53 protein-coding genes and 2 pseudogenes (1 of these 55 running past the window's edge) are annotated in these 55,139 nt (G+C 62.6%); 29 read left to right on the forward strand and 26 right to left on the reverse strand.

Going from position 1 to position 55,139, the window contains the following annotated elements:
• The 9 genes and pseudogenes from ACNAZA_RS06895 to ACNAZA_RS06935 all read right to left on the reverse strand — a co-directional run.
• A pseudogene (locus ACNAZA_RS06895) lies at positions 1–288 on the reverse strand (cell envelope integrity protein TolA); the annotation flags it as partial.
• A 55-nt stretch (positions 289–343) separates the two neighbouring features.
• The gene (locus ACNAZA_RS06900) at positions 344–775 is read right to left on the reverse strand and encodes an ExbD/TolR family protein (protein ID WP_120969628.1); all 432 of its coding nucleotides are present in this window, start codon (positions 773–775) and stop codon (positions 344–346) included.
• A 24-nt stretch (positions 776–799) separates the two neighbouring features.
• Positions 800–1,504 (reverse strand): protein TolQ, encoded by a 705-nt coding sequence (gene tolQ / locus ACNAZA_RS06905; protein ID WP_415795763.1) that lies wholly within the window; start codon positions 1,502–1,504, stop codon positions 800–802.
• Positions 1,501–1,914 carry a tol-pal system-associated acyl-CoA thioesterase gene (ybgC, locus tag ACNAZA_RS06910; RefSeq protein WP_415796085.1) on the reverse strand — a complete coding sequence of 138 codons (414 nt, stop codon included), beginning with the start codon at positions 1,912–1,914 and terminating at the stop codon, positions 1,501–1,503. The genes tolQ and ybgC overlap by 4 nt, the downstream gene beginning before the upstream one ends.
• A 160-nt stretch (positions 1,915–2,074) precedes the next feature.
• The gene (locus ACNAZA_RS06915; protein ID WP_415795764.1) at positions 2,075–3,259 is read right to left on the reverse strand and encodes a pyridoxal phosphate-dependent aminotransferase; all 1,185 of its coding nucleotides are present in this window, start codon (positions 3,257–3,259) and stop codon (positions 2,075–2,077) included.
• 147 nt (positions 3,260–3,406) lie between these two features.
• Positions 3,407–4,000 (reverse strand): transcription antitermination factor NusB, encoded by a 594-nt coding sequence (gene nusB, locus ACNAZA_RS06920; protein WP_415795765.1) that lies wholly within the window; start codon positions 3,998–4,000, stop codon positions 3,407–3,409.
• Positions 3,997–4,467, reverse strand: a complete 471-nt coding sequence (gene ribH, locus ACNAZA_RS06925; protein WP_415795766.1) for a 6,7-dimethyl-8-ribityllumazine synthase — start codon at positions 4,465–4,467, stop codon at positions 3,997–3,999. Before ribH ends, nusB begins: the two co-directional genes overlap by 4 nt.
• A 12-nt stretch (positions 4,468–4,479) precedes the next feature.
• Positions 4,480–5,601, reverse strand: a complete 1,122-nt coding sequence (gene ribBA / locus ACNAZA_RS06930; RefSeq protein WP_415795767.1) for a bifunctional 3,4-dihydroxy-2-butanone-4-phosphate synthase/GTP cyclohydrolase II — start codon at positions 5,599–5,601, stop codon at positions 4,480–4,482.
• A 217-nt stretch (positions 5,602–5,818) separates the two neighbouring features.
• Positions 5,819–6,142 carry a 2Fe-2S iron-sulfur cluster-binding protein gene (locus ACNAZA_RS06935; RefSeq protein ID WP_120969607.1) on the reverse strand — a complete coding sequence of 108 codons (324 nt, stop codon included), beginning with the start codon at positions 6,140–6,142 and terminating at the stop codon, positions 5,819–5,821.
• A 276-nt stretch (positions 6,143–6,418) separates the two neighbouring features.
• Here ACNAZA_RS06935 and ACNAZA_RS06940 point away from each other — a divergent pair, with 276 nt between their 5' ends.
• The 4 genes from ACNAZA_RS06940 (at position 6,419) to ACNAZA_RS06955 (ending at position 11,288) form a co-directional block, all read left to right on the forward strand.
• On the forward strand, positions 6,419–6,622 hold the full coding sequence (locus tag ACNAZA_RS06940) for a hypothetical protein (RefSeq protein WP_415795768.1): 204 nt from the start codon (positions 6,419–6,421) through the stop codon (positions 6,620–6,622).
• 172 nt (positions 6,623–6,794) lie between these two features.
• Complete coding sequence (locus ACNAZA_RS06945; protein WP_415795769.1) at positions 6,795–7,706, forward strand: SDR family NAD(P)-dependent oxidoreductase; 912 nt, start codon at positions 6,795–6,797, stop codon at positions 7,704–7,706.
• 265 nt (positions 7,707–7,971) lie between these two features.
• A complete protein-coding gene (gshA, locus tag ACNAZA_RS06950; RefSeq protein ID WP_415795771.1) occupies positions 7,972–9,498 on the forward strand; it encodes a glutamate--cysteine ligase in 1,527 nt (508 codons plus the stop codon).
• Positions 9,499–9,686: 188 nt separating this feature from the next.
• Entirely contained in the window at positions 9,687–11,288 is a 1,602-nt protein-coding gene (locus ACNAZA_RS06955; protein ID WP_415795772.1) for a methyl-accepting chemotaxis protein, read from the forward strand.
• 9 nt (positions 11,289–11,297) lie between these two features.
• On the opposite strand, the gene ACNAZA_RS06960 is transcribed toward ACNAZA_RS06955, so the two are convergent.
• Entirely contained in the window at positions 11,298–11,552 is a 255-nt protein-coding gene (locus ACNAZA_RS06960; protein WP_415795774.1) for an oxidoreductase-like domain-containing protein, read from the reverse strand.
• 2 nt (positions 11,553–11,554) lie between these two features.
• Positions 11,555–11,779: a hypothetical protein gene (locus tag ACNAZA_RS06965; protein ID WP_415795776.1), complete on the reverse strand. Its 225-nt coding sequence runs from the start codon at positions 11,777–11,779 to the stop codon at positions 11,555–11,557.
• A gap of 83 nt (positions 11,780–11,862) precedes the next feature.
• Here ACNAZA_RS06965 and ylqF point away from each other — a divergent pair.
• Both ylqF and ACNAZA_RS06975 read left to right on the forward strand, forming a co-directional pair.
• Positions 11,863–12,801, forward strand: a pseudogene (gene ylqF, locus ACNAZA_RS06970) (ribosome biogenesis GTPase YlqF); the annotation flags it as partial.
• Between the two features lie 366 nt (positions 12,802–13,167).
• Positions 13,168–15,489 (forward strand): putative bifunctional diguanylate cyclase/phosphodiesterase, encoded by a 2,322-nt coding sequence (locus ACNAZA_RS06975; RefSeq protein ID WP_415795778.1) that lies wholly within the window; start codon positions 13,168–13,170, stop codon positions 15,487–15,489.
• 62 nt (positions 15,490–15,551) lie between these two features.
• Here ACNAZA_RS06975 and ACNAZA_RS06980 read toward each other — a convergent pair whose 3' ends face one another.
• On the reverse strand, positions 15,552–16,748 hold the full coding sequence (locus ACNAZA_RS06980) for a M20 aminoacylase family protein (RefSeq protein ID WP_415795779.1): 1,197 nt from the start codon (positions 16,746–16,748) through the stop codon (positions 15,552–15,554).
• A 274-nt stretch (positions 16,749–17,022) separates the two neighbouring features.
• Here ACNAZA_RS06980 and ACNAZA_RS06985 point away from each other — a divergent pair, with 274 nt between their 5' ends.
• A complete protein-coding gene (locus ACNAZA_RS06985) occupies positions 17,023–18,045 on the forward strand; it encodes a DHH family phosphoesterase (protein WP_415795780.1) in 1,023 nt (340 codons plus the stop codon).
• 53 nt (positions 18,046–18,098) lie between these two features.
• Here ACNAZA_RS06985 and ACNAZA_RS06990 read toward each other — a convergent pair whose 3' ends face one another.
• A complete protein-coding gene (locus ACNAZA_RS06990; protein WP_415795781.1) occupies positions 18,099–18,863 on the reverse strand; it encodes a pseudouridine synthase in 765 nt (254 codons plus the stop codon).
• Positions 18,864–19,099: 236 nt separating this feature from the next.
• Here ACNAZA_RS06990 and rarD point away from each other — a divergent pair, with 236 nt between their 5' ends.
• Both rarD and ACNAZA_RS07000 read left to right on the forward strand, forming a co-directional pair.
• On the forward strand, positions 19,100–19,990 hold the full coding sequence (rarD, locus tag ACNAZA_RS06995) for an EamA family transporter RarD (protein ID WP_415795782.1): 891 nt from the start codon (positions 19,100–19,102) through the stop codon (positions 19,988–19,990).
• Between the two features lie 88 nt (positions 19,991–20,078).
• Positions 20,079–21,074 (forward strand): diaminopimelate dehydrogenase, encoded by a 996-nt coding sequence (locus ACNAZA_RS07000; RefSeq protein WP_415795784.1) that lies wholly within the window; start codon positions 20,079–20,081, stop codon positions 21,072–21,074.
• Positions 21,075–21,175: 101 nt separating this feature from the next.
• Here the strand turns inward: ACNAZA_RS07000 and ACNAZA_RS07005 are convergent, their stop codons facing one another.
• The gene (locus ACNAZA_RS07005; protein WP_415795785.1) at positions 21,176–22,468 is read right to left on the reverse strand and encodes an MFS transporter; all 1,293 of its coding nucleotides are present in this window, start codon (positions 22,466–22,468) and stop codon (positions 21,176–21,178) included.
• Positions 22,469–22,893: 425 nt separating this feature from the next.
• Here ACNAZA_RS07005 and ACNAZA_RS07010 point away from each other — a divergent pair, with 425 nt between their 5' ends.
• Positions 22,894–23,241, forward strand: coding sequence for a MoaF-related domain-containing protein (locus tag ACNAZA_RS07010; protein WP_120969574.1), 348 nt, complete (start codon positions 22,894–22,896; stop codon positions 23,239–23,241).
• Between the two features lie 533 nt (positions 23,242–23,774).
• Here the strand turns inward: ACNAZA_RS07010 and ACNAZA_RS07015 are convergent.
• On the reverse strand, positions 23,775–24,599 hold the full coding sequence (locus ACNAZA_RS07015) for an META and DUF4377 domain-containing protein (RefSeq protein ID WP_415795786.1): 825 nt from the start codon (positions 24,597–24,599) through the stop codon (positions 23,775–23,777).
• 412 nt (positions 24,600–25,011) lie between these two features.
• Between ACNAZA_RS07015 and ACNAZA_RS07020 the strand changes: the two genes are divergently transcribed.
• Positions 25,012–25,542, forward strand: a complete 531-nt coding sequence (locus tag ACNAZA_RS07020; RefSeq protein WP_415796086.1) for a DUF2242 domain-containing protein — start codon at positions 25,012–25,014, stop codon at positions 25,540–25,542.
• Between the two features lie 132 nt (positions 25,543–25,674).
• Here ACNAZA_RS07020 and ACNAZA_RS07025 read toward each other — a convergent pair whose 3' ends face one another.
• Positions 25,675–26,541, reverse strand: coding sequence for a peptidoglycan DD-metalloendopeptidase family protein (locus tag ACNAZA_RS07025; protein ID WP_415795787.1), 867 nt, complete (start codon positions 26,539–26,541; stop codon positions 25,675–25,677).
• 328 nt (positions 26,542–26,869) lie between these two features.
• Here ACNAZA_RS07025 and ACNAZA_RS07030 point away from each other — a divergent pair, with 328 nt between their 5' ends.
• The 4 genes from ACNAZA_RS07030 to ACNAZA_RS07045 all read left to right on the forward strand — a co-directional run bounded on the left by ACNAZA_RS07030 (position 26,870) and on the right by ACNAZA_RS07045 (position 30,554).
• Positions 26,870–27,829: an MBL fold metallo-hydrolase gene (locus ACNAZA_RS07030; protein WP_415795788.1), complete on the forward strand. Its 960-nt coding sequence runs from the start codon at positions 26,870–26,872 to the stop codon at positions 27,827–27,829.
• A gap of 5 nt (positions 27,830–27,834) precedes the next feature.
• Positions 27,835–29,484: an FAD-dependent oxidoreductase gene (locus ACNAZA_RS07035; protein WP_415795789.1), complete on the forward strand. Its 1,650-nt coding sequence runs from the start codon at positions 27,835–27,837 to the stop codon at positions 29,482–29,484.
• Complete coding sequence (locus ACNAZA_RS07040) at positions 29,481–29,699, forward strand: DUF2783 domain-containing protein (RefSeq protein ID WP_415795791.1); 219 nt, start codon at positions 29,481–29,483, stop codon at positions 29,697–29,699. Before ACNAZA_RS07035 ends, ACNAZA_RS07040 begins: the two co-directional genes overlap by 4 nt.
• 90 nt (positions 29,700–29,789) lie before the next feature.
• On the forward strand, positions 29,790–30,554 hold the full coding sequence (locus ACNAZA_RS07045) for a helix-turn-helix transcriptional regulator (protein WP_415795792.1): 765 nt from the start codon (positions 29,790–29,792) through the stop codon (positions 30,552–30,554).
• Positions 30,555–30,643: 89 nt separating this feature from the next.
• Here ACNAZA_RS07045 and ACNAZA_RS07050 read toward each other — a convergent pair whose 3' ends face one another.
• The 3 genes from ACNAZA_RS07050 to ACNAZA_RS07060 all read right to left on the reverse strand — a co-directional run bounded on the left by ACNAZA_RS07050 (position 30,644) and on the right by ACNAZA_RS07060 (position 35,123).
• Positions 30,644–31,300 carry an FMN-binding negative transcriptional regulator gene (locus ACNAZA_RS07050; protein ID WP_415795793.1) on the reverse strand — a complete coding sequence of 219 codons (657 nt, stop codon included), beginning with the start codon at positions 31,298–31,300 and terminating at the stop codon, positions 30,644–30,646.
• Between the two features lie 261 nt (positions 31,301–31,561).
• Complete coding sequence (locus ACNAZA_RS07055; protein WP_415795794.1) at positions 31,562–32,986, reverse strand: YdgA family protein; 1,425 nt, start codon at positions 32,984–32,986, stop codon at positions 31,562–31,564.
• A gap of 319 nt (positions 32,987–33,305) precedes the next feature.
• Positions 33,306–35,123, reverse strand: coding sequence for a glutamine--tRNA ligase/YqeY domain fusion protein (locus ACNAZA_RS07060; protein WP_415795795.1), 1,818 nt, complete (start codon positions 35,121–35,123; stop codon positions 33,306–33,308).
• 209 nt (positions 35,124–35,332) lie between these two features.
• Here ACNAZA_RS07060 and ACNAZA_RS07065 point away from each other — a divergent pair, with 209 nt between their 5' ends.
• The 5 genes from ACNAZA_RS07065 (at position 35,333) to ACNAZA_RS07085 (ending at position 38,624) form a co-directional block, all read left to right on the forward strand.
• A complete protein-coding gene (locus tag ACNAZA_RS07065) occupies positions 35,333–35,683 on the forward strand; it encodes a hypothetical protein (protein WP_415795796.1) in 351 nt (116 codons plus the stop codon).
• Positions 35,684–35,859: 176 nt separating this feature from the next.
• Positions 35,860–36,303, forward strand: a complete 444-nt coding sequence (gene aroQ / locus ACNAZA_RS07070) for a type II 3-dehydroquinate dehydratase (protein WP_415795797.1) — start codon at positions 35,860–35,862, stop codon at positions 36,301–36,303.
• Between the two features lie 11 nt (positions 36,304–36,314).
• On the forward strand, positions 36,315–37,259 hold the full coding sequence (locus ACNAZA_RS07075) for an alpha/beta fold hydrolase (RefSeq protein ID WP_415795798.1): 945 nt from the start codon (positions 36,315–36,317) through the stop codon (positions 37,257–37,259).
• Positions 37,260–37,269: 10 nt separating this feature from the next.
• On the forward strand, positions 37,270–37,692 hold the full coding sequence (gene arfB / locus ACNAZA_RS07080; protein ID WP_120969538.1) for an alternative ribosome rescue aminoacyl-tRNA hydrolase ArfB: 423 nt from the start codon (positions 37,270–37,272) through the stop codon (positions 37,690–37,692).
• 236 nt (positions 37,693–37,928) lie between these two features.
• The gene (locus tag ACNAZA_RS07085) at positions 37,929–38,624 is read left to right on the forward strand and encodes an alpha/beta hydrolase (RefSeq protein ID WP_415795799.1); all 696 of its coding nucleotides are present in this window, start codon (positions 37,929–37,931) and stop codon (positions 38,622–38,624) included.
• On the opposite strand, the gene ACNAZA_RS07090 is transcribed toward ACNAZA_RS07085, so the two are convergent.
• The 3 genes from ACNAZA_RS07090 to ACNAZA_RS07100 form a co-directional block, all read right to left on the reverse strand.
• Positions 38,618–38,950 (reverse strand): SMR family transporter, encoded by a 333-nt coding sequence (locus tag ACNAZA_RS07090; protein WP_415795800.1) that lies wholly within the window; start codon positions 38,948–38,950, stop codon positions 38,618–38,620. The genes ACNAZA_RS07085 and ACNAZA_RS07090 overlap by 7 nt on opposite strands.
• A gap of 127 nt (positions 38,951–39,077) precedes the next feature.
• Positions 39,078–39,884: a type I methionyl aminopeptidase gene (map, locus tag ACNAZA_RS07095; RefSeq protein WP_120969535.1), complete on the reverse strand. Its 807-nt coding sequence runs from the start codon at positions 39,882–39,884 to the stop codon at positions 39,078–39,080.
• Positions 39,881–40,144, reverse strand: coding sequence for a ParD-like family protein (locus tag ACNAZA_RS07100; protein ID WP_120969532.1), 264 nt, complete (start codon positions 40,142–40,144; stop codon positions 39,881–39,883). Before ACNAZA_RS07100 ends, map begins: the two co-directional genes overlap by 4 nt.
• A gap of 416 nt (positions 40,145–40,560) precedes the next feature.
• Between ACNAZA_RS07100 and ACNAZA_RS07105 the strand changes: the two genes are divergently transcribed.
• Complete coding sequence (locus ACNAZA_RS07105) at positions 40,561–41,916, forward strand: NAD(P)/FAD-dependent oxidoreductase (protein ID WP_415795801.1); 1,356 nt, start codon at positions 40,561–40,563, stop codon at positions 41,914–41,916.
• A 30-nt stretch (positions 41,917–41,946) separates the two neighbouring features.
• Here the strand turns inward: ACNAZA_RS07105 and ACNAZA_RS07110 are convergent, their stop codons facing one another.
• From ACNAZA_RS07110 to ACNAZA_RS07125, 4 genes are all read right to left on the reverse strand, one after another.
• Positions 41,947–43,599 (reverse strand): phospholipase D family protein, encoded by a 1,653-nt coding sequence (locus ACNAZA_RS07110; protein ID WP_415795802.1) that lies wholly within the window; start codon positions 43,597–43,599, stop codon positions 41,947–41,949.
• Positions 43,600–43,655: 56 nt separating this feature from the next.
• Positions 43,656–45,251 carry an alkaline phosphatase D family protein gene (locus ACNAZA_RS07115; protein ID WP_415795804.1) on the reverse strand — a complete coding sequence of 532 codons (1,596 nt, stop codon included), beginning with the start codon at positions 45,249–45,251 and terminating at the stop codon, positions 43,656–43,658.
• Positions 45,252–45,260: 9 nt separating this feature from the next.
• The gene (locus ACNAZA_RS07120; RefSeq protein ID WP_415795806.1) at positions 45,261–46,829 is read right to left on the reverse strand and encodes a GGDEF domain-containing protein; all 1,569 of its coding nucleotides are present in this window, start codon (positions 46,827–46,829) and stop codon (positions 45,261–45,263) included.
• A 63-nt stretch (positions 46,830–46,892) separates the two neighbouring features.
• Positions 46,893–47,870 (reverse strand): NADPH:quinone oxidoreductase family protein, encoded by a 978-nt coding sequence (locus ACNAZA_RS07125; RefSeq protein ID WP_415795808.1) that lies wholly within the window; start codon positions 47,868–47,870, stop codon positions 46,893–46,895.
• A gap of 164 nt (positions 47,871–48,034) precedes the next feature.
• Here ACNAZA_RS07125 and surE point away from each other — a divergent pair, with 164 nt between their 5' ends.
• From surE to rlmN, 8 genes are all read left to right on the forward strand, one after another.
• Positions 48,035–48,817: a 5'/3'-nucleotidase SurE gene (surE, locus tag ACNAZA_RS07130; protein ID WP_415795809.1), complete on the forward strand. Its 783-nt coding sequence runs from the start codon at positions 48,035–48,037 to the stop codon at positions 48,815–48,817.
• Positions 48,814–49,602, forward strand: a complete 789-nt coding sequence (locus ACNAZA_RS07135; protein WP_415795810.1) for a protein-L-isoaspartate(D-aspartate) O-methyltransferase — start codon at positions 48,814–48,816, stop codon at positions 49,600–49,602. The genes surE and ACNAZA_RS07135 overlap by 4 nt, the downstream gene beginning before the upstream one ends.
• Positions 49,603–49,615: 13 nt before the next feature.
• Positions 49,616–50,464 carry a peptidoglycan DD-metalloendopeptidase family protein gene (locus tag ACNAZA_RS07140; protein WP_415795811.1) on the forward strand — a complete coding sequence of 283 codons (849 nt, stop codon included), beginning with the start codon at positions 49,616–49,618 and terminating at the stop codon, positions 50,462–50,464.
• A gap of 13 nt (positions 50,465–50,477) precedes the next feature.
• Positions 50,478–51,584, forward strand: a complete 1,107-nt coding sequence (locus ACNAZA_RS07145) for an RluA family pseudouridine synthase (RefSeq protein ID WP_415795812.1) — start codon at positions 50,478–50,480, stop codon at positions 51,582–51,584.
• A 102-nt stretch (positions 51,585–51,686) separates the two neighbouring features.
• Positions 51,687–52,826: an SMC-Scp complex subunit ScpB gene (gene scpB, locus ACNAZA_RS07150; protein ID WP_415795813.1), complete on the forward strand. Its 1,140-nt coding sequence runs from the start codon at positions 51,687–51,689 to the stop codon at positions 52,824–52,826.
• The gene (locus tag ACNAZA_RS07155; protein ID WP_415795814.1) at positions 52,823–54,319 is read left to right on the forward strand and encodes a pseudouridine synthase; all 1,497 of its coding nucleotides are present in this window, start codon (positions 52,823–52,825) and stop codon (positions 54,317–54,319) included. Before scpB ends, ACNAZA_RS07155 begins: the two co-directional genes overlap by 4 nt.
• A gap of 139 nt (positions 54,320–54,458) precedes the next feature.
• The gene (gene ndk / locus ACNAZA_RS07160; protein ID WP_120969498.1) at positions 54,459–54,884 is read left to right on the forward strand and encodes a nucleoside-diphosphate kinase; all 426 of its coding nucleotides are present in this window, start codon (positions 54,459–54,461) and stop codon (positions 54,882–54,884) included.
• A gap of 129 nt (positions 54,885–55,013) precedes the next feature.
• A protein-coding gene (gene rlmN / locus ACNAZA_RS07165; protein ID WP_415795815.1) for a dual-specificity RNA methyltransferase RlmN crosses the window boundary here: on the forward strand, positions 55,014–55,139 show its 5' portion. Its footprint extends 996 nt past the window's final position; the window shows 126 of its 1,122 coding nt (coding positions 1–126); its start codon is at positions 55,014–55,016; the stop codon falls past the right edge of the window.

Genomic DNA, 55,139 nt, shown 5'->3' on the forward strand with positions numbered 1-55,139 from the left:
GGCGACAACGGGCTGGGGCGGCGGCAAAGGCGTGGGTTCCGGCGCGGGAGAAGGCTCGGGTGGTGGTGAGGGCACAGGTGGCGTCGGTGCGACGGCCGCCGATGCCGGGGCCGAGCTGCTCCAGACTTCGGCCTGCACCATGGCTTCATCGATTTGCTTGAGGGGGCGCACCGTCCACAGCAGGGCGCCTATCAGCAGCCCGTGCGCGGCCAGGGCGAGCGTCCAGGAGCGCGCCCGGCCCTTGGGGCGGGGCGGTGCAAACTGGTCGCGATCTTGCTGGTTAGGCATGGTGATGAGGTGTCTGCCAGGGCATGAAAGCGGGCGGACGAATTCCTGTGTTGTTTCAGTTGCTGGAGGTGACGACGCCAAAGGCAATGCGTTTGACGCCGGCCTTGGATAGCTCCGAGTGGGCCTTCATGACTTCTTCAAACGGCAGCGTCTTGTCTGCCTGAATCTGGATGGCGCTGTCTTCGCTCTGGCCGGCTTGCCAGGATTGGGCAACGGTCTTGAGATCGTCCAGCTTGAGCGTCTGCTCGCCGCTGCCGCTCTTGAACTTGATCTCGCCGTTTTTTTCCAGCAGCACATAGGCGATGTTCTTGGTGGGCGGGCGCGAGGACTTGCCGGCCGAGGGCACGTTGATGGAGCCAGGCGTGAGCATGGGCGCCGTCACCATGAAGATGATGAGCAGCACCAGCATCACGTCGATGAAGGGCACCATATTGATTTCGTTGACGGTGCGGCGGTTGCGGCCGCCGCGTGAGCTCATAGCTGCCATGGCTTCATTCCTTGCGCTGGGCCATCAGTGGCCGGAGGCACTGTGGCTGCTGGTGCTGCCCACATTACGTTGCAGGATGTTGGAGAACTCTTCGATGAAGGTCTCTTCCTGGCTGGCCAGGCGGTCGATGTTGTGGGCGTAGCGGTTGTAGGCGGTCACGGCCGGAATGGCGGCAAACAGGCCCATGGCGGTGGCCACCAGCGCTTCGGCAATGCCCGGGGCCACGGTGGCCAGGGTGATCTGCTCCATATTGGCAAAGCCGGTGAAGGCGTGCATCACGCCCCAGACGGTGCCGAACAGACCCACATAAGGCGAGACCGATCCCACGGTACCCAGAAACGACAGGCCGGATTCGATTTCGTCGAGCTCGCGCTGGAAGCTGGCGCGCATGGCGCGGCGCGTGCCGTCCATCAGCGTGGCCACGTCGCCGATGCGGCGCTCGCGTAGTTTCTGGTATTCGCGCATGCCGCTGGCAAAAATGCGTTCCATGGGGCCGCCGCTCTTGGCGTTTTGCGTGGCGGTAGAGTACAGATCGTTCAAGCTGGTGCCGGACCAGAAGTCCTGTTCGAAGCTGTCGTTGAGCGAGCGGGCGCGCTTCAAGGTCTGGGCCTTGCGGAAAATGGTGGCCCAGCTGGCAATGGAGGCGGCCACCAAAATCAGCATGACCAGTTGCACCACCCAGCTGGCCTGCATCACGAGGCTGAGGATGGACATGTCTTGGGAGTTCATGAAAGTTGCTCCAGGATATGGTTCGGAATTCTCGTGGGGCGCATGGTCGTTCCATCCACCCACCCAATACGGATGGCGGCCTCGCACAAAAGCGTGGGCTCACCCCGTGGATTGTCTTGGTTTGTCAGCAAAGCTTGCTGCTGTATTGTGAGCGAAGCGCGGCCTGCGCTCTGCAGCCGGGCGGTAACAATCAGTTGGTCGTCCAGCCGCGCCGGGCGCAGATAGTCAAGCTCTGCAGAAGTTACGACAAAGATGCCGCCGGTTTGTTCCCGCAGCGTTTGCTGGGCAATGCCCAGGGAGCGCAGCCACTCGGTGCGGGCACGCTCGAAAAACTTCAGATAGTTGACGTAGAACACGGTGCCGCCGGCATCCGTGTCTTCCCAATAAATACGAACGGGAAAAGTGAACACCCCTTGAGCGACTGCGTCGCTTCCCCCTCTCTCGCTTTGCGGGAGGGGGACGATGCCTTCGCTGCGGGGCGGCGCGGCCGGCCTAGGCCCTTGCTCGGCATCTCTGTCACGGTGTTCGCCAGTTTCAGGCGCTGTGCGCTTGCTCTGCGTCATCTCAGGTTCAGGCCAGAAGGCGCTGCATGCGTGCCACGGCCTCTTGCAGCTGTGCCATGGAGTTGGCGGTGGAAAAGCGCACAAAGTCGGCGGTCTCATAGCTGCCGAAGTCGCGGCCCGGCGTAATCGCCAGATGGGCCCGGTCCATCAAGGCATAGGCAAAGTCCCAGCTGCCCTTGACGCCCAGCTTGTCGGCTGCGCCGCGGCAGTCGGCCCAGGCGTAGAAAGCGCCATCGGGCTTGACGGGCACGGGCAGGCCCAGGGCTTCCAGCGCCGGGATGAAATAGTCGCGTCTGGCCTTGAACTCGGCGCGACGGCGTTCGTATTCGGCAATGCTTTCGGGCTCGAAGCAGGCCAGGGCCGCGTGCTGGGCAATGGTGCTGGCGCAGATGAAGAGGTTTTGCGCCACGCGTTCGACCACGGGCACCATGGCCTCGGGCACCACCATCCAGCCCAGGCGCCAGCCCGTCATGTTGAAGTATTTGCTGAAGCTGTTGATGGAGATGATGTCTTCGCCCAGCGCCAGAGCGCTGTGGCCGAAAGCCTCGTCATGCGACAGGCCCAGATAGATCTCGTCAATGATGGTCAGGCCGCCCTTGGCGCGCACCACATCGTGAATGCGGGCCAGCTCGTCCGGGGCAATCGAGGTGCCCGTGGGGTTGGAGGGCGAGGCCAGCAGCACGCCGCGGGTCTTGTCGCCCCAGTGGGCTTGTACCTTGTCGGCGCTGAGTTGGTAGCGCTCGGCGGCCGTGGTGGGCACCATCACGGCCGTACCCTCGGCAGCGCTCACAAAGTGGCGGTTGCAGGGGTAGCTGGGGTCGGGCATGAGGATTTCATCGCCCGCGTTGATGGTGGCCAGGCAGGCCAGCTGCAGCGCCGCTGAAGCCCCGGCGGTGATGATGATGCGCCGTGCCGGCACTTCCACGCCAAAGCGCTGCGCATACCAGGCGCTGATGCGCTCGCGCAGCTCGGGCAGGCCCAGGGCCGGCGTGTATTGCGTGGTGCCGTTGTGGATGGCGCGGGCCGCCGCTTCCTGGACCAGGGGCGGGGCGGTGAAATCGGGCTCGCCAATGTTCAGAAAGATCATGGGCGAGTCGGTGTTTGCCAGCTCTTGCGCCTTTGCCTGTGCCGCCTTGGCCACTTCCATGACGTAAAACGGATCAATTCTTTCGGCGCGGGTCGAAAACTGCATGTCTGGCAAATCCTGAGAATCGGGTAGCGTGATGAGCGCTTGAAAGAGCAGTCAGATTGGCTTGAGGCCCAGTGGATTCAAGCGCTATCTGCTATGAAATCTTCAAAAAGCAAGCCAAGGTACACGGCCTTGGCTTGCTGCAGGCTATCAGGCCTGGGGGGCTTGGTCTGCCTGATCGTCCTGGGCCGTCTGGCCTTCTGCGTCGCGGCTGGGCTTGCCGGCGCGGTCGTGTTCGACTTCCTTGCTGCGCAGCTGGGGAGCCAGTCCGTTGAGCACGGCGTTCACATACTTGTGGCCGTCGGTGCCGCCAAATTCCTTGGCCAGCTCGATGCACTCGTTGAGCACCACGCGCCATGGCACGTCGGGGCAGTGCTGGAACTCATACACGCCAATCCACATGCACGCATGTTCGATGGGAGAGATTTCGCTGATGGTGCGGTCCAACTTGGGTGCAATCAGCGTATCGAGTTCCTGTTCGGCTTCCACGCAGCCGCGCAGCAGCGCGTCGTAGTGGGCCGAGTCGGCCTTGTGGAAACCGGCCAGATCGCGGGTGAAGCGGTCGATGTCGAGCACGGCGTTGTGGCCAACAATGTGCTGGTACAGGCCTTGCAGGGCGAACTCACGGGCACGGCTGCGGTTGGACTTGGAGCCTGCCTTGCGCGCGCCGGTGCTGGTGGTGCCGGTGCGGGTCTGGCGGGGAGGTCGGCTGGAGGCCGAGTGGCTGGATTGTTCGTCGCTCATGATAGGTCAAAGGTGTTGAGCAGGTTCGCCATTTCCACGGCCACACGGGCGGCGTCGCGACCCTTTTCGGTCTGGCGGGCAATGGCTTGCTCGGTGTTTTCGGTGGTGATGATCGCGTTGGCAATCGGCAGGCGATAGTCCAGGGACAGGCGTGTCACGCCTGCGCCCGATTCATTGGCTACCAGCTCAAAGTGGTATGTCTCCCCACGGATGATGCAGCCCAGTGCCACCAGTGCGTCGTACTGGTCGGTGTCTGCCATGGCCTGCAAGGCCACGGGAACTTCCAGCGCGCCGGGAACGGTGACGTGGTCGATGTTGTCGGCCGCCACGCCCAGCGCCAGCAGCTCTTCGCGGCAGGCGGCGTACAGGGTGTTGGTAATGCCTTCGTTAAAGCGTGCTTGCACGATGCCGATCTTCAGTTCGGCGCCGTTGAGGTTCTGGCCTTGGCCTTTGTATGCGTTTTGCATCTAGGGTCTCGCTTATTCTTTGGTGATGTAACCGCTGATTTCCAGGCCGTAGCCGGCCATGCTGGGCAGGCGACGGGGCTGGCCCATCAGCTGCATATGGGTCACGCCCAGCTCGCGCAGGATCTGGGCGCCGACGCCGTAGGTGCGCAAGTCCATGCGACCGCGTTCGGGCGCCTGGGCGGAACGGGCGCTGCCGTCAAACTGGGCCAGCAGCTGCTCGCCGGATTCGCCGCAGTTAAGCAGCACGGCCACGCCCTGGCCCTTGTCGGCAATATATTTCAGGCTCTCGTCCAGGTTCCAGGAATGCTGGCTGCGGCCCACTTCCAGGGCGTCGAGCACGGACAGGGGTTCGTGCACGCGCACGGCCACCGGGGTTTCGGCCTGCCATTCGCCCTTAACCAGAGCCAGGTGCACGGAGCCGCTGGGAATATCGCGGAAAGCGTGGGCAGCGAACTCGCCGTGGGCGGTCTGCAGGCTGCGGTTGCCTACTTTCTGCAGCAGGGATTCGTTGCGGCTGCGGTACTCGATCAGATCGGCAATCGTGCCGATCTTGATGCCGTGCTCGGCACAGAACAGCTGCAGATCGGGCAGGCGGGCCATGGTGCCGTCGTCTTTCATGATCTCGCAGATCACGGACGAGGGCGAGCAGCCGGCCAGCGCCGCCAAATCGCAACCGGCTTCGGTATGGCCGGCGCGCATCAGCACGCCGCCATCGACGGCCTGCAGCGGGAAGATATGGCCGGGCTGCACCAGATCGCTGGGCTTGCTGTTCTTGTCCACGGCCACTTGAATGGTGCGGGCGCGGTCGGCGGCCGAGATGCCTGTGGTCACGCCTTCGGCGGCTTCGATGGAGATGGTGAAGGCCGTGCTGTAGACCGTGCCGTTGCGTGCGGCCATGGGCGGCAGCTTCAGAAATTCGCAGCGCTCGCGGGTCAGCGTCAGGCAGATCAGGCCGCGGCCAAAGCGGGCCATGAAGTTGATGGCTTCGGGCGTGACATGGTCGGATGCCAGAACCAGGTCGCCTTCGTTCTCACGGTCTTCCTCATCAACGAGCACGACCATGCGCCCGGCGCGCATTTCTGCCACGATTTCTTCCACCGGCGAGATGGGCACGGGCTTGAGGGAGCTGTTCATGGATTGCCTTCTTGGACTTGAGCTTTATGCACTGCATAGGCTGTCAGCGGCTGGCGCACGACACGCAGCAATGAGGCATTGCCCCGGCCACCAGGGGGCTCAGGGCAGAACTTCCAAAGAACGTGAGGGCGGCGCCGGCCGCTTTCGGCTTGGCACAGGCCTTGCAGAAAGCAGCCATTCTATTCCAGCGCGCTGCATCAGTCAGGGCAGGGGGTGATCAGAATTCGTGATCCTTGAGAACCACATCGCTGTCCGGATAGGCGCAGCAGGGCAGCACATAGCCTTCGGCCTTTTCCTCGGCTGTCAGCCCCGGCCATTCGATTTCGTAGCGCACCGAGCCCGAGACCATCTGGCCCAGACAGGTGCGGCAGGTGCCGTTGCGGCAGGAGCTGGGCCAGTCCACGCCGCCGCCTTCCAGCGAATCGAGCAAGGACTGGTCGGCCCAGGCATCGACCTGCTGGCCGCTGGGCTCGCACTTGGCAATATAGAAAGGGGGGGCGAACAAGGAGGCGTTGTCTGGTTGGGACTGGCTGCTGGACATGTGGTTTGTCTCTAGTCAAGGCGGTGACGGTGCGGATAAAGGGCATGAGAGCTTCTTTAAGCGCTGCGGCAAACCGCCGTTTGTATCGCGTTTGCGGCGGCCGCAGGCCTTGCCGGCTCAGTGCCCCGGCTGTCAGCGCTGCCTTGTTTTTAAGCGGTTTTTGAAAATCTCAACAAAAACAAAGCTTTGCATGACTTGTGCGGGGCTTTCGGCGGCTTGTCCACATGCTTGTGCCGCAAAAACGGGGATAAGGCAGAAGCCGGAGTGCAGCCCGATGTGACCTGGTTTGCCTTAAATTTAAGCAGTGAAAACTTTATGCTTTGTAATCAAATACTTGAGCTACTTATCCCGCCGGCAGGCGCAGTTGTTCACAAGATTGTCCAGCGAGTGCATGAACAAGTCATCGTGGCTGCGATGACTGAATTTAATCAAAAACAGGAGCGGATGGCTCAAGTCCTATCTATTTTTATCAATTCATAAATCCTGAAGATCAATCAGGGTCAGCGCCAGATGCAATCAAATTGATATCGCCTGCTGCGAATGGCTCCAGATTTACCCCAGCGCAGTCACCTAGGTAACGCTGCACTGCAGCATGCGCCTCTAAATTGGCTAGAGTGGATTGGTCCGAATATTTCAAAGAGGAGCGGAGAGCATGGCAATGGATTTTCAAGGTCGTGTGGCCATCGTGACGGGCGCAGGCGGCGGTCTGGGTCGGCTGCATGCGCTGGCGCTGGCCCAGCGCGGAGCCAAGGTGGTGGTCAATGATCTGGGCGGCGCTCTCGACGGCTCGGGCAGCTCGGCCACGGCAGCGCAAAAAGTGGTGGATGAGATTCGCGCCGCCGGCGGCGAGGCCATGGCCAGCGCAGCTTCGGTGACCGACTTCGAGGCCGTGCAAGCCATGGTGCAGCAGACGGTGGACGCCTGGGGCCGGGTGGACATCCTGGTCAACAACGCCGGCATCTTGCGCGACAAGAGTTTTGCCAAGATGGACATGGCCGATTTCCGCCTGGTGGTGGATGTGCACCTGATGGGCGCGGCCAACTGCAGCAAGGCCGTGTGGCCGCATATGCAGGCGCAAAACTACGGCCGCATCGTGATGACGACGTCGTCCACGGGGCTGTACGGCAACTTCGGTCAGGCCAACTACGGCGCAGCCAAGCTGGCGCAAGTGGGGCTGATGCAGACCCTGGCCATCGAAGGCGCCAAGAACAATATCCGCGTCAACGCCCTGGCACCCACGGCCGCCACCCGCATGACAGCCGGCCTGCTGCCCGAGCCCGTGCTCGAAGCCTTGAAGCCCGAGGCCGTGGTGCCCGCCATGCTGGTGCTGGCCCATGAAAGCGCGCCCACCCGCACTATTTTGTGCGCCGGCGCTGGCGGTTTTGAAGCCGCCCACATCACTATGACCGAAGGCCTTTACCTGGGCATAGGCGAGAGCGTGCCCGAAGAGTTGGCCGCGCGTCTGGCCGAAGTCACGGCCCGCGAGGGCGAGCAGGTGCCGGGTGGTGGCTCGGTCCAGGGTCAGGTGGAGGTGGGCAAGGCCATGAAAGCCCACGGACATTGAGCGCTAGCACAGCCGCAAAAAGCCCTGCCGTACGGGCTTTTTGTACTGAGAAAGTGGGCGTTTCCTCACATTTCGATAGCCGCCCAGCCTGACAGTTTGCTGGCTTTGTTGCCCGATTTTGCTAGGCGCAACAGGCCATCAGACGTGGTTAAGCGGCTAGCGCACATCGCAATGCAGCGTGTTTCTCTATCATTCGCCGTCTGGGCGCGATCAGGCAGACGGGGTTTGTCGTCAGCGTCTTCACTAACAAAACGGTAAACCAAGAATGAAGACATCGCAGACCACCATGAACATGCCGGCCGCCGACAGGCTGCTGGGCATTCGTCGTGGCATAGAGAAAGAGGGATTGCGGGTGCTGCCCACGGGCTCGCTGGCGCTGACGCCGCACCCCGCTCCTCTGGGCTCGGCCCTGACCCATCCCCACATCACCACCGACTACAGCGAATCCCAGCTGGAGCTGATTACCGGTGCGCGTCTGGGTGTGCAGGAGTGCACGGACGAGCTGACCGAGGTACACCAGTTTGTGCTGCGCAACCTCAACGACAGCGGCGAGTTGCTGTGGAATGCCAGCATGCCTTGCCGCTTGCCCACGGACGAGACGATTCCGCTGGGCCGCTACGGCAGCTCGCACTCGGGCCGCTCCAAGAGCGTGTACCGCATGGGCCTGGGCCACCGCTATGGCCGCCGCATGCAGACGATTTCGGGCATTCACTACAACTGGTCCATGCCCGGCGTCAGCAGCGACGAGTACTTTGCGCTGATCCGCAACTTCCGTCGCCATGCTTTTGTGCTGCTGTTCCTCTATGGTGCTTCGCCCGCGCTGTGCCCCTGCTTTGTGGAAGGGCGCGAGCACCGGCTGCAGCCGCTGGGCGACGGCAAGGATGCGCTGCACCTGCCTTATGCCACCTCGCTGCGCATGGGGCGGCTGGGCTATCAAAGCGATGCGCAGTCCAGCATCTGCGTAAGCTACAACGGCCTGGAAGGCTATGCCAACTCGCTGCACGAAGCACTGACCCGCCCCTATCCAGCCTACGAGCAACTGGGCGTGCGCAATCCCGGTGGTGATTACAACCAGCTGGGCACGGGCTTGCTGCAGATAGAAAACGAGTTCTACGGCACCATACGCCCCAAGCGCACCGTCAAAAGCGGCGAGCGCCCGCTGCACGCTTTGCGCGAGCGCGGCGTGGAGTATGTGGAAGTGCGTTTGATGGACATCGACCCGTATGAGACCGTGGGCATTGCCTCGGCCACCATGCGCATGATCGATGTGTTTTTGCTGCACTGCCTGCACTCCGACAGCCCGCCCGATACGCCGCAGGAAATTGCCGACCTCAAGCACAACCAGCACCTGGCCGCAGAGCAGGGCCGCGAGCCCGGTCTGATGCTTAACCGCCGCGGCCAGCAGGTGTCGCTGATCGACTGGGCGCAAGAGGTGTTGCAGCAATGCCTCCCCTACGCCCAGGCCCTGGATGCCGCCAATAGCAGCAGCGACTACACGGCCGCGCTGGAGCAGGCGCTGGCACGTGTGAACGGCAGCGAGATCACGCCTTCGGCACAGGTCTTGCAGCAGCTGAGCAGCGAATACGGCAACCGCTTCATCGACTTCATGACCGCGCAGTCGGCCAAGGCGCGCGATGCGCTGCTGCACATGCCCTGGACGGCGCAGCAGCAAAGCCGCTTTGAAAAACTGGCCGAAGAATCGGTGGCGGCCCAGGCGCTCATCGAAGCGGCGGACACGCTGAGCTTTGAAGAATGGCGCCAGCGCTATATGGACCCGGCCAGTCTGCTTTGAAGCAGTCATTTTGATAGCTTAAAGCGCTTGCAACTGAAGGGTTGCAAGCGTTTTTTTCTTGTTTTTTCACCATGTCATCAGCGTGACATGCTTGTTTCATATCGTAAGCAAAGGCGGGCGGTCACTTCAGCCCGCGTTTGATGAGCGATAAGTGCATGCTGTTTCTGAAGACATTCCAAAACCTTTCCGTGGCCCGTAAGATGTGGGCGCTGTTTCTGGGCCTGCTGCTGTGCAGCGTATGGGTGGCGGGCGGACTGTTCGCCTATCTGCAAAGCGTGGAGCAAAAAGTCAGCACCGCCGTGCAGTCCACCGATCAGCGCATCAACCTGGCCCTGCGCTGGCAGGGTTTGAGCCTGCAAAGCGTGGAGGCGGCGCTGGCCAGCGTGCTTTCCTCCGAAGAGCATCTGATCGCCCATCTCTCTCAAAAAGCGCGGGCCTTGATGGCGCAGGCCAGCGGTTTGCAGCAACAGGTGCAGGCCGTCGCCACCAGCGCCACCGATCTGCAGGGTCTGGCCCTGGTGGAAAAGGAGCGCAAGGCCGTGCTCGACATCTATGAGCAGGCCTATCAGGCGCGCGATCTGGGCAAGGCCTGGGAAGCGCAGAAGCTGGTGGATGAGCAACTGGTGCCAGCTGCGGCGCGCTATGTGAAAGCGCAGGACGGCTTTATCGCCGCGCAGCAGCAGCAGCGACTGGATGCCGAACAGCAAGGCCGCGCCCAGAGCCTGCTGGCCAAGCGCATGGCCGTGGGTGTGGGCCTGTTCATGGGTTTGCTGGGGGCGCTGCTGTCGCTGGCCACCATTCGTTCCATCACCACGCCGCTGCAGCAGGCCGTGACGCTGGCGCAGAACATTGCCGCCGGCGATCTGTCCTATGCGCCGCGCAGCGAGCGCACGGATGAGATGGGGCAGTTCATGCAGGCGCTGGCTCAGATGACGCGGCAGTTGCGCGGCCTGGTGGGCGATGTTCAGGGCGGGGTGGTGGCCGTGGCCGCCGCATCGAGCCAGATGGCGCAGGACAACAGCGATCTATCGGCACGCACCGCCTATGCGGCAGAGCAACTCAAGTCCACGGTAGGCAGCATCGAAGGCATGGTGACGCTGGTCAACCAGTCGGCCGACAGCGCTTTGCATGCCGATCAAAGCGCCCGCAGTGCGGCGCTGGCAGCGGAAAGCGGTGGCTCGGCAGTGCAGGAGGTGGTGCGCAGCATGCAGCATATGGCGCAAAGCAGTCAGCAGGTGGCAGCCATTGTGAGCGTGATCGATGGCATCGCTTTTCAGACCAATATCCTGGCGCTCAATGCCGCCGTGGAGGCTGCGCGCGCCGGTGCGCAGGGCCGAGGCTTCGCCGTGGTGGCGGCCGAAGTGCGAGAGCTGGCCCAGCAAAGTGCCGAGGCTGCCAAGCAGATTCGCCAGCTCATGCTGCACTCCTCGAAGCAGGTGCAGTCGGGCACGGAGCTGGCGCTGCAGGCCGGCCAGCGCATGGAGCATATCGTGCGCGATGTGCACAAGGTCAGCGGCCTGATTGCCTCGATCACCGAAGCGGCCCAGGCTCAGAACCAGGGCATTGCACAGATCAGCGATGCCGTTCAGGAGCTCGACGACATGACCAGCCAGAACGCCGCCCTGGTGGCCGAATCGAGCGCTGCGGCGCAGGAACTGTTTACCCAGGCTCAGCGACTGGAGGCCGGAACCGGGCGCTTCAGACTGGTCAATGAGGTGTATCTGTCGCAGTCAGATGCTATTGATTTTGAAGTCAAGGCGCATGCTGCACGCCCACTGGCGCTGGTTTAGCTTCAAATTTCAGGCGTGCAGCGCTGCTACGGCAGCTTCGGTGACGGCTTGCTCCGCGTCCTCGCACCAGAACTGCAGGGCATCAAAAAAACCTTCCCAGACACAGCCGTTGCAGCCACGGCCGCAGCAGCTGCTGGGCTGGGGCGGCGGAGGGCGCAGGCTTAGCTGCAGCGCAGCGGCGCGCCCGGTCCACAGCGCAATTTGGGCCTGGGCCTGGCTCAGCGGCTGCAGCAGGGCCTCGGGCTGGCTCTCGACGAGGGCCATGCTCAGCCTTTTTTGCGGCGCAGCAGAAACTGCACGATAAAGGCCGCACCCAGAATCAGCGCAAACCAGCCCACCAGATAGGACTGGGCAAACAGCTGGCCTATGCCGCTCTCGGGCTTGAAAATCGGGGCCGCCAGAATGATGATGCCGATCAGCGCAATCGTCATGCCCTTGATCAGAATCTCGTTGTGGGATTTGGATTTTTTGGGGGCGGAAGGCAGGGGCATAGCAGGGCGCATCGGTCAGAAAAGCAGAGGGCGATTATGCTTGCCCGCCTTATTTCCCCTCAAGACAAGAAAGAAAACCCGTTATGGCCATCCAATGGTTCCCCGGTCACATGCACCTGACGCGCCAGGCCATCATGGAGCGCGTCAAAGATATTGACGTGGTCATTGAGGTGCTGGACGCGCGCCTGCCCGGCTCCAGCGCCAATCCCCTGCTGCTGGAGATGACGGGCCACAAGCCGCGCCTGAAGATTCTCAACAAGCAGGATCTGGCCGATGCCGCACAAACCAAGGCCTGGCTGGACTGGTACAACGCCCAGAGCGAGACCCGGGCCATTGCGCTCGATGCCTCCGAGCCCGCCCCCACCAAGCGTCTGATCGAGCAATGCAAGCTGCTGGCGCCTTCGCGCGGCGGCATGGCCAAGCCCATGCGCGTGCTGATCTGCGGCGTGCCCAATGTGGGCAAGTCCACGCTGATCAATTCCATGAGCGGCAAGACCCAGGCCAAGACCGGCAACGAGGCCGGCATCACCAAGATCGAGCAGCGCATTGTGCTGGCCGATGATTTCTATCTCTGGGACACGCCCGGCATGCTGTGGCCGCGCATCATTGTGGAAAAAAGCGGCTTCAATCTGGCCGCCAGCGGCGCCGTGGGCCGCAATGCCTATGACGAAGAGCTGGTGGCGCTGGAGCTGCTGATCTATCTGCAAAAGAACTACGCAGCGATGCTGGATGCACGCTACAGGCTGGGCCTGGATGCGGCCGAGATTGCGGCCCTGCATGATGACGAGCTTCTGACCCTGATAGGCAAAAAGCGCGGCGCCGTGATGAGCGGTGGCCGGGTGAACTTGCAAAAAGCGGCCGAGCTGGTGCTTACCGACTTCCGCGATGCCATTCTGGGGCGCATCACGCTGGAAACCCCGGCCGAGTTCGAAGCCTGGCTGGCCGCAGGCCAGATCAAGGATGCCGAGCGCCAGGCCAAAAAGGATGCCATCGCCGCCAAAAAGCGCCGTCCTCCCCGCCCACCGCGTGAAGAGGGAAGCGCCGCCAAGCCGGCAGCAAAGCCCGCGGCAAAACCGGCAGTCAAGGCCGCACCCAAACCCGCCCCCAAGCCTGAAACCAAGGCCGCACCAAAACCTGCAGCGAAATCTGGAGCTAAAGCGGTGGTCAAGACCGCCAGCAGGCCCACGGCGCCCAGGCCGGTCAAGCTTGCGGCGGCCAAGCCCCGAAAGTCGCGCTCGCGCTGAGACTGTCGGCAGCTTCTGATCGCCCCGTTCTGGCCGGAGGGGCGATTGGTGACGGCGGTGTGACGCTGTGCAGGTGTCCGATAGCGGTGGCAGCCAACTGAGGCTAGGATGGTGCACCCCACCTCCGGAGGATGCCGCTTGCCCATGCAACGTTTTTTCGTCGAGGCAAAAAACCGCGTGTCCATGCGACGCATGCTGTGGTTCGCCTGCCTCTGGATGAGCGCTCTGGGCCTGGTGACGGCTGCGGCCAGTCTGATCTCCCCCCGCATCTCCTGGGGCGATGTGCTGCTGTTTTTGCTGCTGATTCCCATAGCGGCCATGGCGATGACTCTGGCCCGTTTGCGGCGCTGGGATGTGGCGATGGTGATCTTTGTCTGGGGCAACTGGCTGTGGGTGGCGGCTGCCGCCGGCTGGTCTGGCGGTATGGACAGCAAGGCTGTCATGGCCTTGCCGGTCTGGATGGTCATCACGGCATGGCTGCTGGGTTTTGCGCACACCCTGGTCATGCTGGTCTTGTCAGTGGCGCTGCTGCTGCTTTTCTGGGCGCTGGATCACTTGGGTATTAGTCAGCTGCCGGCAGAGCAGATTTTGGGCGCGGCGGGCCTGTTCTATGTGCTGGGCATGCTGGGCCTGGCCGTGGCAGCCACGCTGATGGCCCGCGCCAGCCTGGGCCGGCAGGCGCTCAAAAGCATGGAAATCCTGCGTTCACTGGAGCAAAGCCAGCAGGAATTGCGCAAATTCCACCGTGCGGTCGAGCAAAGCCCAGAGAGCATTGTCATCACCGACACCCATTTGCAGGTGGTGTATGTGAACGACGCATTTTTGGCCCGCACCGGCTATAGCCGCGGCGAGGTCCTGGGCCAGCCTACGGAGCTGGTGTCCACCATGGGGCTGGACCGGAACAAGCGCCAGCGCGCTCTGGCGGAGTTGCTGGCCGGTCGCATCTGGCGCAGCGAGATGACCAACCGCACCCGCAACGGCGCGGCATTGCGCGAGTCGGTGCTGGTGGCGCCGATACGTTCGCCTCAAGGCGAGATCGTCAACTATGTGGAGCTCAAGCAGGATCTGTCCGAACGCGTGGATGCGGCGCGGCGCATTCACGATCTGGTCTATCTCGATGTGCTGACCGGCCTGGCCAACCGGCATTCGCTGGCGCTCAAAGTCAAGGCACTTTCGCGCGCCAACAAGGCGGCTGCGAGCTGGCATGGGCTGATGCTGGTGGATGTGGATCGCTTTTCCAGCTTCAACGATGTGCACGGCATGCAGCATGGCGATGCCGTGCTGCGCGCTTTCGCGCTGCGGCTGGTGGAGCAACTTCCCGAGGGCGTGCTGATTGCCCGCATTTCCAGGGCCGAGTTTGCCGTGCTGTTCGAATCCGCAGGCGACAGCATCGAGGCGGTGCAGGCTTTGCTGGTCAGCGAGGCCGGAGCCTTGCAAAAATCATTGCAAAAGCCCTTGAGCATCATGAACAGCTCTGAGTCGGAGGCCATTTCCTGCAGCATCGGCTGTGCGGTGCTGGAGCTGGAGCAAGGCGCTCCTGAGGGAAATGATGTGCTGCGCTTTGCCGGCGTGGCCCTGAACGAGGCCAAGCGTAGCGGCCCCGGCAACATGGCCCTGTTCGATCCGCGCATGGCCGAACTGGCCCACAGGCGTTTTCGCATCGCCAAGGATTTGCGTGCCGGCATTCCGGCCGGCCAGCTGCGCATGTATGTACAAGCCCAGGCCAACCATGAGGGCGTGTGCGTGGGCGGCGAGGTGCTGGTGCGCTGGCAGCATCCGCAATGGGGTCTGGTCGGCCCGGCGGACTTCATTGCGGTGGCCGAGGAGTCGCAGCTGATCGTGCAGCTGGGCGACTGGGTGCTGCGCCAGGCCTGTGCCTTGCTGGCTCAAGCCGAGTTCGCGGCCCATGGGCTGCGTCTGTCGGTCAATGTCAGCGCCATACAGTTTGCGCATGCGGACTTTGTGTCCACGCTCAAAAGCATTCTGGCCGATAGCGGTGCCAGCCCCGAGCGGCTGACACTGGAGATTACCGAAGGCGTGCTGATGCGCGATGTGGATGTGGCGCGGGCCCGCTTGCATGAGCTGCGCGCGCTGGGCCTGGAGATTGCGCTGGACGACTTTGGCACCGGCTACTCGTCCATTGCCAGCTTGAAGCATCTGCCGATACAGGAGCTCAAGATAGACCAGAGCTTTATTCGCGGCAGCCATGTCAGCGAGATTGATGCCGCGCTGGTGGAGGCCATTGTCCGCATGGCCGCACGTCTGCAGTTGCGCGTGGTGGCCGAGGGGGTGGAGCTGGCCGCCCAGGCCCGGCTGCTCAAGGCCTGGAACCCGGCGATTGTGCTTCAAGGCCTGTATTACGGCAAAGCGCAGCCGGTGGAGGACTGGCTGCCCATGGTGCTGGGCCACAGGCCGCCGTCGCCGGATCAAGGGCCTCAGGCCACCATCGAGGGCTTGCGGCTCTGAACGCCAACGAAAAAGGCCAGCAAGTTCAAGTCTTGCTGGCCTTTGTAAAGGGCGGTCTCGCCTTAGGCTGCTGGTTGCTCAAACCAGCGGCGCGCCATCAGGTCCCAGAACTTGGAACCCCGGGCGAGATTGTCGTCATTGAAGTCATAAGCCGGGTTGTGCAGGCTCACTCCGGGCTGGTCGCCCTTGGCATTGCCGATCCAGCCATAGGCGCCGGGCACAGCTTCGAGCATGAAACCGAAGTCTTCGGAGGTCATGGCGGGCAGCACGTCGTCAAAGGCATTCTCATCGCCCACCACTTCCCGCATCACGGCGGCCATGAACTTGGCTTCCTTGGCGTGGTTGGTTGTGTTGGGATAGGCGCCGGGGCGCAGCGTGAACTCGGCCGTGCACTGGTGGGCGGCGGCCACATGGCTGCTGATGCGCTTGAGGCCTTCGACGAACATCTCGCGCGTTTCCTTTTTCAAGGTGCGCACGGTGCCGGCGATGATGGCGTCATCGGGAATGATGTTTTCCACGGTGCCGCTGGTGATCTTGCCCACGGTGAGCACGGCGGAATCCAGCGGATCGGTGCTGCGCGAGACCAGGGTCTGCAGCTGCGTCACGATGGCGCAGGCCACAGGAATCGGATCCAGCGTGGTGTGGGGCATGGCAGCGTGGCCGCCCTTGCCGTGGACCTTGATCTGGAAACGCAGGGTGGAGGCCATGATGGGCCCCACACGCACGGCCATCTGGCCGGCGGGCAGCGAAGGCCAGTTGTGCAGTGCAAACACGGCTTCGCAGGGGAATTTTTCAAACAGGCCGTCGTCCATCATGGCCTTGGCGCCGGCACCGCCTTCTTCAGCGGGCTGGAAGATCAGGTGAACCGTGCCGTCAAAGTCAGGGTGCTGGGCCAGGGTGGTGGCAGCGCCCAGCAGCATGGTGGTGTGGCCGTCGTGGCCGCAGGCATGCATGCGGCCCTTGTTCTGGCTGATATGGCCGAAGGTGTTGATTTCCGTGACGGGCAGGGCATCCATGTCGGCACGGATGCCTATGCTGCGGCCGGGGTTGTCCTTGCTACGGCCCTTGCCGTAGATGCTGGCGACGATGCCGGTCTGGCCCAGGCCGCGGTGCGCGGTCAGGCCCAGCGCCGAGAGGTAGGCTGCAATCTTGTCGCCTGTACGGTGCTCTTCGTACTTGAGCTCGGGGTTGGCGTGCAGGTCGCGGCGGAAATTGAGCAGCGTACCGAGATGAGGTGTGATATCGGGAGTAGATCGCATACAGGGGCCGCGGAGCACCCGTGGGAATCCCACTTTTTCGGCAGGCGGACCTGCCGGTGGCCGCAGCATTTCAATGGCAAGACCCCCATCATAGGCGCATGCGCAGCCCAGGGCCTTAGGTAGATACCGAAGGCCCGGCGATTGCCCGCCTGTGCTAGCCCAAGCCGTGAGCTGACAATCACTTATGCCGCTCAGGGGCAATGCCGCAGTCTCTCTCCGGGGTGGGGCCGGGCTTCACACGGCTGCAGATGCAAACAGCGACAATATCGACCATATGACCCCACAGAATTCCAAACTGCCGCTGTTTCAGCAATTGCTGGTTCGCCCCGATCGCAACGACCCCAAGCCCCTGATCCTCTACCACGGCCGCCGCTGCCCCGACGGTTTTGGCGCGGCCCTGGCCGCTTGGCTGTTCTATGAAGGCCAGGCCGAGTTTCGCGGTCTCGACCATGGCGAAATCCTGAATGCAGACGATCTGGGTGACTTGACGGGTCGTGCCGTGTACGTGCTGGACTTTGCTTTTGAGCCCGTGCTGCTGGCCGAAATCGAGTCGCGCGTCTCCAAGCTGGTGGTGCTGGATCACCACAAGAGCGCAGCCGAGAAGCTGACGGGTTACCAGTGCCGCTGCGGTGTGGTGCATTTCGACATGAACAAGTCCGGCGCGCGTCTGGGCTGGGAGTTCTTCCAGTCCGACAAGCCCGTGCCCGGCCTGATTCGCTATATCGAAGACCGCGATATCTGGAAGTGGGAATTCAAGGAAAGCGCGCCTTTTCTGGCGGCGCTGGACATGGAGCCCGTGCGCAGCTTTGAGCGCTGGGCCGAAATTGCCGCTTTCACGCCCGAGCAGGAGGCCGTCTACATGGCCCGTGGCGGTGCCATGGACGAGAAATTCCAGAAGCTGTGCGCCGACATCGCCGACGGCGCCCAGGTGCTGGTCTTCAACGGCATGCAAGGCCTGATGGTCAACTGCCCCGGCATGTTCCACAGCCAGGTCGGCGACTTGTTGGCGCGCCAGAGCGGCAGCTTTGCCCTGATGTGGCATGCCAATCACAAGGGCACCAAGGTCGGTTTGCGCTCGCGCTCGGAGTTCAATTGCATTCCGCTGGCCGAAAGCTTTGGTGGCGGCGGTCATGCCCAGGCCTGCGGTTTCAAGATGCCTAACGAGCGTCTGGTCGAGTTGTTGCAGGGCGAGCTCAAGGCCGACCCCGAAGCCACTTACGAGTTTGTGGCGGCGCCCAGCCTGCAGTTTGATGAAGAGGGCAAGTGGGTGCGTGACACGCCCAAGGCGGCGCTTTAATTCATAAAACCATAGCTGTCAGCGCTTGATGGATAAGCGCTGGCAGCTATTTTTTATGGAAGGAACTGCCAGCCGGGCAAGGCCAGCAGCTTTTGCCAGTCCAGTGCTTCCTGTACATGCGAAAGCGTTGACCAGTCGGCTTCAAAGCGCATGGGCACTCCGGTGAGGGGGTGTGGAATTTCCAACGCCTTGGCGTGCAGCCATAGCCGCTGCAGGCCCAGGCGCTCGGCCCACCAGCGGTTCAGCGGTCCTTTGCCATGGGTGGCATCGCCAATGATGGGATGGGCCACATGCTTCAAATGCCGGCGGATCTGGTGGCGGCGGCCCGTGGTGGGCAGGGCCTGCACCAGGCTGATACGGGTCTCGGGGTGACGGCCGTCATAGCTCTCGGGCCATGACAGGCGTGCCAGGCAGCGCAGCTGGGTGTGGGCCTCCTGCACCGGGGCGTCCTCGGGGGCGTCATCGGGCTTGAGCGCATGGTCCACCTCCAGAACCTCGGGCAGCCAGCCGCGCACCAGGGCCAGATACTCCTTGCGCGTGGCGTGGGCGGCAAAGCTTGCGGCCAGGGCTTGTGTGGCCTGTTTGTGCAAGCCCATGACGAGAACGCCGCAAGTGCCCTTGTCCAGACGGTGCACGGGATAGACATGCCGGCCCAGCTGATCGCGCAGGGTTTGCATCACAAACCGGGTTTCATGCGCATCCAGCCCCGTGCGGTGCACCAGCCAGCCCGCCGGTTTGTAGACCACCACCATGTGCTCGTCCTGCCAGAGTATGTGCAAAGGCGCTGGCGTTTCGGGGCAGGGGGCGGCTTCAGTCATGGGCGGGCAGGGCGAGGCAAAGAGCAGGCAAGGGTGCCGCACTGTACAGGTAAAGCCTAAGGGGCGCCGGGCCTGACTGTCTTGACTTGTAGGCGAAGCTGGCGGCCATGGCGTGGCCGACAATGGCCGGCGCCGGCCACGTGTGTTGAAAGCTCATGATTCGATAGCGTATTGTGCTTTTCGGATAAGGGCTGCAAGAGTTTTTGATTCGTGTTTGTTTGGATTGCGTGTTTGTGATGTTCAAAGGTGTTGTGGTCTCGGTTCTGGCATCCCTGCTGTTTGGTGCCATTTACTATCTGTCGCCGTTTCTGGCACCGCTGGACGGCGAACAGATTTTCGGCTGGCGGGTGCTGATGACGCTGCCCTTCACCACGCTGCTGCTGCTCTGGCGCAAGGAGCTGACGGCGGCGCTGGCGCTGCTGGCCCGGGCCCGGCGCGAACCGGTGTTTGCCGCTCAGCTGGTACTGAGTGCGGCCTTGCTGGGCGTGCAGCTGTGGATTTTCATGTGGGCGCCCATGAACGGGCGGGCGCTGCCGGTATCGCTGGGCTATTTTCTGCTGCCGTTGGTCATGGTGGTGGCCGGTCGCCTGCTGTTTGCCGAGCGGCTCAGCCCCGGGCAGAGCCTGGCCGCCGGCGTGGCGGCTCTGGGTGTGGCCCACGAGTTCTGGCAGGCCGGTGGCATGTCCTGGGAGACCTGGGTGGTGGCCCTGGGCTATACGCTGTATTTCGCGCTGCGCCGCGTTCTGCGCACCGATACGCTGGCCGGCCACTGGATAGACATGGGTCTGCTGCTGCCGGCGGCGCTGGCCTTTAGCTTTCGTGCGCCCAATAGCTGGCCGTTGGTGGCCGATCACCATGCCTTGTGGCTGCTCTTGCCCCTGCTGGGCCTGGTCAGCGCCGTGGCGTTGGCGCTGTACATGCTGGCCAGCCGCTGGCTGCCCATGGGCTTGTTCGGTTTGCTGTCCTATGCGGAGCCGGTGCTGCTGGTGCTGGTGGCCTGGCTGCTGGGCGAGAGCATCGAGCCCGCGCAGCTGCCGACCTACGCCCTGATTTTTGCCGCCGTAGGTCTGCTGATGCTGGACGGTGCCTGGCATTGGTGGCGTGGGCGTTCACACAGTGCTTACTGAGGCTTGTTCATTGAAAGCCCCAAAATAGTGCATAACATCGCAACGATTGGCAACCGAGTTTTTTGATACTGGAAAGGTAGTGCACTGCATGGCATCGACAACATCCCCCATCCGCATCGGCGTCATCGGATATGGCAATCTGGGCCGCGGCGTGGAAGCGGCCATTGCCCTCAATCCCGATATGCAGCTGGCGGGAATTTACACCCGCCGTCCTCCGGCGCAGCTCAAGCCCGGCAACGCAGACACACCGGTGTACGCCATGGACAGCCTGCTCTCGCACAAGGGTCAGCTCGATGTGCTGATTCTCTGCGGTGGCTCCAAGGACGATCTGCCAAGCCAGACGCCCGAGCTGGCGGCCCACTTCAATCTGATCGACAGCTTTGACACCCATGCCCGCATTCCCGAGCACTTTGCCAAGGTCGATCAAGCAGCCCAGGGCGGTCAGACCACGGCGTTGATCTCGGCCGGCTGGGACCCCGGCATGTTCTCCATCAACCGTCTGATGGGCGAAGCCCTGCTGCCCGATGGCGCCACCTATACCTTCTGGGGCAAGGGCCTGAGCCAGGGGCATTCCGATGCGATTCGCCGTGTGCCCGGCGTGGCCGGCGGCGTGCAATACACCATTCCCGTGGAGGCCGCTGTGGAAAAAGTGCGTTCCGGCGTGCGCCCCGAGTTGAGCACTCGCGAAAAACACCGACGCCAGTGCTTTGTCGTGCTGCAGGACGGCGCCGATGCCGACGCCGTGCGCCAGACCATTGTGGAAATGCCCCATTACTTTGACGAGTACGATACGGCCGTGCACTTCATCAGCGCCGAGGAGCTGGCGCGCGACCATGGCGCCATGCCCCATGGCGGCTTTGTGATCCGCAGCGGCAATACCTCGGCCCAAAGCAAGCAGGTCATCGAATACCGCCTGCAGCTGGACAGCAATCCGGAGTTCACCTCCAGCGTGCTGGTGGCCTATGCACGTGCCGTGCATCGCATGGCGCAAGCGGGTCAATACGGCTGCAAGACGGTGCTGGACGTGGCTCCCAGCCTGCTCTCGCCCAAGAGCGCTGCCCAACTGCGGGCCGAACTGCTGTAATTGAGCCGCACCGCCCAATGAAAAGCCTCGCCGCATGGCGAGGCTTTTTCATATCAAAACCGGCGGTAGTGCTTATCCATCAAGCGCAAGCAGCTATCTAATTATTTAGCGTCTGCGCTGCTCAGGTGCGCGGCGTCCTCGAGTCTGTCCACATCACGCAAGGGCTTGAATAAGGCCATCCAGGCGGCCACCACGCCCAGGGTGCACAGGCTGCCCAGCACGGCTGCAGGAATGGCGCCCAGCGCCGAGGCACTGGTGCCGGCGCGAAATTCGCCCAGCTCGTTGGAGGAGCCTATGAACAGCATGTTCACCGCATTGACGCGGCCGCACATGGTGTCCGGCGTCGAGAACTGCACCAGGGCGCCACGGATGTAGACGCTCACCATATCTGCAGCGCCGGCCAGCGCCAGCGCCAGCATGGACAGCCAGAACCAGTGCGAGAGTGCAAACACCAGATTGGCCAGGCCAAACACCGCCACGGCGCCAAACATCACCTTGCCCACATGGCGGTTGATGGGCCGGGCCGACAGCCACAAGCCCATGCAGACTTCGCCCATGGCCATGGACGAGCGCAGCAGGCCCAGGCCCTGGGGCCCTACCTTGAGTACCTCGTGGGCGTACACCGGCAGCAGGGCAATCACGCCGCCCAGCAGCACGGCAAACAGATCCAGCGAGATCGTGCCCAGAATGATGGGCCGGGTGCGCATGAAGTTCACGCCTTCGGCAAAGCGCTGCCACATGGAGCCCGAAGTTGCCGCTCTGGCGTCGGCATAGCGCACGGGAACGCGGCTCAGCAGGGCGCTACCCAGCAGCAGGCTGATGCCGCAGACCGCATAGGTGAGCACGCCGCCGCCCAACGCATACAAGGCACCACCCAGCACCGGTGCGGCAATGGCCGAGATGCGCATCAGCATGCTGTTGGTAGCCAGAGCCTTGGCCAGTTGCGCGCGTGCCACGATCTGCGGCAGCAGGCTTTGCAGAGCCGGACCGCTGAAGGCGCGGCTGCAGCCAAACAGCACCAGTACGGCATAAATCCAGTGCACGTTGTGGACGCCGCTGCGCGACAGCAGCCACAGCAGCAGAGAGCACACGGCGGCCAACAGCCAGCTCATGCTGAGCAGGCGTTTTCGGCTCATGCGGTCACTGAGATCGCCGGCAGGGATCAGCAGGCCCATCATGGGCAGAAACTGCGCCAGGCCCACATAGGCCAGCGACAGCGGCTCGCGCGTGATGTCATACACCTGCCAGGCCACCACCACGGCCTGCATCTGCTGGGCAAACATGGCCAGCATGCGCGACAGCACAAAGGAGACAAAAGCGCGATCGCGCAAAGGAGGCGGTGGCGAGGCGGGGGCGTTCGTGTCGGAGCGCAGCGAAGGTGCAGAAGTAGACAAGTTCAGGTCCGAAACCGCAGCCCCGGCGCCATTGCGCAAGGAAAGGGGCGAGCCAGGCACGCGCGCAGCCGGCTCGCGGCAGCGCATGGTTTGCGGTCTTGGCCAGGGCAGCGGTGTAGTGATTTTTCTGGCTGGGCGAGAAAGCGGCCCTGGCGTTTACCTTGGCTCAATTTCTGCGCCGCAGCTTGCGGCAGGCTGGGCTCGAGTATCGGCCATCGGCGCAAGTTTTGCAGGCGGCGGTCGCTACCGTCCGTGCCGCCTGCTCCCGGGTAGGAAACAGGCCTCCAATTGCAAACAAATGCGGGCCGACGATTCCATGCGGCGCCTTCCCACACACAAGATTTTGGCCGCGCGCGACCATCACTGCACGACATAGCAAAAGCCAAGTCCAGCGCGTTGCGGGCTTTCATCCAAGGAGTTCCATCATGTCCATGCTCTCCATGCAATATGCAGGCACCTTGCTCGGGCGCGATGCAGTCATTGAGTTTCCGGACAGCCGTGCCGAAGTGCGCTATTCACGCGAAGGGAAAATGATCTGGCGTGTGGTGGACTCCATGGGTCATGTGGCCGAAGGCTGCGAAACACTCAGCTATCTGCAGCTCAGCGACAACCTGCATTTTCTCAACTGGATTGAAAAGACCGGCTTCACGGTCAGTCAGGTCATTGATTCGACCAGCGGCACGGTACAGGCCTTCTGGTCCTATGCCGACGCCCAGTGCGATTCCGGTCACCGCTCCTCCATGTTTGTGGAAGGGCGCTTTCGCCTTTGCTGAAGGCCGGCGCCGAATTTGGCGGCCATAGCGTTTGTTGGTGAGGGTGCTTGGCCAGGCACCTTGGGTTGAGGTCAGAGTCTCCTTTTCTCCCCCCGGTACTGTGATAGGTACCGGTTTTTTTATGTCTGCAATAGATTGGGGGAGTGCGCGGTCCGGCGCGTGAAACATGCCGGCCATGTGGCTGGCAAGGCCTGGGAGCTTGCTGTGCTGCCTGTTTTTTAATCAGTGCTTGGGAATCCAAGGCCGGTGCGGCTTGGATCGGTTTGTCCCAAGGCTTGTCCACAGGCGCGCCCACAGCGAATGGGTATAACCTTGCGCTGCCGCCCTCTGTCATATGTCTGTCTTGAAAATGCGCTAAGTAATTGTTGTTAAAAGGAAAGTGATTTATTTGAGTGCGATATTTTTTACAAACTGCAACATGACTGAGCTGCGTGAAACATTGGCGAGCTGACGCAAAAAAGCCAGCGCTGTGGCTGGCTTTGCATTCCGGGCACCAGAAGCCGCGTGAACGGCTTGTGGCTGCGGGAAGGTCTTCAGTTGCGCTTTTCAATGGCCGAGCTGACCACCATGTCCAGTACATAGACATAGCTCGATGCATCGGCAGGCACGTTCTGGCGCTTGAATCGGTTGATGCGCAGCACATTGCTCACACCGGGCTCGTGCTTGTAGCCTTCGATTTCGCTGTAGAAGTTCTCCCAGGGACCGGTATGGGTCTTGACGCCGTTGTCGCCGTAGCGGATCTCACGCACCTTCAGGCACTGGAAATCCTTGATCAGCGGATGGTTGCAGGATGTGCGCTGCGAGGCGACTTCCAGAAAAATGCGCTCTGGCGCACTGCCATGCTGGGTCTGGGCCGTGGGCTTGCCGTCCAGCTGCCACTTGGTGCCGTCGATGAACTGCAGCGTCAGGCGCGGTGCCTCCTGACCCTGGCCCAGTTGTACGGCCCATTGCTTGGCGGTGGGCAGAATGCGACCGACTTTTTGCTCCAGCATCATCAGCTGGTTGTCGTTGCATGCCATCAGCGTGCTCATGGTGCGGGTCACGTTGATGCGTTGGCCTTCGATGCTGTAGCCCGCAGACATGACGTTGCACAGATTTTTGACCACCACGCGCTGGTCGACAAAGTCCAGCTGTAGCAGGCCTTTGCCCGAGCTAGAGGTGATGAACCAGCTTTGATCTTCTGTACCGGCAGGGGTGTAGGCCTGCTTGAGTTGCCAGTGATAGGCCGTCAGCGATTGCGCATCGCCAGCGGGGCCGCTAGGGCCTGTGGGGCGAGCTCCGCCGCCACCGGTGGTGCCGCAGGCGGCCAGCGTCAGGGAGGCAATCAGGGGAAGGCACCAGGTCCAGCGAAATTTCATAAACAGTCCTTAAAAGTGGGATGAACCGGGAAGGCAAGCGCCTGGGTTGATGCAACTAGAGTCGCTGTAGCGGCTGCAGTTCCCTAAAAATAAAGCAGCGCGCGCAGATCTGCAAGAACGGCCTGCTCCATGGGCCCAGCCGCTTGCAGCTCCATCTGCAGCACCATAACCGATGTCAACCCCGGGCTCTGCCCTATAGGGTGGCCAGAATGTAAGAGACTGCAGCCTTTTTTCAAGCGGGCTGCTGGCGGGAGACAATTGCCTGCCGCCGTCAGAAAACGCGGGGTCAAGGGAATTTTTGAGCTGCTACGCTATCTATAGCCTGAGGTGTTGGATTGGCATGGCATGCAGCTTGTTTGTAGCGAGGAGAGTTTTCGTGGTTTCTGGTGCAAAGTGGACCGTGTCGGCGGCAATGGGGCGCTGGCTGTGGCCGGTGGTATGCGTGGCTGCGCTGTCGGCCTGCTCGACCACGGCCAATCGGCAGATACCGGTGCAGGAGAACTTTGATTCCACTTCCACGTTCTCGCGCAGCTTTGATGCCACGCCCACCCAGACCTGCGAGGCGGCGCGGCGTGCCCTGCTCAGTCAGGGCTATATTGCCAATGCGCGCACGCAGGAGTTGATCGAGGGGCGCAAGAGCTTTCAACCGGAGTCGGATCTGAATCTGGAGATCAATATCCGTGTGGTATGCGTGCCCCAGACTACGGATGGTCAGATCAGCATCGGCTTTGTGACGGCGCTGCAGGACCGCTATACCTTGAAAAAGAGCGCCAGCTCGGCCAGCGTGGGCGTGGGCGCGCTAGGTTCGCTGTCACTGCCGTTTTCATCGAGTAGCGATTCGTTGGTGAAAGTGGGCAGCGAAACCATTGCCAGACGTGGCTTCTACGACAGCTTCTTTGATCTGCTGGAGACTTATCTGCAGCAGGACCGCGATACGCCCTGATTTCAGATTTAAATGCGCTTTAGCCTAGGTGGATAAAGCGCTGATTGCTATCAGTTTTGATTTCCGCCAAAAGGCAGCAGGCTTGCTGCCTTTTTTGCGTCTGCCTTGTTTCTGTCTTGCTGCGGGCGCGGCTTAGATAAAGAGCGCCGGGTCCACCATGGCGCGGTTGAGCATCACGCTCCAGTGCAGATGCGGGCCGGTCACGCGGCCAGTTGCACCCACCTTGCAAAAAGCGTCGCCGCTCTGGAGTTCATCGCCTAGCTTGCAGTTCACCTGACTCAGGTGGCAGTACATGGTCAGCAGGCCGCCGCCATGATCGAGCCAGACGGTGCCGCCGTTGAAGAAATAGTCGCCCACGTCGATCACCCGGCCCGCCAGCGGCGCCTTGACTGGGGTGCCGGTGGGCGCGGCGATATCCATGCCGCTATGGGGATTGCGGGACTGGCCGTTGAACACGCGGCGCAGGCCAAAAGAGCTGGAGCGCCGGCCGGGCACCGGCACCTGCATGTGCAGCTCCTGGGCCTTGGGCAGAGGCTGGACCAGGCTGGCCATCACCTGCTTGAGGTGGGCCGACTCGCGTTCATAGCGGGCATTGTCTTCGGGCGAGAGATCGACCGTCTTGGGCGATACCTTGAGCCGTTGCTCCACATACTGTTTGTCCCGCACGGTGTAGCGCTTGTCGCGCATCTGCCCGTCCATATTCACCTGCACGCTGTACTCGCCGGGGGCTGTGGACAAAGGGATGCCGATCAGAGCCGTCCACTCGATCATGTCGCCCAGCACCAGGCCAGGCGCATCGTTGATGCTGAACTGCGGGCGTGTGGCGGCCGGCCCCAGCGACAGACGGGCCACGCCGCCGGGTACGCGGCTGTCTTGCGGCCAGAGCCGGTTTTCCGCCGCAGACTTGGCGGCCCAGGCCGCCGGGGCGCCGGCCAGCAGGGCGGATTGCGAAATCCACTGCACAAAGCGGCGGCGTTGCAGGGCAGAAAAAGAGGTCATACGGTGGTGCGCGCAAGTGGGAGCCGGTTCGTCCGTGCCGGGCGAACCCATGGAATAACCATAGCATGCTGCGTAGGTGCTCAGCGCGCTTGCAGCCTATTGGCTTTAAAGAAGCGCGCTCTTTGCGGCCTCTGCGAGCTGGCTTTCAGCGCTCTCCTGGTACTTACCCGCAATCAGCGGTTTGTCCCCGGTTTGTCTGTAGACCTATGGACAGACAGTATCGGGAGCGCTGCAGACACTGGGTGGGTTGCGATTTGCAAGCCCTGCCACGAGTGCACTGCCGCATACCGCCGCAGTGTGCCCATCAAAAGACTCAAGGAGACCTCATATGTCCAAACCGTTTGCATCCTCGGCAGACCTCGGTGTCAAGACCGAAACCCTGGAAATTCTGGCCGATGGCGTTTATGCCCTGACGGCCGAAGGCGATCCCAATGTGGGCGCTTTTGAGGGCGAGGATTTCATCGTCGCCATCGAGGCGCGGGCCACGCCGGCGGCCGCCCGCGACTGGCTGAAAAAACTGCGCGAGCACACGCAAAAGCCCGTCAAATACCTGATCCTGACCCACTACCACGCCGTGCGCGTGCTGGGTGCTTCGGCGTTCGATGCCCAGCACATTGTTGCCAGCGAAGCCACACGCAAGCTCATTGAAGAGCGCGGTCTGCAGGATTGGGACAGCGAGTACGGCCGCATGCCGCGTCTGTTCAAGGAGCCTGAGGGCATTCCCGGCCTGACCTGGCCTACGCAGACGTTTGAAGACCATTTCGAGATCGAGCTGGGCGGCAATCGCGGCAAGCTCGAGCTGCAGTTCAACGGCCGCGGCCATACGGCGGGCGACATCGTCGTCTGGCATGAAAAGACCAAGACCCTATTTGCCGGCGATCTGGTGGAGGCTGAAGCCGCGCTCTACACCGGCGATGCGTTTCACATGGAATGGGCCAGCACTACGCTGGACAGGCTCAAGACCTACCGGGCCGAGTTTCTGGTGGGCGGGCGCGGTGCCGTGGCCAAGGGCGTGGCGGCCACGGATGCAGCCATCGAGCAGACTCGCGAGTTTCTCAAAGGCATGATCGACAACGTGGGCGCCGTGCACCGGCGCGGCGGCACGCTCAAGGAAGCGTTTGAAGCCACCCACCAGGCCCTGGGTCCCAAGTTTGGCCGCTGGCCGATTTTTGAGCACTGCCTGCCTTTTGACGTGCAGCGCCTGTGGGACGAACTGGACGGCATAGACTGGCCGCGCATCTGGACCGAGGAGCGTGATCGCGAAGTCTGGGCCCAGCTGCAAGGTTGATCGCCATGGTCCATAGCGCAAATACCCAGGCGGGCCAGGCGCCTCAGCCCACCACCCATCACCGCAGTGTGCCGGTCTGGCGTCACATCGGGGCCACGGCCGCACCCGCACAGGCGGGGCTAGAGCATGTGCCCGTGGTGGTGGCCGGGGCTGGCCCGGTGGGCCTGGCGATGGCCCTGGATCTGGGGCGACGCGGCCACCCGGTGCTGGTCATCAGCAAGCTGGACTTTATTGCCGGCGGCTCCAAGGCGATCTGCTTTTCCAAGCGTTCCCTGGACATCTTCGAGCGCCTGGGCGTAGGCCGGCAATTGCTGGACAAGGGCGTGACCTGGAATGTGGGCAAGGTCTTCTGGGGCGACAGGCCAGAGCCTGTCTACCAGTTCGACATGCTGCCCGTGAAGGATCAGCAGTACCCGGGCTTTATCAATCTGCAGCAGTACTACGTGGAAGAGGCGCTGCTGCAGGCCTTGCAGCAACTGCCCAATGTGGAGCTACGTCTGGGCCAGCAGATAACGGCCGTGCAGCCGCATGCCGACCATGTGGAACTGCAGGTGCAGGCTGCCGAGCAGGATTACCGCTTGCGTGCCGACTGGCTGATTGCCTGCGACGGCAGCAAATCCGCCGTGCGTAACCAGCTGGGTCTGGATTTTGACGGCAGAGTGTTCGAGGAAAATTTCCTGATTGCCGATATCCGCATGCAGCAGGAGCGGCCTGCCGAGCGCTGGTTCTGGTTTGATCCGCCCTTCAATCCCGGCCAGTCGGCGTTGATGCACCGCCAGCCCGATGGCGTGTGGCGGCTGGATTTTCAGCTGGGCTGGAATATCGACCGCCAGGCCTGCGTGCAGCCCGAGAACGTGGAGCGCTATGTGCGCGCCATGCTGGGGCCCGATGTGCAGTTCAAAGAGGAGTGGTACAGCATCTACACCTTCCAGTGCCGCCGCATGCAGCGCTTTGTCCACGGCCGCGTGCTGTTTGCAGGCGACAGCGCCCATCTGGTCTCGCCCTTTGGTGCGCGCGGCTGCAACGGCGGCCTGGCCGATATCGACAATCTGGGTTGGAAGCTGGATCTGCTGCTGCGCGGCAAGGCCGGCCAGAGTTTGCTGGAGAGCTATAACGAGGAAGCCATTGTCACGGCCGACGAGAACATTCTCAACTCCACCCGCTCCACCGACTTTCTGACCCCCAAGTGCACGGCCAGCAAGGCTTTTCGCGATGCGGTGCTGGAGCTGGCGGCCACGGAGGCCTTTGCCCGTCCCTTCGTCAATTCCGGCCGCCTGTCCACGGCCATTCACTATCCACAAAGCCGGCTGAATACACCCGACGATTGCAAATGGAGTAGCGGCATCGTCCCCGGATCACCTGCGCTGGATGCTCCTCTTTCAGGAGCTGATGGCCGCTGGCTGCTGCCCAGGCTGGGCGGCCGCTTTGTACTGCTGGCCCGGCAATGGACGCAGAGCCTGCCTGAGGGCGTGGAGTTGCTCGATATCGCCAGCCTGCCCGGCGACCAGGGTTTGCTGTGCAGCCGCTATGCGCTGGCGCCGGGCTGCGGCTATCTGATACGCCCGGATCAATATGTGGCCGCCCGCTGGCAAAACCCGGTGCCGGCCGCCACCGTGCAGGCCAGCCTGCAGCGCGCACAAGGAGAAAGCCAATGAGCGAGCTGATTCGCCAAGCCCATCTGGACCATGTGGACGATGTCTACCAGCAACTGCTGCAAATGCACGAGGGGCTGGACGAAGCCCAAAGCCTCAAGGTCTGCGCCAAGCTGATCCTGACCCTGGCCAACCATATTGGCGACAGCGCCGTGGTCATGGAGGCCATAGAGCTGGCCCGGCGCACACCATCCCTGTCAGCAGCTGGGCCGGGCTGAGAGGGGAATCGGTTTGCGCTATTCTGGTGCCCGCATTTCCCGGCTGCAGATCGAGACTCTGCAGCTTTGCCCATGAAAGCGAGGCAGCGCATGAGCCGCAACCCATTTCCCCAGCCTTTGTTCAGCCCCCGCCAGGGCCAGGCACTGATAGAGGCCGCATCCACGCCGCAGTTTGCGGCTACCTTGCTGGGCACGGCGCGCCAGTTTGATTGCATTGACGAAGTATTCGCCTATCAAGTGGATCTGGAGCAGGGCGATGTGCGCATGCTGCTGGCCTCGGGCGAGCGCAAAGGCATTGCCGAGCGCACGGCGGCCTATGCCCGCCGCTTTCATGCCAAGGACCCGCTGCTGGCCAGCCCACTGCGGGATCAGGCCAGCGGCTTCAGCCGCCGGGTGCGTGCCGCTGACATTCCCCGAGGCGAGTATCGTGAGCTGTGTTTTGACCAGCCGGGTTTTCTGGACAAGATCAGCTTTGGCTGGCACGAGCCCGGCAAACTCATGGTGCTGAGCTTTTACCGCGGACTGCAGGCCGCGCCCGAGGCCGCGCCACCGCTATGGTCGCTGGGCCAGGTGGCCATGGCCGCGCTGAGCTTTCATGCACGCAGCCCTGCGGTGGACGAGGTGCTGCCCAATGACGCGCAGCAAGTGCTGTTGCTGCGTCTGCAGCGCTCCTACCCGCAGCTGACCGGGCGTGAGCGCCAGATCGTGGCCATGAGCCTGCTGGGCGACAGTGCGGCCGAAATTGCCCAGGCCCTGTCCATTCAGCCCGCCACGGTGTTGACCTATAGACTGCGCGCCTATGCTCGCTACCGCTTCAACCGGGCCAATGATTTTCTGGCGGGTTTGCTGCACTAGTTGCTGCGTTTTATATAGCGTTCAGCGTAATGTTGATATGGGATTTCGGCAGATAAGGGCCTGAATCAGTCTCTGCAGGCCTGGCTGGCTCAATCCCTGGATTCAGAGGCTTGCTGCTCCTGCATGCGGCGGCCCATGTCGGTAAGGCCAGCGGCCAGCAGGCTGTCGGCTACGGCTTTTTGGTCGGCAGCGCTTTTGTTTTGGCTGAGTTTGAATTTACCTTCCAGCCGGCTCACATCCACTTCCAGCCCCACGATGGCGCCCAGCATCTTTTGCAGATAGTCCTGCGGCGCATCGCTCATCTTCCAGGGCTGGTGCTCGCCGCTCTGGCCAAGTCGCAGTTCGTGCCTGCGGGTGAGCAGCCCGACCACGCCGCGCACGAATTTCTCGTCATCGCGTATGCGCAGCGTTCCATGGGCATGCACCACGCGGTAGTTCCAGGTAGGTACCTGTTGATGGGTGGCCTGCTTGCTGGGATACCAGTTGGGGGAGATATAGCCTTCCTCGGCGCGAAACACGATCAGCACCGGCATGCCATCGCCTAGCTGCTGCCACAGTGGATTGGCGCGGGCCACATGGGCCCAAAGCTGTAGCTGGCCGTCCTCGCTCTCGCGCACTTCAAACGGCAGATGATTGGCGTCCAGCCCCTGTGGCCCCTGCACGACCAGACAGCCCAGAGGGTGGCTGCGTATCAGCTCCAGCAGCTGGGCACGATCATCGACAGCGAAATGTGGTGAGTTATACATGGCGCGGATTACTCTTTAATTGATAGCTTAAAGCGCTTTGTTTTATAGGGTTCTGGCGAATTCCCTTGTCTAACGCATCATCAACCAGGTCAGCACCGCCGCCAGCAGCACCACGGTCAAAATGGTGATCATTTCAATCCTCCGGTGGGTGCAAACCAGTTTATCGCGAGCTGCTGCGGTGCTACGGCGCCGACGGGCCGACAAGCGGGGTGCATGAAAAAGGCCTGCGTGGGCAGGCCTTGATAGCGACGTCGGCGGCTCTTAATCGGTGAGCGTGCCAAACAGCATGGCCGTACCCTCGCCATCGAGCGGCTTGCCATTGACCTGGAACATTCCGGCCTCATAGACGATTTGCGTGCTCATCAGACCGCTCTTGTCTTCAAAGATGCCGCTTTTCTGCAGCATTTGAATATCGGCCGCCGCCTGAATTTTGGCGGTGCGCTCGAAATCTTCCATCGAATAGTCGTTGTCTTCCTCATCAAGCGCTTCGATCAGCTGGTTGCGTTTGCGCGCGGTGATCATGCTCTCCATCACCGGTTTGGGTAGGCTGGTCTTGAGCGTGAGCTTCAGATCCGTGGGCAGTTTGTTCAAATTCTCGCCATCGCCCAGATACTGCAACGTTGCCGCGAATTCGCTGACGCCTTCAGGTGTGCGCATGGCCAGGCGCTTGATTTCGATCTCAGGCTTGCGGGCCAGGGCCTGCGAGATGGTCTTGAGCATGGCCTGGCGCAGGTCGATGCCGCCGGGGTTGGGAGATTCGGCGTCATCGCTGCCGTCATCTTCGCTGTCGGTCTGCTCCTGATCCGGGCTCTTTTTCTGGCTTAGCTCCATGACGTGGTTGAGCCAGGCGGCATCGATGTTGCGAAGGCTCAGATCCCAGACCAGATCATCGGCGGTTTTGCCTTGCATCTGAGCGCTCTTGATGCCGCCCTTGAGCGTCATCTCCAGCGTGTCGGTCTTGAGCACCGTGTCCGAATCCAGGCTCAGCCCCTGAATGGATGAGGGCAGCGAGTCTGGCTCGGCATGGGTGGTGGTGACCTTGTCTATGGCCATGTTCATGGGGCCGATCCAGAACTGCTGGCCCTTGGGCTGCAGCACGTCAAAGCGCATGCAGGCCTTCTCCAGGCTCATGCTGCCTTCCTCATCCTTGAATTGCAGCGCCGGAATGCTGGCCGTGCCCTTGATGGCCTTCATGTCGGAGGGCATGTCCCATTGGATGGTCATGCCGCCCCAGTCCATGTCCGAGTCATTGACCCTGGCCTTGACGGGCGGGGAGGTCATCAGATTGGAGGTGCTGTGACCCCAGCCCACCTTGGTGAGCAATTGCACCGGGGCGCGGCCGTTGAGTGCGGCTTTGAGGCCGGGGTCGGCGTCGTCCGGCAGATGGAACAAGGTATTGATCTGGGCGGCATGGCCCATGGGCAGCGGGCCGTGGCTGATCTTGTGCTCGGCGGTGAACTGCACCGGGTCGCCATCCTGGTCCAGCGTCCATACGGTCTTGGCGGCCGAGGAGAAGGCTCCGCGCTCATAGCTGGTGATCTGAATCTTCAGATCGTCGCGGCTCCACTGCGCTGCGGCATTCGTGAAATCCTGCTGTAACTTGCCACCCATGTAATAGCTGGTGCCCAAAACTCCTGTAACCAGGACGACGGCGGCGGCAATACCTGCACCGATTTTCTTGTTCATTTTTCCCCTTTTGAGCGTGGATGAAAACAACTGAAACATTCAGCCCGATAACGACTGTATGGATTCGATTGTAGAAACAAATAGCTGAAATTCTCTTGGCCAATGGTTTTTTGACATTGCGATTGAAAAGTATTGTTTATTTCAACTCCTGGCACTTTACAGAGATACCAAGTTTCAATAGGTGCGACTTTGCAACGGCTATTGCTTGGACTGTGAAGCGCGGCTGGATGCGGAGTTTCAGGGGTAGGCGAGCAGAAAAGAAAATAAAAAAGGCTGCCAATGAATTCATTGGCAGCCTTTTTAAGGTTGGGGTCTGGGCTTATTTACCCCAGCTGTCCTTGAGTCCGGTGATTTTGTTGAATACCGGATTTTCAGCGCTGTGCTCTTTGCGGTCGGCCACAAAGTAGCCAAAACGCTCGAACTGGAACTTGTCATCAGGCTGGGCTGCCTTGAGCGAAGGCTCCACATAGGCGGTCACGACCTTGAGGCTGTCCGGGTTCAGCAGCGTCAGGAAATCCTTGCCACCGGCATCGGGTTGCGGGTCGGTGAACAGGCGGTCATACAGGCGCACTTCGGCTTGCAGGCCGTCAGCCACGCCCACCCAGGTGATGGCAGCCTTGACCTTGACGGCATCCGCTCCTGGCGTACCGCTCTTGGTGTCGGGTACCACGGTGGCCAGCACCTTGGTCACATTGCCGTCGGCGTCTTTTTCGCAGCCCGTGCATTCGATCACATAGCCGCCTTTGAGGCGTACCTTGTTGCCTGGGAACAGACGCTTGTAGCCCTTGGGCGGCACTTCGGCGAAGTCTTCCCGCTCGATCCACACTTCGCGGCCCAGAGTGAAGCGGCGCTCGGGCACGGTTTCACCTTCTGCAGCGTGGGGCAGGGCGGGCAGCGCGCATTGCTCCAGATGCTCGGCTGTGCCGAACACTTCGGTCCAGTTGCTCAGCTCCAGCTTCACCGGGTCCAGCACCACCATGGCGCGATGGGCCTGGTTTTCCAGGTCTTCACGCAGGCAGCCGTCCAGTGTGGAGTAGTCGATCCAGCTGTAGTCCTTGGTCACGCCTATGCGTTCGCAGAAATTGCGAATGGAAGCGGGTGTGTAGCCGCGGCGGCGCAGGCCGACCACGGTGGGCATGCGCGGGTCGTCCCAGCCGGTGACGAAGCCGTTGTCCACCAAATGCTTGAGCTTGCGCTTGCTGGTGATCACGTAGGTCAGGTTCAGGCGCGAGAACTCGTACTGGCGCGGCTGGGGCGCGTCGATCAGACCGCCGGCGCGCAAATGGTCGAGCAGCCAGTCGTAGAACGGACGCTGGTCTTCGAACTCCAGCGTGCAGATGCTGTGGGTGATGTGCTCGTACGCATCCTCGATGGGGTGCGCAAAGGTGTACATCGGGTAGATGCACCACTGCTTGCCGGTGTTGTGGTGTTCGACGTGACGCACGCGATAGATGGCCGGGTCGCGCAGATTGATATTGGGCGCGGCCATGTCGATCTTGGCGCGCAGCACGGCGGCGCCGTCGGCCAGCAGGCCGGCCTTCATGTCGGCAAAGCGCTGCAGGTTCTCAGTCACCGAGCGGTCGCGGAAGGGGCTGTTCACGCCGGGACGGGTGAAGTCGCCACGGTTGGCGCGCATGTCTTCGGCGGATTGCTCGTCCACATAGGCCAGGCCTTGTTCGATCAGGTACACGGCACAGCGGTACATGAAGTCGAAGTAGTTGCTGGCAAAGTACAGATTGCTGTTGCCCTGGGCGTCCTTCCAGTCGAAGCCCAGCCACTGAACGGCATCCTTGATGCTGTCCACGTATTCCTGGTCTTCTTTTTCTGGGTTGGTATCGTCAAAGCGCAGATGGCACACGCCGCCAAAATCGCGCGCCAGGCCGAAGTTCAGGCAGATGGACTTGGCGTGGCCCACGTGCAGATAGCCGTTGGGTTCGGGCGGAAAGCGGGTGCGGATCTTGGCTGCATCCACCTGGCCTTGCTGGTGGTGCTGGGCATCGCCTGGCGTGCCACCCCAGCGGCGCTGGGCATAAGTGCCCTTGTCCAGATCGGATTCGATAATCTGGCGCAGGAAATTGGTCGGCTTGACCGCCTCGGGGGCGGCATTGGTAGGTTTGGAGGCGTCTGCAGAGCTCATCACGCCATTCTAGGCGCGCGGCCATGCCCTCGCATTGACCTCTGGACAGTGCTGAAGTGCATTTGGACACAATCTTGTAGGGAACCCTGCCATCCGGATGGGTGTCTCATGCGTTGTATTGTCATGGTCGATGAAGGTCCAGCCTGCCGCTTGTCGTGCTTTTCGGCTGCCAGCGATCTGATATCAACGGATAAATAGAGGAGATTGTGATGTTCAAAGCAACTGCCGGATGGATTGCAAAGTTGGTGGCCGCAGGCACCGTCGCTGTCGCCGGTCTGATGGCTGCGGGCGTTGCCCAGGCCCATGGTGGTGTCAGCTTGTCGGTGGGTATCGGTGTGCCCGGCGTGGTCGTGGGCGCACCTGTGTACATGCCTCCCCCACCGGTTTATATGGCGCCTCCACGCCCCGTGTACTACGCTCCGCCCCCACCCGTGTATTACCAGCCTCGTCCCGTCTACGTGCCTGCGCCCGTCTACGTGGCTCCTGGCTATGGTTACTACCGCGGCGGCCCCCGCTACTGGAATGGACACCGGGGTCACCACCACCACCACGGTCGTTAAGCCGGGCTGCTGCTCGGCTGCGCTCCCTCCATCCAAAGCGGCTGCCTGTGCAGCCGCTTTTTTCATGCTGCATTGCCTGACCGCCGGGTCCGGCTTGCTGCGATAGCAGAGCGGCGCTCGCATAATGCAGGCCGATCAGAAGCAATACAAGCAATACAAGCAATGGAGCAGTCGCCGTGAAAACCATTTTTGTCCTCAATGGCCCCAATCTCAATCTGCTGGGCATGCGTGAGCCCGCCATCTACGGCTCGGCCACGCTGGCGGACGTCAACACGCTATGCAGCGCTGCTTGCGAGCGCCACGGACTGAAGCTGGAGTTTCGCCAAAGCAATCACGAAGGCGAGCTGGTGGACTGGGTACATGAGGCTGGCCGTCTGCACGCTCAGGGCGAGCTGGCCGCTGTGATCATGAATGCCGGCGCCTACACCCACACCAGCGTGGCGCTGCTCGATGCCGTCAAGGGCACGGGCGTGCCGCTGGTGGAGCTGCACATCAGCAATGTCCATGCCCGCGAGAGCTTTCGTCACCACTCCTATCTGGCCGCCGCTGCCCGCGCCGTGATGTGCGGTTTTGGCGTGGCGGGCTACGGCCTGGCCATTGATGCGGTGGCCCAGTGGTAACTGGTATTTCCATGGTGGCTGCCGAAGAGAGTCTGGAAGACCGCTCCCTGACCTGCACGGCGCAGCAGCTGGGCCTGGCGGTTCCCGAGTCCTTGCTCAGACTGCAGGCGCAAAGCCGCCGTGTCACCACGGCCCTGAGCCCACAAGCCGACACCGGTGCCCGCATGGTCTGGCACGGCTGGCAGCCGCCGGCCGGCGTGGCCAGACAGGCGCGGCCTCTGGTCATGCTGCATGGCGGCAGCGGCAGCTGGACGCATTGGGCACGGGTGATCGAGCCCTTGCTTTTGAACGGCTACACGCTGTGGCTTGCCGATCTGCCGGGCTTTGGTGAAGCCGACGCGGTGCCCGGCGGTGTGGATGTGGACACCATGCTGGCCCCCGTCGCCTACGGCATCGAGCAGTTGCTGGGCCAGGCGCAGCCGGCGCCCGTATGCGATCTGCTGGGCTTTTCCTTTGGCGGCATGGCGGCAGGGCTGATGGCGGCGGAATTTCCGCAGCTCTTCGCGCGCCTGGTGCTGGTGGGCGCGCCCGGCATGGGGTTGACCGAGGGCAAGGCCGTGCGGCTCAAGGGCTGGCGCCATCTGCCCGGACTGCAGGCGCAGATGGAAGCGCACCGCTACAACCTGGCGGCACTGATGCTGCATGACTCCAGCCTGATCGACGAAGAGACTCTGGCCCTGCATGCGCTGAACGTGGGGCGCGACCGCTTGCCGCGCCGCCGCCTGTCGCAGACCGATATCCTGGCCCAGGCCCTGGGCAAGCTGAAGATGCCGCTGGCCGCCATCTATGGCGAGCAAGATCCGCTTTATACCGGGCGCCTGCAGGAGCTGCGGGCCGCCATGCAGCGCCAGTACGCTGCCGATCTGCATTGGCAGACGCTGGAGGGCGTGGGCCACTGGGCGCAGCATGAGGCGCCGGCCGCTTTCTGTGCCGCGCTGAAAAAGGCGCTGGCATGAAGGTGTTGTCATGACTGCGCCCTTGCCCGCTCATCTGGAGCTGTTCGAGGCCGATATTGCCTGGACGGCCATACGCTCGCAAGGCCCGGGCGGCCAGAACGTGAACAAGGTGGCCAGTGCCGTGCATCTGCGCTTTGATGTGCCGGCCTCGCGCCTGCCGCAGGATGTGCAGCAGCGGCTGCTGGCGCTGGGCGACTCGCGCATCACCGACCAGGGCGTGGTGGTCATCAAGGCGCAGAAATACCGAACCCAGGAGCACAACCTCTGGGATGCGCTGCAGCGTCTCAATGCTCTGGTGGCTTCGGTGGCTACCGAGCCGCGCCGGCGCAAGGCCACGCGGCCCACTCGCGCTTCGCAGCAGCGGCGGCTGCAGGGAAAGAATCTGCGCTCCGGCATCAAAGCAACGCGCAAGCGTCCCGTGGACCTAGGCTGAGTCGCCGGGTCTATAGAAAATTTGTGGCGGCAAACGAACGCCGATTTGCGTCAGCTGCTATCAAAACCTGCTTGAACAGGCAGGGCTAGGCATTGAGGGCCACAATCACTGCGCCAACGCACCTGTTTGGCTTTCTATGAATTTGATAGCTGGTTGCGCATGATCAACAAGGGCTTGAGCCGATTTTTATCTAAAATTACTGCCCTAGCCCATTTCACGACCTTATGGAGCCGGCCATGACTTCTCTGCCTCCGACCTCTTTGCCCCTGGGCTTTTTACAGCGTCCCGCCCAGCCTGCGCCCGGTCAGCCCGCCTGGTTGCTGGTGCTCATGCATGGCGTGGGCAGCAATGAGCAGGACTTGTTCGGCCTGGCTGCCTATGTGCCGCCGCAGTTCCATGTGATCAGCCTGCGCGCACCGTTTGCTCTGGGCCAGGGCGCTTTTGCCTGGTTTCAGTTCACGGTCAGCGCCGATGGCGTGCGCCATATCCATGCGCCGCAGGAGCAGCAGGCGCGCGCATTGGTGCAGCAAACCGTGGAGCAGGCCGCACAGCAGCTGGGTGTTGCACCGGAGCACGTGGTGCTGGGCGGCTTCAGCCAGGGCGGCATCATGGCGCTGAGCCAGTTGCTGACCCAGCCGCAGACGCTGCGCGCCGCCGTCATCTGGCATAGCCGCCTGCTGCCCGAGATCGCTCATCTGCATGCGCCGGCGCAGGCGTTTGAAGGTAAATCCGCCTGGGTCAGCCACGGCAGCTATGACAACGTGATTCCGCTGACCAGCGCCCATGCCATTCGCGACAAACTGGGCGCGCTGCCGCTGGAACTGAGCTATCACGAATATGCGGGCGCCCATGAAATCCGCCCTGAAGAGCTGCGCGCCAGCATGCACTGGCTGCAGGATCTGACCGAGCTGGAGCCCGAAACCGGTCAGTGACCGGCGGTCTTGGAAAACAGATTGATCACCAGCACGCCGCAGACAATCATGGCCATGCCTATCAGCGCCGGGGCATCCAGCTTCTGGCCTTGCCAGAAGTAAGCCACGGCCGAGACCAGCACAATGCCCACGCCCGACCAGATGGCGTAGGCCACGCCGGTGGGCACCACGCGCAGCGTCAGCGCCAGCAGGTAAAACGAGATGGCATAGCCCACCAGGGCAATGCCGGTGGGGACCAGCTTGGTAAAACCGTCCGATTTTGCGAGAAACGAGGTGGCGACCACCTCGGTCATGATGGCCAGGCCCAGATACACATAATTGCTCATGGTTGCCGAATGTAGTGGCACAGTGCCGGCCGCGCGAGAGGCGGCCTGCAAATCCCTGCGCATTTCCCTGGTGCTGGCGGTCTGCGCTTGCAGGCCGTGCTGGCTTGTGCGCACATGGGCCGGGGCTTCAGATGGCCGGGTAGTCGCCCGTGCCTTCCGGCCAGGCGGTCAGCACATCAAAGCCGGTTTCCGTGACCACCACCATATGCTCCCACTGGGCGGAGAGCGTTTTGTCGTTGGTGATCACCGTCCAGCCGTCCGCCAGCTCGCGCGTGGCGGCCTTGCCGGCGTTGAGCATGGGCTCGATGGTGAAGATCATGCCCGGCTGCAGCACCAGGCCCTGGCCCGGCGTGCCGTAGTGCAGCACCTGAGGCTCGTCGTGGTAAACCTTGCCGATGCCGTGACCGCAATACTCGCGCACCACGGAAAAGCGCTCGCGGTGGGCCACGGTCTGGATGGCATGGCCCACATCGCCCAGCGTGGCACCGGGCCTGACGGCATGAATGCCGGCCAGCAAGGCTTCGTAGGTGGTGTTGACCAGGCGCTTGGCCAGATTGCTGGGCTGGCCCACGTAATACATGCGGCTGGTGTCGCCAATCCAGCCCTCGGGCGTGGTCACGGCCACGTCCACGTTGATGATGTCGCCTTCCTTGAGGATTTGCTTGGCATCGGGGATGCCGTGGCAGACCACATGGTTCACCGAGGTGCACACCGTCTTGGGAAAGCCGTGATAGCCCACATTGGTGGGCACGCATTGGAGCTCGTTGACTATGTAGTCATGGCAAAGCTGGTCCAGGTCTTGCGTGCTCACGCCGGGCTGTACATGGGGCGTGAGCATGGCCAGCACCTTGGCTGCCAGACCGCCGGCCTTGCGCGAGAGAAAAATGTCGCTGGCGTCGTTGATGGGCACGACTTTGTGCTTGCCGCGCTTCATTGCATGCCTCCCACCAGACGAACCGGGCGCGGGCGGCGCGCAGCAGCGTCGGCTGCATAGCTTTGCGAAGGCAACAGCTCGCGCTCGGCCTGCTGCAGCAGCAAGGCGCAGATGCCCTCGTAATTGAGCTGGGGGTGGTGCTCGGCCAACTGGCCTACACGCAGCCAGTGCTCTGCCTGTGCATTGATGGAGCGGCCGAGGGCCGCACTGGAGACACGGATCTGGTCGTGCAACTGATCTGAAATTTTGACGATTCCCATGGCCGGGCATCATACGGTCGATATACGTTTCGTATATTGACAAACGCAAATCGCATTGTTTGGTGGCCGGGTTTGTCTGTGCTTGACATGGCAAACAAAAGGACAAGGCTAAAAGAGAGCCATGGGCCTGCAGTGCGCTAATCAATTTGATAGCGGCCGGCGCAAGCTGAATATGGGTTCTGTCGATGCGTAATCTGCATGGAAGGCAAAGTTTTTGGCAATTACCGCCTGCTGGGGATTAAGTCTTCTATTAGATATATATCATCCGAATTGCCCATATCCACATTGATTTTCTTGCTATCAAAACTGAAGAAGAATTGACGCAGAGCAAACCCGATCAAGGTTTGCAGCTTCCATTTTTGCAATCGGTGATCGGCGACCGGCCAACGGGTGCTGACACAAGCTAGGGACTCTTCATGACCAAGGCACAAGAGCAGGCGGCGCAAGCCATTCAAAAGCCGCAAGCGCAACCGGCGGGGCACAGCGGCAAGGGGGCGCGCATTGTGGTGGTGGGCGGCGGCGTGGCCGGGCTGGAGGTGGCCACGGCCCTGGGCAAGCTCAAAAGCGATTGCATCGACACGGTGACGCTGGTGGACAGCGACTCCGCCCATGTCTGGAAGCCCATGCTGCACACGATTGCTGCCGGAACACGGGATCTGGCCCAGCAGCAGACCACCTATCTGGCCCAGGCCACGGATGCCCACTTTGCCTACCAGCCCGGCGAGATGTGCGGGCTGGATCGCAGCCGCCGGGAGGTTTTGCTGGCGCCCATACAGGCTCCCGACGGCCGCGAGATCGTCCCCAGCCGCCGTCTGCCTTATGACAAGCTGGTGATTGCCGTGGGCAGCGGTGCCAATGACTTCGGTACGCCCGGTGTGGCCGAGCATTGCTTCATGATCGATTCGCGCCGCAAGGCCGATGCCTTCAATCAGGAGATTCGCCTGCGCATGGTGCAGTGCATGACCAGCGGCGAGCAGTTGCAAGTGGCTATCGTGGGCGCCGGTGCCACCGGGGTGGAACTGGCTGCAGAGCTGGTGCAGCTTGCGGAGAGTGCTACCGCTTACGGAGCGCTTGGCGTGGCCGCCAAATTTCGCATCGTGCTGATCGAGGCCGGCCCGCGCGTGCTGCCCAGCTTTCCCGAGGAGATTTCCGAAGCCACGCGCCTGCGGCTGGAAGCGCTAGGAGTTTCAGTCATCGTGAGCGGCCGGGTGAAAACTGCCACGGCCCAGGGTTTCGAGCTGGCCAATGGCGAGCTGATCTCCGCCAGCCTGCGCGTGTGGGCGGCGGGCGTGAAGGCGCCGGAGTTCCTGACCCAGCTGGGCCTGGAGACCACGCGCAGCAATCAGCTGCTGGTCAACGACGAGATGCAGACCAGCGACCCCGCGATTTACGCGCTGGGCGACTGCGCCAGCTACACCTTGCCGGGCCAGGAGTCGCCGCTGCCGCCCACGGCCCAGGTGGCCCACCAGCAGGCGCGCTATCTGATCGAGACTTTGCCGCATCTGCTGGAGCGCCCCGGCGCCAAGCCCGTGGGCTTTGCCTACCGCGATTTCGGTGCGCTGGTTTCGCTGGCGCAGTACGACGCTTATGGCTCGCTGGGCAAGTTCGGCCTGTTCAACGGCGGCGTGATTCGCGGCCGGTTGGCCATGCTCAGCCACATCATGTTGTACCGCTCGCACCAGGCGCGGCTGTACGGCTTCTGGCGCGGCGGCCTGCTATGGCTGATCGACCTGATGAACTCGCGCCTGCGTCCCTCGATCCGGCTGGATTAAAGGCCCAGACGCGGCTTCACAGAAAGCCCTCTATAGAAAGCCCTCAATAGGCAGCCAGCTCAGTATGCGCACCATGACCCGTTGCCACCAAGTGGTGCCGGGCTCGGTGGTGGTGGTCTGCTTCTCATGCGGGGGCTGCGGGTTCTGGCTGGTCCAGCTCAGCTGCTGCTTCTCGTTGAGCTGCACCTGGTAGGCCATGCGCGGCAGGTGTTGATCCAGGGACTGCGTGATCTCGCCCGCCATGGCAGCGTCTTCTATGACCAGGCCCAGCTCGGTGTTGAGCAGGGCCGAGCGCGGATCGAAGTTGAACGAGCCCACAAACAGGCGCTGCCCGTCAATGGCAAAGGTCTTGGCATGCAGGCTGGCGCCCGAGCTGCCGGCGGAGCTGCCGGCTCCGCTGCCGACGGCGGCGGGAGAAGGCGCGGCGCGCTTTTCGCCCTTGGCCGCCGCCGCAGCAGCTGCTTGCGCGGCCGCAGTCTGCGGGCGCAGATCCAGCTGGCGGCGCATTTCATACAGCTGCACCCCGCTTTGCAGCAGCGGCTTGCGGTATTTCTCGTAACCGGCGTGTACGGCGGCCACGTCCGTGGCCTCCAGGCTGTTGGTCAGAATGCGCACGCGCACGCCTTGACGCTGCAACTGGGCAAAGGCGTTGACGCCGGCCTCGGTGGGCACAAAGTAGGGTGAGATCAGATCCAGCTGCTTTTGCGGCTCGCCAATCACCGGCAGCAGCTGGGGCAGCAGCAAATGCTGGGGCTGGGCCTGGCTCAGCACCTTGGCCGGATCGTCGCTGACCAGAGTGGCGGGCGCCCATTGCAGAGGCAGGCTGCCGGCCACCAAATCCTGGCTGAAGCGGCTTTGCGCCACGGCGTGCACATAGGCCTGGGCTTCGGGGCGGCTGGCATCTGCGTGCAGGCCTTCATAAGCATGCTGCACGGCATAGTCGGGCATGACGGGCAGCAGACTGGCCACCGGATAGGCCGAGGCACTGGCCCAGTAGCGATCAAACTCGCGGCTGATGGACGGCACCACGGCGCCGATGGCCATCACATCCAGGTCGGCAAACAGCACGCCGTCGGTGGCGGCAAAGTACTCGTCGCCGATATTGCGCCCGCCCACGATGGAGGCCTGGCTGTCGGCCGTAAAGCTCTTGTTGTGCATGCGCCGCTGGGTGCGCGAGAACTCGGTCAGATAGCCCAGGTATTTGGGCGTGCGCAGGGCAAACGGGTTGAAAAGCCGCACCTCGATGGCGGGATGCTGGTCGAGGGCAGCCAGCATGGAGTCCATACCCGAGGTGCCGCCGTCATCGAGCAGCAGGCGCACGCGCACGCCGCGATCCGCCGCGCGCAGCAGCTCATCAAACAACAGATGGCCGGTGATGTCGTTGCGCCAGATGTAGTACTGCACATCCAGCGTGCGCTCCGCCGCGCGGGCCAGCAGGGCGCGCGCGGCATAGGCAGCATAGGCATCGCTGAGCGCATGAATTCCCGACAGATCGGGGTGGGCCTGCTGCAGCGGCTGCAAGGCCTGGCCCAGCCGTGTTTGTAGGGCCTGCTGCGTATCCAGGGCCTGGCTTGCGGCACGTGGCGGCATGGGCGGCAGGCCGCAGCCCGCCAGGCTGGCGCTGAGCAGCAAGGCCGCAACCAGGGCGGCGGCAGAAGCGGGGTGAGGGCTGAGGCTGGGCATGTCCGGCAGTATGCCGCAGCGCTCATTGATCTGGATTCAGACTCTCCCGAGTGGATTCAGATCTTGAGCGGCCCGGGCCTGCCGTCTTCCACCGCAAAGCGGGCCAGGGTGTAGACGCTGCTATCGGCCTGCAGAGGGTTGCTTACGGCGCGCAGCTCGGTGGTCATGTTGCGAGGGGTGATCTCCACCAGGCTGTAGCCGCGCTCGTCGCAGCGGGCATACAGCACTTGCGGGTTGTGGGCCACGATGGCATCGACCCGCGCCTGGGTGGTGCCGCTGTGCGAGCTGATGGAGGTGGCGCAGAACTCGCTGGCCAGAATGGGGTTGGCCCGGCCCGGTTCCCTATCGGCCTGGGCTGGAATGGCGCAGACATAGTTCTGGTGAATGTCGCCGCCCAGCAGCACGCTGTTGCGCGGCAGGCTCTGGCCGACTTGCTGCACCAGGCGCTGGCGTGCGGCGGGGTAGCCGTCCCAGGTGTCGGTCGATTGCCTGCCGCTGGGCTGATGGCGGGCCGAGAACAGCGTGGTCTGCGCCAGCAGACTCCAGCGTGCTGCGGCGGCATGCTGGCCTGAGTCGGTCTGCAACTGCCGGTACAGCCATTGTTCCTGATCCCAGCCCAGAAAGCTGCGGGCCTGCTCATACAGGGCGCTGCATTGCTCGGGGTTGACGGTGCCGGTGCTGGCCTGCCAGGGCGGACGGCAGGCCTGGAGATCGCGGTCTTGCCGCCCGTCCAGCAGATGGATGCGGGCCAACTGCCCCCAGTTCAGCGTGCGGTACAGGCTCAGGCCTTGAAAGCCGGGCTGCAAGGTCTGGAGGCGCAGCGGCATGTTTTCATAAAACGCCTGCCAGGCGGCCATGCGTCTGGCCAGAAATTGAGCGCTGTTCCCGCGCCCATATTCGGAGACATAGTCGTTCTCCACTTCATGGTCGTCCCAGATCACCGACCAGTTGCATGCGGCATGGGCGGCTTGCAGATGGGCATCGCTTTTGTGCAAGGCATAGCGGTCGCGGTAGTCCTGCAAGGTCTGGGCCGTGCGCAGCGGCTGGGGGCGGGCCAGTCCGTCGGGCTTGGCGGGCTGGGCGTATTCATAGATGTAGTCGCCCAGGAACAACACCATGTCGGGCGACTGCCGGGCTGCATCGGCCCAGGCGCTGTAGAAGCCGTGCTCCCAGCGCTGGCAGGACGCAAAGGCCAGGCGCAGCTTTTTCACGGCCGCACCCGCGGCCGGGGCCGTGCGGCAGCGGCCCGTGCTGCTGAAGGCCTCGCCGCAGCGAAAGCGGTAAAAGTACCAATGGCTGGCGTCCAGGCCGTCGATCTGCACATGGAGCGCATGGCCGGATTCCGGTCTGGCCACGCTGCTGCCTCGGCGCACAGGCTGGCGAAACTGCGCATCATGCGCGAGCTCCCAGTGCACCTCCATGGGCGGCAGATCGGGCACGGCGTCCGTGCCCAGATAGTCCAGCGCTGCCGTCAGCCGGGTCCAGATCAGCACGTTGTCGGACTGGGCATCGCCGCTGGCCACACCCAGCGTGAAAGGGTTGTGGCGCAGAGCTTCGCCCTGGCGTGCCCAGGCCGGCAGGCTGCCCAGGGCGCTGGATAGGCTGGATGTGATCAAAAATCGGCGTCTATCCAATGTGGGTGTGCTGTACATGCTATGAAATTATTCAGCAGCCGCGGGCGTCTGCAGTTCCTGTGCTCCGGCAATGCTGCGCGGGCCGCGCTGTTTGGCGGCCAGCATGGCGGCATCGGCGCGGCGCAGCAGGTCCATGGACTGTTCATGCGGCTGCAACTGGGCAACTCCGGCCCCAAAGCTCAGCAAAAGCGGCGAGTCCGCTTGCAGCAAGGCATGGGTTTGCAACTGTTGCTGCAGGCGTTGCACAGCCGGCACGGCATGGGCTTCGGCGGCTTCCGGCAGCAGTAGCAAAAAACGCTGACCGTCGTGGCGGCCCAGCACATCCTCGGGGCGCAACTGGCTGCGGGCGATATGGGCGAAATGCTGCAGCGCCGCATCGCCCGTAGCCTGGCCGTGTTCCTGGTTGAGGGCGCGCATGCCATCCATGTCCAGCAGCACCACGGACAGAGGCTTGCCATGGCGGCGCGCGCGGGCCACTTCGCGCTCAAGCATCTCGGCTGTGCCCAGGCGGTTGGGCAGACCGGTCAATTCATCGATGCGGCTGCTTTGGGCCGCGGCTTGCAGTTGCTGGCGCAGCTGTTCGATCTGGGCCTCGCTCTGATCGGCGCGCTGCTGCAAATCCTGTAACTGAGTTTGCGCCAACTGCTGGCTGCGGGCCAGCAGCTGTGTGGCGGTAAGCGCTTGCTGCAAGGCGGCGCTGGCTTGTTCCGGGCGGCTGGAGTCGGCCAGCTGCGCAGCAGCCTGCTCCAGCTGCCGGCCTGCGGCGCTTTGCTTTTGCTGCGTGCCCGCCAGTTGCTCGCTCAAGGCTGTCAGCAATTGCCTGAAGTGGTGCTCGGCCTGCTCCCAGTGGTCCTGGGTCTGCAGGCGCAGCAGCATCAGCTCGCGCAGCTGCTGCAAGGCGGTGCTCAGCTGGCTGGGCGAGCAAGGCGGGGTCAGTGCCTGTTGCAAGGCCTGGGCGGCGGGCGCCAGCCAGGGGCTGGAGACGGCCTCTTGCTGCCAGTGCCGGCCGCTGAGCTGCACAAAGCCATCCATCTGCTGCTGCAGCTGCTGTTGATCAGCTATCAAAAACAATAGCTTGTTGCGCTGTTGTTTAAAGGCTTGCAGCAGTTTTTTGCTGGATATCTCAGGCGCATGCAGCACCTCGGCCAGTGCCTGCTCCAGAGGCTGAGCCTGGGCGGCAGGCAAGAGGCCGAGCAGCGATTGCAGATAGCGCAGGATTTCCTGGCCCAGCGGCACCGGCAGCAGCGCGTCGGGCTCGGGTGGCGCAAGCTCCGGCGTTTGAAGCGTGGGATGGCTGTGCGCATGCAGCTCCAGCTCGATATTGGCAAAAGCCGCCAGCACCTGCTGCAGCGCAGGCCAGCTGCGCTCTTCTATGCTCTGGGCCAGTTGCTGGTTGAGCCGCTTCTGGCGCGGCGTCTGCGCCGGCAGCAGGGCCAGGATATGGCGCAGCGGCCCTTGGGGAAAGCTGGCGGCCGTGGGCTGGCCGCAGACTTCCTCGTACACCGCCGTGTAGTTTTGCGGCGTGGGCGCCAGGCGCCGCAAGGCCAGCAGTTTGAGGGTTTCGCGGGCAAGGTCAGCAGGAGTGCGCTCGGCCATGAACAGAAAAGTCCTTGTGGTGGGGTAGGGGCCTTAGTGTGGCAGAGCCGCAGCTAGCTGACGCTACCCGTTGACCAGCACCAGTTTGCCCTGCACCTGGCGCGAGCCCATGCGCTCATAGGCGGCAAATAGCTCGCTCATGGCCATGGTGCGGTCGATCACGGGCTTGATCTTGCCCTGGCCGTACCACAGGGCCAGCTCCTGCATCATGGCCGCGTTGTTATGCGGCTCACGTTTGGCAAAATCGCCCCAGAACACGCCTACCAGCGAGGCACCTTTGAGCAGAGCCAGATTCAGCGGCAGCGAGGGAATCGGGCCGGAGGCAAAGCCGACGATCAGATAGCGGCCGCGCCAGGCGATGGAGCGGAAAGCTGGTTCGGCAAAGTCGCCGCCCACGGGGTCGTAAATCACGTCCGGGCCTTTGCCGTCTGTGGCGGCTTTGATGGCTTGGCGCAGATCGCCCTGGCTGTAGTTGATGGTGGCGTCCGCCCCCTGGGCCTTGCACAGCGCGCATTTTTCATCGGTGGAGGCGGCGGCAATCACACGTGCTCCGGCGGCCTTGGCAATCTGGATGGCGGCCGTGCCCACACCGCCGGCCGCGCCCAGCACCAGCACCGTCTCACCGGCCTTGAGCTGGCCGCGGTCTATCAGCGCGTGGTGCGAGGTGGCATAGGTCATGATGAAGGCGGCGGCATCCACAAAGCTGAACGCCTCGGGCAGCGGCATGCACATGGCGGCAGGCGCCAGCGTATGCGTGCCAAAACCTCCCGTGCCCGACAGGCAGGCCACGCGTTGGCCGATCTTGAGGTGCTTGACCCCTTCGCCCACGGCCTGCACCACGCCCGCGTACTCGGAGCCTGGCACGAAGGGCAGGGGCGGCTTGATCTGGTATTTGTTCTGCACGATCAGCAGATCGGGGAAATTCAGGCTGGCGGCCTTGAGCTCCAGCAAGACCTGACCGGAGCCGGGCGTGGGTACGGGCAGCTCCGTCCAGCGCAGGGTTTCGACGCCAGTGGGGGTGGTGCAAAGCCAAGCGTGCATGATGTCTCCAGAAAGTGTGAGGGGAGGGCGCAGTGAGGCGGCAATTCGATGTAAAGCGGATGCCAGGATGTCGCCGCAGATGATAGAAGTGTGGTGCGAATGCTGCGTGTCTCTCCCGTGACGAATCCGCCGCCTACAATGCCCCGGCAATCCTTGCTGTATCCATGAAGATTCTTATTTGTAATGACGACGGCTTTCAGGCTCCCGGCATCGTGGCTTTGCACGATGCTTTACGCACTGTGGCCGAAGTGGAAGTGGTGGCGCCTGAGCACAACAACAGCGCCAAATCCAACGCTCTGACGCTGAATGCGCCGCTGTATGTGCACAAGGCCTATAACGGCTTTCGCTATGTGAACGGCACGCCGGCCGACTGCGTGCACATTGCGCTGACAGGGCTGCTGGGTTACCGGCCGGACCTGGTGGTCTCGGGCATCAACAACGGCGCCAACATGGGCGACGACACGATTTACTCGGGCACGGTGGGCGCGGCCATGGAGGGCTTTCTGTTCGGCATTCCCGCCATCGCCTTCTCGCAGGTGGACAAGGGCTGGGCCGAGCTGGAGGCCGCTGCGGCCACCGCCCGCCAGATGGTGCAGGACATGCAGGCCCAGCAGCTGATTGGCGACATGCCCTGGCTGCTCAACGTCAACATCCCGAATATGCCGCTGTCGGCCTTGAAGCCCGCCAAGCTGTGCCGTCTGGGTCGCCGCCATGCGGCAGAGCAGGCGATTCAGCAGCAAAGCCCGCGCGGCGAGACCATGTACTGGATAGGCAGCGCCGGCGCGGCCAAGGATGATTCCGAAGGCACGGATTTCCATGCCACGGCGCACGGTCATGTGTCCATGACGCCGCTCAAGGTCGATCTGACGGACCACGACAACCTCGGTTACTGGGCGCAAACCGCAGCCAGGTTGCAGTCTGTCGCCCAGGCCAAGGAGCCGCTATGAGCGAGCGTCCTCCCAGGCCGGTGCCGGGATGGATTGCGCGCTCGGCCCAGCCGGCACCGGCCGGTCGTGCGGCGGTAAGCCGTGCTCCTGCAATAGCTGCGGCTATGCGCGCGCCCTCACCTGCGGTAGGCCTGGGTCTGGACTCGGCGGCCGTGCGCGCCCGCATGGCCCAGCGCCTGGAGGCGGCAGGCATTGCCCATCCTGGCGTGCTGCATGCCATGGCCACGGTGGAGCGTCACCGCTTTGTCGACAGCGGCCTGGTCAATCAGGCCTATGAGGACACCAGTCTGCCCATAGGTCTGGGACAGACCATCTCCAAGCCCAGTGTGGTGGCCCGCATGATCGAGTTGCTGCTCAATTCCGAAGCTGGCAAGGCCGGGCTGGGGCGGGTGCTGGAGATAGGCACGGGCTGCGGCTATCAGGCCGCCGTGCTGGCCATGGTGGCCAAAGAGGTGTATTCGATAGAGCGCTTGCGCGGTCTGCACGAAAAAGCGCGTAACAATTTGCGACCGTGGCGCCTGGCCAATGCGCATCTGATCCTGGGCGACGGCATGCAAGGCTTTGCCAGCGGCGCGCCCTATGCGGGCATTATTTGCGCCGCCGGCGGTGCTGCTGTCCCCGATGCCTGGTGTGATCAGCTGGCCGTGGGCGGACGTCTTGTGGCTCCCGTGGTCGTGTCTGCGGGCAAGCAGGCGCTGCTGGTGATTGACAAGAGTTCACACGGGTTTAAACAGTCGGTTTTGGAAGCGGTGAACTTTGTCCCTCTAAAATCGGGAATCGCCTAGAAGGAAATAGCTTATGTTGGTATCGCGCAGTCTTGGTGCATGGGGTACGGTTGTGCTGGCAGGTGTGATTCTTGCCGGTTGCTCGACCCAGGCAAACAGGGCTCCTGTGGAGGATCGCGGACAGTCGGCCTCCTCATCTGCAGCGTCGGAAAAGCCTTTGCCGGGCGCCGAAAACGCTGGCAAACCTGGTTACTACACCATCAAACCCGGTGACACGCTGATCAAGGTCGGCCTGGAGCACGGTCAAAGCTGGAAAGACATCGCTCGCTGGAGCAATCTGGACAATCCCAATGTGATTGAAGTCGGTCAAGTGGTGCGTGTGGTTCCGCCCGCACCTGTGGCTACGGCTGCGTCGTCGACTTCATCCGGTCGCGGTGTTGCTCCCGTGGTGGTTGGCAGCAATGGTGCTGCGTCCTCTGCCACGCCTGCGGCAACCCCCGCCGCAACACCTGCGCCCACGCCTGCAGCCACCGTGCCTGCAGCCAAGGGTGCGGATGATGTGAACTTTATCTGGCCTGCCAGCGGCAGCCTGCTGTCCGGTTTTGACGAAGCCCGCAACAAGGGTTACGACATCGGCGGCAAGGCCGGCGACTCGGTGGTGGCTGCTGCTGACGGTCGTGTGGTCTATGCCGGTGCCGGCCTGCGCGGCTACGGCAACTTGATCATCCTCAAGCACAACAACACCTATCTGACGGCCTACGCCCATAACCAGTCCCTGCTGGTCAAGGAAGACCAGTCGGTCAGAAAAGGCCAGAAGATTGCCGAGATGGGCAGCACCGATGCCGACCGCGTGAAGCTGCACTTTGAAGTGCGCCGCCAGGGCAAGCCGGTCGATCCTTCGCGCTATCTGCCTGCGCGCTAAATCTGCTTCAAGCATGGCTCAAGCAAAGAAAAGCAAGCCCGCATCACAAGCCCCTGCCTCGCAGGGGCTTGTGTCTTCTGGCGGGGATTCGACCTTTGACGAGGTGGCGGCCCACGCCCAGGCGCTGGCCCAGGCATTGTGGGATGAAGGTGCCGATGAGGCAGCGTCGGACGGCGAAACCGAAATCCGCGATCTGCTGGTCACGGCCGAGTACCACGGCCAGCGTGCGGACAAGGTGCTGGCTCAAGGGGTTTCCGAGTTCTCGCGCAACTATCTGCAGCAACTGCTGGCCGATGGCGCTGTCACGCTCAACGGCAAGCCGTTGGCCAAGCCTTCGGCCAAGGTCAATGTGGGCGACCGGCTGCGCGTGGAAATGCGGCCCACCCAGCAATCCATGGCATTCCAGCCCGAGGCGATGGAGCTGAACGTGGTCTATGAGGACGACGATCTGCTGGTGGTCAACAAGCCTGCGGGCCTGGTGGTGCATCCGGCTCCCGGCAACTGGACGGGTACGCTGCTCAACGGCCTGCTGGCCCGCGACGAGAAAGCCCGCCAGGTGCCGCGCGCCGGCATTGTTCACCGCCTGGACAAGGACACCAGCGGCCTGATGGTGGTGGCGCGCAACCGCGCCACCATGGATGCGCTGGTCAAGATGATTGCGGCGCGCGATGTCAGCCGCCAGTATCTGGCCATTGCCCACAAGGACTGGGGGCCGCGCAAGCACCGCGAGGTGAATGCGCCTATTGGCCGCGATCCGCGCAACCGTCTGCGCATGGCCGTGGTCGATCTGGCGGTGAATGCCGGCAAGTCTGCGCGCACCGATTTTGACTGGCTGGCGGGCGATGATCAGCGCTGTCTGGTGCGTTGCACCCTGCATACCGGACGCACCCACCAGATCCGGGTGCACATGGCTTCACTGGGTCATCCGCTGGTGGCCGACAGCGTGTATGGCGGACAGCCGCAAGGCGGTCTGACGCGCCAGGCGCTGCATGCCTTCAGGCTGGCCTTCGAGCATCCGGTCTCGCACAAACCCCTGGTTCTGCATGCTCCGCTGCCGCAAGACATGACGGCGGCACTGGATAATTGGGGCCTGCGTTACAATCCCCCGGAAAGCCTCTGACCATCGACACGTGATGGCATTGATGGGGCGCTTCCTCTCTACATTGAAATTGGCGTCCCACCGGCTTGCGGTTGCGACAGCCTCTCCCGAAACGCTGCGCCTATGAATACGGTAGATGCCAAGCGGGTTCTTGAAACAGCATTGATTTGTGCTCTACAGCCAGTGACACTGCGCGAGATGCGCTCACTTTTTGATGACGTGCTGGGTTCGGATACCCTCAAGGATTTGTTGCTCGATCTGCAAAAGGATTGGTCACAAAAAGGGGTGGAGCTGGTGCAGGTGGCATCGGGCTGGCGGTTTCAAAGCCGTCCCGAGATGCGTATTTACCTGGATCGGCTGCACCCCGAAAAACCGCCCAAGTACACGCGCGCCACACTGGAGACGCTGGCCATCATTGCCTACCGTCAGCCGGTTACGCGCGGAGACATTGAAGATATTCGGGGTGTGACGGTCAACAGCCTGCTGATCAAGCAGCTGGAAGACCGCGGCTGGATCGAGGTGATCGGTCACCGGGAAACCGTGGGCCGTCCGTCGCTGTTTGCCACCACCCGCCAGTTTCTGGACGATCTGGGTCTGCAATCGCTGGACCAGTTGCCCATGCTGGAGGAAACCCAAAGCCAGCAAAGCCTTTTCAAGGCGCTGGAAGAAGGTCAGCAGGAAGCCGAGCCGCAAGGTGAGGCAGCCGAGGCCGAGCAGGCCGACGATGGCCCGGTGCTGGAGTTGTCGGAGGCTTTGAACGCTGTGGAGGCCGTGAATCCGGCCGCTGCGGTGGATGAGGCCGAGCCGGCCCCGGATGGCGACAGTGAGGAGACTGCTGCGGCGCAGATGGCGGCCGTGGTGCTGGACGATGAATTGGAGTCTGTGGTGGAGCCCGAGCCTGCATATGCAGTGCCTGAGTTGCAGTTGCAGGCAGCGCCGCAATCTGAGACAGGGATTGCGCCAGAACCTGAGCCGGAGATTCAGGAATTAGTGCCGATCGCGCCCCAGGCAGCAGTGCCCGGGCCGGTGGCGCCAAAAGTAGCGCAAAAGCAGGCGAAGCCGCAAAAGGTGCAGTCCGTTGCCAAGGCGCAGCCGGAGGCGATGGCGGGTGCAGGCGCTGGTGAAAAGCCGGCACGCCGGGAATGGCTGGGCTTGCGCGCCTTTTTGGAAGATGACTACGGCACCGACGCTGAAGGCGGTGCTGACGATGAACAGAATTTGGATGACGGCGAGAAAAGCGCCGCCGAAGGGAAACCTCAATGAACAACGAGACATCGACCCAGATGCAAGACGAGCCGCAAGCAACTCCTGCCGTCGAAAAAAAGCCCCGCAAGCCCCGCGTGGTCAAGCCCAAGGCCAAAGCCAAGGCTGCTGCGGCAAAGCCTGCGCGCAAGCGTGAGCCTGCCAAGCCCCGTACCAGCGCCCCAGTGGCCGCTATGGAGCAAGAGCTGCCTGAAGTGTTGAATGACGCTATCGAAACAGAAGCTGATGGAGCTGATGTGGAGCAGGCTGAAGGCCTAAATCACATCAAGTCTGCCAAGAACGCATCGCAAGGCTATGACTTTGACGATGTGATCTCCGGCGAGTTCGATGCCGACGAGCAAGACGACAACGCCATGCCCGCCAAGCGCGTGCTGGCACCCCAGGTCGATTCGCCTAAGCTGCACAAGGTGCTGGCTCAGGCCGGCATGGGCTCGCGCCTGGAGATGGAACAGCTGATTCTGGAAGGTCGCATCTCCGTCAACAACGAACCCGCTCACGTGGGTCAGCGTGTGCAGTTCGGCGATGTGGTCAAGGTCAACGGCCAGCCGATTCGCTTTCGCATCGATCCGCCGCCTGCCCGTGTGATCGCCTACCACAAGCCCGTGGGCGAGGTGGTGACGCATGACGATCCGCAAAACCGCCCCACGGTGTTCCGCAAGCTGCCCAGGCTGCAGCACGGCAAGTGGCAGTCGGTAGGCCGTCTGGATCTGAACACCGAAGGTCTGCTGCTGTTCACCAGCTCCGGCGAGCTGGCCAACAGCCTGATGCACCCCCGTTTCGGTCTGGAGCGCGAGTACGCAGCCCGCGTGCTGGGTGCGCTGAGCAAGGAAGAAAAGCAGCGCCTGACGGACGGCGTGCAGCTGGAAGACGGTGTTGCCAGCTTTGGCTCCATCGAAGACGGCGGCGGCGAAGGTGCCAACCACTGGTACCGCGTGACCATCTCCGAAGGCCGCAACCGCGAAGTGCGTCGCATGTTCGAGTCCGTGGGCCACGCCGTGAGCCGTCTGATTCGCATCCGCTACGGCGCCATGATGCTGCCCCGCGGTTTGAAGCGCGGTGCCTGGGTCGAACTGGATCAGGCCGATATCAACGCCTTGATGGCGGTGGCCGGCGTCAAGGAGCGTCCTCCCGTGGACCGCTCGGCTGGTAACGGCCGTGGCGGTGACCGCAATGGTCGTGGCAATGGCCGCGGTGGTGCTCGTGGCTTCAACGCCGATCGCCCCCAGACCGGTCGCCGTGAAGGTGGTGGTCAGCGCCGTGGCGAGTGGGATGGCAACCGTCCGGCACCTGTGGGTCTGTTCGATGAGCGCCAGCCCGCCAAGCCCTCGGCCAATGCCAACAACCGCTCGGGCAAGGGCGGCGGTGGTCGCCAACAAGGGCAGAGCAGCCAACCGGATCCCATGCGCACCTCGGTGGGCTATATCGGTGGCGACAGCCTCTCGCGTGCCCGTCAGACCGCCAAGCGCGCCCCGGGCGCCAAGCGCCGCCGCTGATACGGTATTCCCCAGATTCTTCTGGGGACTGAAATTTTGAGTGGTGCCGTATTGCCAAGGTCTATAACGGCACCGTTAAAATCGACGGTTTTGCTTTTCCGGCAAAAATCCACAGTAACCCTGATTAGGAATTAACACCATGGCTATCGAACGCACTCTCTCCATCATCAAGCCCGACGCAGTTGCCAAGAACGTGATCGGTCAAATCTACGCACGCTTCGAAGCTGCTGGCCTGAAGGTTGTGGCTGCCAAGCTGGTGCACCTGTCGCGCGTGGAAGCCGAACAGTTCTACGCTGTGCACGCTGCCCGTCCTTTCTTCAAGGACCTGGTGGACTTCATGATCTCCGGCCCCGTGATGATCCAGGCTCTGGAAGGCGAAAACGCCATCCTGAAGAACCGTGAACTGATGGGCGCTACCGATCCCAAGAAGGCTGAAAAGGGCACGATCCGCGCCGACTTCGCCGACAGCATCGACGCCAACGCCGTGCACGGCTCTGACGCTGCTGAAACCGCTGCTGTGGAAGTTGCCTTCTTCTTCCCCGGCATGAACGTTTACTCGCGTTAATCCACGCAAGCTTCACAGCATGCTCTCGCTGACGCCAGGGTTTCGCCTGGGCGAAACCGGTGTCAGCGCCGAAAATGCTCACCACGGCGTGGTTCTACAAGGTTGTTTGATGCCTCGCCACCTGCCGATATGACTACCAATTTGCTTGATTTTGACCTCGAAGGCCTGACCGCATACTGCGAGCAGCTCGGGGAGAAGCGTTTCCGTGCAACGCAGCTGTTTCGCTGGATTCACCAGCGTGGCGCCAGCGATTTC

This window comes from Comamonas aquatilis, assembly GCF_965139575.1.
Taxonomy (GTDB): domain Bacteria; phylum Pseudomonadota; class Gammaproteobacteria; order Burkholderiales; family Burkholderiaceae_C; genus Comamonas; species Comamonas aquatilis.

Bases quoted from the DNA above. Each gene is read 5' to 3' on its own strand.
- ACNAZA_RS06990 (WP_415795781.1), bottom strand. From the start codon at position 18,863: ATGACTGAAGCCGCCCCCTGCCCCGAAACGCCAGCGCCTTTGCACATA.
- ACNAZA_RS07060 (WP_415795795.1), bottom strand. From the start codon at position 35,123: ATGAGCTCTGCAGACGCCTCCAAACCTACCAATGCCGCCCCCGAGGCG.
- ndk (WP_120969498.1), top strand. From the start codon at position 54,459: ATGGCTATCGAACGCACTCTCTCCATCATCAAGCCCGACGCAGTTGCC.
- ACNAZA_RS07135 (WP_415795810.1), top strand. From the start codon at position 48,814: ATGAGCGAGCGTCCTCCCAGGCCGGTGCCGGGATGGATTGCGCGCTCG.
- ACNAZA_RS07030 (WP_415795788.1), top strand. From the start codon at position 26,870: ATGTCCAAACCGTTTGCATCCTCGGCAGACCTCGGTGTCAAGACCGAA.
- ACNAZA_RS06980 (WP_415795779.1), bottom strand. From the start codon at position 16,748: ATGCGATCTACTCCCGATATCACACCTCATCTCGGTACGCTGCTCAAT.
- ACNAZA_RS06975 (WP_415795778.1), top strand. From the start codon at position 13,168: ATGCAACGTTTTTTCGTCGAGGCAAAAAACCGCGTGTCCATGCGACGC.
- ACNAZA_RS07065 (WP_415795796.1), top strand. From the start codon at position 35,333: ATGTTCAAAGCAACTGCCGGATGGATTGCAAAGTTGGTGGCCGCAGGC.
- map (WP_120969535.1), bottom strand. From the start codon at position 39,884: ATGAAGCGCGGCAAGCACAAAGTCGTGCCCATCAACGACGCCAGCGAC.
- ACNAZA_RS06960 (WP_415795774.1), bottom strand. From the start codon at position 11,552: ATGGCCCTCGTCGAGAGCCAGCCCGAGGCCCTGCTGCAGCCGCTGAGC.
- ACNAZA_RS06915 (WP_415795764.1), bottom strand. From the start codon at position 3,259: ATGCAGTTTTCGACCCGCGCCGAAAGAATTGATCCGTTTTACGTCATG.
- ACNAZA_RS07040 (WP_415795791.1), top strand. From the start codon at position 29,481: ATGAGCGAGCTGATTCGCCAAGCCCATCTGGACCATGTGGACGATGTC.
- gshA (WP_415795771.1), top strand. From the start codon at position 7,972: ATGAAGACATCGCAGACCACCATGAACATGCCGGCCGCCGACAGGCTG.
- nusB (WP_415795765.1), bottom strand. From the start codon at position 4,000: ATGAGCGACGAACAATCCAGCCACTCGGCCTCCAGCCGACCTCCCCGC.
- ACNAZA_RS06945 (WP_415795769.1), top strand. From the start codon at position 6,795: ATGGCAATGGATTTTCAAGGTCGTGTGGCCATCGTGACGGGCGCAGGC.
- ACNAZA_RS07000 (WP_415795784.1), top strand. From the start codon at position 20,079: ATGGCATCGACAACATCCCCCATCCGCATCGGCGTCATCGGATATGGC.
- ACNAZA_RS07075 (WP_415795798.1), top strand. From the start codon at position 36,315: ATGGTGGCTGCCGAAGAGAGTCTGGAAGACCGCTCCCTGACCTGCACG.
- ACNAZA_RS07145 (WP_415795812.1), top strand. From the start codon at position 50,478: ATGGCTCAAGCAAAGAAAAGCAAGCCCGCATCACAAGCCCCTGCCTCG.
- arfB (WP_120969538.1), top strand. From the start codon at position 37,270: ATGACTGCGCCCTTGCCCGCTCATCTGGAGCTGTTCGAGGCCGATATT.
- ACNAZA_RS07010 (WP_120969574.1), top strand. From the start codon at position 22,894: ATGTCCATGCTCTCCATGCAATATGCAGGCACCTTGCTCGGGCGCGAT.
- ACNAZA_RS07120 (WP_415795806.1), bottom strand. From the start codon at position 46,829: ATGGCCGAGCGCACTCCTGCTGACCTTGCCCGCGAAACCCTCAAACTG.
- ACNAZA_RS06985 (WP_415795780.1), top strand. From the start codon at position 17,023: ATGACCCCACAGAATTCCAAACTGCCGCTGTTTCAGCAATTGCTGGTT.
- ACNAZA_RS07035 (WP_415795789.1), top strand. From the start codon at position 27,835: ATGGTCCATAGCGCAAATACCCAGGCGGGCCAGGCGCCTCAGCCCACC.
- ACNAZA_RS07085 (WP_415795799.1), top strand. From the start codon at position 37,929: ATGACTTCTCTGCCTCCGACCTCTTTGCCCCTGGGCTTTTTACAGCGT.
- ACNAZA_RS07045 (WP_415795792.1), top strand. From the start codon at position 29,790: ATGAGCCGCAACCCATTTCCCCAGCCTTTGTTCAGCCCCCGCCAGGGC.
- ACNAZA_RS06935 (WP_120969607.1), bottom strand. From the start codon at position 6,142: ATGTCCAGCAGCCAGTCCCAACCAGACAACGCCTCCTTGTTCGCCCCC.
- ACNAZA_RS07140 (WP_415795811.1), top strand. From the start codon at position 49,616: ATGTTGGTATCGCGCAGTCTTGGTGCATGGGGTACGGTTGTGCTGGCA.
- ACNAZA_RS07110 (WP_415795802.1), bottom strand. From the start codon at position 43,599: ATGCCCAGCCTCAGCCCTCACCCCGCTTCTGCCGCCGCCCTGGTTGCG.
- scpB (WP_415795813.1), top strand. From the start codon at position 51,687: ATGAATACGGTAGATGCCAAGCGGGTTCTTGAAACAGCATTGATTTGT.
- ACNAZA_RS06900 (WP_120969628.1), bottom strand. From the start codon at position 775: ATGGCAGCTATGAGCTCACGCGGCGGCCGCAACCGCCGCACCGTCAAC.
- ACNAZA_RS07125 (WP_415795808.1), bottom strand. From the start codon at position 47,870: ATGCACGCTTGGCTTTGCACCACCCCCACTGGCGTCGAAACCCTGCGC.
- ribH (WP_415795766.1), bottom strand. From the start codon at position 4,467: ATGCAAAACGCATACAAAGGCCAAGGCCAGAACCTCAACGGCGCCGAA.
- ACNAZA_RS06965 (WP_415795776.1), bottom strand. From the start codon at position 11,779: ATGCCCCTGCCTTCCGCCCCCAAAAAATCCAAATCCCACAACGAGATT.
- ACNAZA_RS07050 (WP_415795793.1), bottom strand. From the start codon at position 31,300: ATGTATAACTCACCACATTTCGCTGTCGATGATCGTGCCCAGCTGCTG.
- ACNAZA_RS07020 (WP_415796086.1), top strand. From the start codon at position 25,012: ATGGGGCGCTGGCTGTGGCCGGTGGTATGCGTGGCTGCGCTGTCGGCC.
- ACNAZA_RS07105 (WP_415795801.1), top strand. From the start codon at position 40,561: ATGACCAAGGCACAAGAGCAGGCGGCGCAAGCCATTCAAAAGCCGCAA.
- ACNAZA_RS07015 (WP_415795786.1), bottom strand. From the start codon at position 24,599: ATGAAATTTCGCTGGACCTGGTGCCTTCCCCTGATTGCCTCCCTGACG.
- ribBA (WP_415795767.1), bottom strand. From the start codon at position 5,601: ATGAACAGCTCCCTCAAGCCCGTGCCCATCTCGCCGGTGGAAGAAATC.
- surE (WP_415795809.1), top strand. From the start codon at position 48,035: ATGAAGATTCTTATTTGTAATGACGACGGCTTTCAGGCTCCCGGCATC.
- rarD (WP_415795782.1), top strand. From the start codon at position 19,100: ATGTTCAAAGGTGTTGTGGTCTCGGTTCTGGCATCCCTGCTGTTTGGT.
- ACNAZA_RS07100 (WP_120969532.1), bottom strand. From the start codon at position 40,144: ATGGGAATCGTCAAAATTTCAGATCAGTTGCACGACCAGATCCGTGTC.
- ACNAZA_RS07155 (WP_415795814.1), top strand. From the start codon at position 52,823: ATGAACAACGAGACATCGACCCAGATGCAAGACGAGCCGCAAGCAACT.
- ACNAZA_RS07090 (WP_415795800.1), bottom strand. From the start codon at position 38,950: ATGAGCAATTATGTGTATCTGGGCCTGGCCATCATGACCGAGGTGGTC.
- ACNAZA_RS07025 (WP_415795787.1), bottom strand. From the start codon at position 26,541: ATGACCTCTTTTTCTGCCCTGCAACGCCGCCGCTTTGTGCAGTGGATT.
- ACNAZA_RS07055 (WP_415795794.1), bottom strand. From the start codon at position 32,986: ATGAACAAGAAAATCGGTGCAGGTATTGCCGCCGCCGTCGTCCTGGTT.
- tolQ (WP_415795763.1), bottom strand. From the start codon at position 1,504: ATGAACTCCCAAGACATGTCCATCCTCAGCCTCGTGATGCAGGCCAGC.
- ACNAZA_RS07115 (WP_415795804.1), bottom strand. From the start codon at position 45,251: ATGTACAGCACACCCACATTGGATAGACGCCGATTTTTGATCACATCC.